Source organism: Acinetobacter sp. YH12142, assembly GCF_013418435.1.
Lineage (GTDB): Bacteria > Pseudomonadota > Gammaproteobacteria > Pseudomonadales > Moraxellaceae > Acinetobacter > Acinetobacter amyesii.
Map to the genome: position 1 here is coordinate 57672 of NZ_VPCB01000002.1, position 57671 is coordinate 115342.

Consider the following 57671-nt stretch of genomic DNA (forward strand, 5'->3'; position numbering starts at 1 on the left):
TTGTTGACTCATCAGCATTGACAGAACAAGTGGTATTGGATGTCGTTAACTCTGCCTATGACAGTGCAGGTCAACGCTGTTCTGCCCTGCGTATTCTCTGTGTGCAAGAAGATAATGTGGACGTAGTCCGTACCATGTTACAAGGTGCGATGAAGCAACTTCGTGTCGGAAATCCCGCACTATTAGCAACTGACATTGGCCCAGTGATCGACCTTGAAGCACAGCAAAATATTGAAAAACATATTGAGAAGATGCGTAGCAAAGGCTATCCAGTACATCAAATCATGTTTAATGCTGATAGCATTGCCTTAAGTACGGGAACCTTCGTTGCACCAACTTTGATTGAACTGCCAAATTTAAATGATTTAGAACGCGAAGTTTTTGGGCCAGTATTGCATTTAATTACCTACAAATATGGTGAGATTGAAAACCTATTAACGCAAATTAATGCCAAAGGTTATGGTTTAACCATGGGCTTGCATACACGTATTGATGACACGATTCAAAAAGTTATCGGTCATGCAGAAGTCGGCAACCTGTACATTAACCGTAATATTGTAGGTGCTGTGGTTGGTGTACAACCTTTTGGCGGCGAAGGCTTATCAGGTACAGGTCCAAAAGCTGGCGGTCCTTTATATCTTTACCGTTTAATGCATCAAATTTCTGAGAAAAAATTGGCTACACCTTATGCTGCTCGGGCAGAAACACAAGCTGCACACTTCCCTGCATATGAAGCTTTTAACGCTTGGGCGAAGCAGCATTTTTCAGGCATTGCGATTCAAACACCGCAGGCCATAGCCGCAGGACAAAGTTTTGAACTGCAAGGACCAACCGGTGAAAACAACCAATATGCCATTTTGGCACGTAAGGGTGTGCTTTCATTAGCTAATAATGATGCAGATCAACTGAATCAAATTGCTGCGATTTTATCGGTGGGTAGTCAGCCCGTCGTACTTGCAGACAATACTTTTGTGTTGAAACACTTAAATAGCATGCCAAAAATCCTCGTGGACCAATTTAAAGTGATCACGGATCTTTATCATGGCAATTTTGATGCGGTTTTACATCATGGTGAAAAAGCTGAGTTATTAAAAATTCAACAAGTCATTGCATCTCGTGAAGGTGCAATTATTGGCATTACGCATTTAGCTTCAGGCCAATATGACATCCCTGTAGAACGTTTCGTGATTGAGCGTGCAACTAGTGTCAATACAGCTGCAGCCGGTGGTAATGCCAGCTTAATGACAATGAATTAAACACTGAATTGAACTCCAACTAATCAGTTCCTCACTTAGCTCAATCTTTATGAATGTTCCATAAAGATTGAGCATTTTTTTAACTTTCCCCTAGATGAATGAACTAATTTAAAGATTCAGATTCATCTTCTCTACAGATAAATACAGCCAAAAGTGGAATTAATTTAGTCTTATAAGGTGAATTTTGCTAACATGACTTTTTTTAATATGTTTGCGATTTTTTACTGCATATGACTTCAACTTATCAGCAACAACTTGATGCCAAAGTTGCCCGCATTACGGCTCAATTTTCAGAATACAACCCTCCCTCTTTAGAAGTTTTTCCTTCTGCTGAACAAAACTTTCGTATGCGAGCGGAATTCCGAATTTGGCATACTGAAAATGATATGTTCTATGCAATGTTTGAACGCAATGCAGACAATGAAAAACAAGTTGTCGAAATTAAAGATTTCCCGATTGCAGATAAAAGCATTAATGATTTAATGCCCGTATTATTAAATGAACTCAAGGCACAAGAGATCTTATCTAGCCGATTATTTGAAGTTCATTTCTTAGCAACGCTGAAAGGTGAAATGCTGGTTTCATTGGTTTACCGCTGCCCGCTCAATGCTGAATGGGAAGTTGCTGCCAAAGCGCTGTCTGAAAAGCTCAATATCAAGATTTATGGTCGTAGTCGTGGTCAGCGCGTGATTTTGACTGATGACTATGTGATTGAAGAACTCCAAGTGTTTGACCGTAAATATCAGTACAAACAAATCGAAAGTAGCTTCACGCAGCCCAATGCCGGCGTATGTCAAAAAATGCTGGAATGGGCGTGTCAGGCTGCCGATCATTCAGACAAAGACTTACTTGAGCTCTACTGTGGTAATGGTAATTTCACGCTGCCTCTTTCAACACGCTTTAATCGCGTTTTGGCAACAGAATTAGCCAAGTCTTCAGTCTATGCAGCACAGTGGAATATTGAGCAAAATGGCATTGATAATATCCAAGTGGCTCGTCTATCAGCTGAAGAGTTTACCCAAGCCTACAATGCTGAACGTACATTCCGCCGCCTTGAAGAAGCTGAAATTGAAATTTCAAGCTATAACTTCGATACGGTATTTGTCGATCCACCGCGTGCAGGCATCGATGATGAAACACTAAAACTGTTGCAACGTTTTGAACGCATTATCTATATTTCATGCAACCCAGATACTTTGCATGACAATCTTAAACTGCTTTCACAAACGCATAAAATCAGCAAATTTGCCTTATTTGATCAGTTCCCTTATACACACCATGTAGAGTCTGGCGTGTTTCTTGAGAAGATTTAAACAAATTATTTCAAGTCATGTTGCTGTCATAAAAGGAGCTTTCTAAAAGCTCCTTTTTTATATTCTAAAAAAGCTTTATTTTCTCGTCACATGCATATTTATGAACAGCTTTAAGAACAAATAAGTTAAAGATTTTAAAAGTCCAATCGAAAAAATGATGATTCAAGTGGCTAAAATTTCACTTTAGTAGTCTTGCTTTATTTATTGGATTGGTTATATTTCGTCCTATGTTAGGTCGCAAATGAAGGCTCTATGAGTTTTTGGCAAAAGTTGTTCTCAAATGAACAGCAAAACGGGCATAAGAATCAAATTGCCTGTGTTGAAAATGATTGCTCTTGTAAAACCAATGAACAGCTTATTGCTGCTCTTACAAAGGCAACGGATGAAGATGTTATCCTCGGTATCAAAAAAGTACTCGCTTCGCGCGGTTATAGCCGTAAGGAATTAAATGAAATCCAGCATCTACCTCTACAGTAGAGTCTGAACATTCAGTGTTCAAACAAGGCATTCTATTTACAGAGTGCCTTTTTCATTTTTAAAATAATCATAATGATGCCGCTTATTTACAGATCAGGTTTTGTGAGTCGGCCACATCGTAATTTACAACTTTTATGCTATGCTCCAAGGCAAATTAGCGATATATAATTTTTAAGCACTCGACAATAAAACCCAATATTGCATCAAATATGATGCCGAAGACCTCTAAACAGCATTGATATAAAAATTAAAGGAATGAACATGAATAAATTAACAAGTTGCCTTATTGCCTGCTGCATACTCAGTCTAAGTGCTTGTAGCCAAATCCCCAAAGAATGCGAAGAATCTTGGGATAAACTCGAAGCCCTATCGAAACAAATGGGCTTAAACGAAGAGCAAATCAAAGAACAGAAAAAACAGTTTGAAGAAAGTATTAAGCAACAATCTAAAGAACAAGCCATTCAAATGTGCCAAACCCAAAGTACCTTTTTAGGTTTAGTTGGCAAATAAACAGTAGTTGCTATCAATCTAAAGACTGTATACATGAAGCCCGACCATTCGGGCTTTTATTGTTTGCATTGAAATGCTGTTGTATACGCTACAATTGGCCCTAAAGGTTTTAAACTTGAATCATGTCTATTCAACGCTTGGATATCTGCACTAGACACAGATCCATCTAAATACAAGGCATTGTTAATCGATAATTGCTGCTTAAAATATTGTGCAAATGCATAAAACGACACGCCTTCACGACTGATCACAAAATACAACTTGCCGTTTTTGATCCCCACACCATTGCGGATTTTCAATGAATCTGACTGTGGGATAAAGTTTGGATTGATTTTTCCATCTACCACCAGCATTGGACCTGACTGCGTCGCATAACGTGCCTTAAAATCTGTGGAAGCATATTTTTGTGTGGTTGATATCACCGCTTGCTTGCCATTCCATGCTAGAACACCATTCGGCTGAATTAAAAAATTACCAAAGCCTCGTGTTGCACGATTCAAGGCTTTTTTCTGCACTCCATTTTCAACGTATAGACCAACAGGTGCTAAGTCTGCATGATACATCCCGGCATTCATTGCGAAGTTCATCGTATTACACTTACGCGCTAATACCTGCTTTAGTCGCTGTAGGTCTTGATATGGCTGCTGCTGTGTATCATATAAATAGAGCTTCAGTTGACTCAGATCGGAAATTTCAACCACATCCACGGCAATAGGCTGACTGACACGTTTCGCTTGAATATTGGCATAGGAAATACTCGGTGAGAAAATCAGACCGAGCAGCATCATAAAGCGCATTTTTTTAAACATTGAGGTTAATTGAAGACCAAGCATGACCCTATCCATAGCGCACGTTAAAAATCGAACAAATTTTAGCTAAATCATCGCTAAAATAGTCGATTAATTCACAGATTAAAAGTAGACTAATCTTTAAAAATAATTCGGATTTAAAGTAGGACTGGTAAATACATGCATGTGCAGAAAGATGGTTTTCCTCTTGGAACACATCTGATTGTTAAACACTTCGGTTATAGCCATCATGGCATATATGCCGGCCGCGGTAGAGTCATTCACTACTCAGGTTTTGCACACCTTTTCAAAAAACATCCGATTGAAATGACTTCTATCGAAAATTTCAGTCACGGCAAAAAAATCATCGTTCAGTCGTACAGCAATCCAAAATTTAAAGGGCGTAAAGTGGTGCGTCGCATGCGCTCACGTATGCATGAAAACAACTATCATCTGATTATTAATAACTGCGAACACTTATGCACATGGGCCATTACTGGTGTTGAAAGTAGTCCTCAGGTGTTTCGTATGATGAACCGACTCACCACGATTGGTTATGTCAGTTCTCTGATGAGTTTTATGAGTAGCATGATGCTGACCGTGACCACTACTTGCTTTGCACTGGTGTTCTATATCAAAAAGAAACTGCGCGAAAAAGCCAAAATGCAGATGCCGGTTTATACCTATTTAAAGCGTGAAGAACATAAAAATCGTTAATCCACTACAGCATCGTTGAACTGTGGCTTTATCAAATTTCAGTAGATCAGCACATTGCTTAGAGATCCTGTGCCAATACACAAGCTTTTTATTTTAGCGTATCAGATGTAATGCTTAATCTTGGTCACTCTTCACATTGCTAAAAGTTCGCATTGCTAAAAGGTGGAAATTTATCTTCAACCAAATTGCTTTGCAGGCCATGTTCTAAATAAATTTTGGCTGCATCCAAAACCGTTGTAAAACCACCTGTACTATCAATAATAAAATCAATCAATGCCTGACCTTGCAGAGGAATCTTTGAATTTTTGATGCGAACATAGGTTTCCATCGGGCTAATTTGCTCAAAAATAAAATCGACCTGAGTTTTTGGTTCACCCCACTGTATTTGAATTAATTTGTTTTCCTTAATATTCAGCACGTCTACATCGGCGACTGCATTATATTTTTGCCAAGTCCATTGCACTGTTTTACCTTCTTCTAGATAGCCATTCGATGCACTAAACCAAAAATGCTGTGTAATTAAAGGATCAACAAAGGCATTAAATACGATATTGATGGACTTACGAATTAACATCTGGGTTTCAATCACGACACTCATCAGCATACCTACAGTATTTTAATTTTATTCAGTGATAGCACAGAGCACTGATCATTGCCTACCACTGAATTGTTATTGCCCTATTCTGCTGTATGTTCTGAAATAAATGCTGATGTTACTAGCGTGGGATTCTTCTCTGTAAATTGCCCATTCTAATAGGGATAGTATGGATAAGGTGGATACACTGCACTGACTGCGTCTAATCGGGCTAACTGCTCTAAGCTTAATGACCATTCTTTCGCCGCAAGGTTATCCAACAGTTGCTGTTCATTACGTGCGCCTATCAAAATACTAGACACAGTCGGTCTGGTTTTCAGCCAATTCAATGCAATCTGTGGGATAGAGTGCCCTGTTTCCATGGCAATTTCTTGCATTACATCTAACACTGCAAATAACTTTTCGTGTTGAACTGGCGGTGCGAATTGAGCGGTCTCATGTAGTCGACTTTGCTTTGGAATCGCATGCTCACGATCAAATTTTCCAGTTAATCTCCCCCAGCCCAGCGGACTCCAAACCACTGCACCAATCTGTTGATCATGCTGTGCAGGCATCAACTCCCATTCATAGTCACGTCCAATCAAAGAATAATAGACTTGATGCACACTTAGCTTTTCATAGCCATGCTGCTGAGCAATCGACTGTGCTTTCATGAGCTGCCAGCCTGAAAAATTCGACGCACCGATATAGCGAACTTTTCCACTACCTACCAAGTCATCTAAACTGCGCATCAGCTGCTCAAGTGGCGTCGTGCTATCAAACTGATGCAGAGTTGCAGCACATCAATATAATCCGTACCTAAACGCTTTAAACTCGCCTCCACGGCTTGAATTATATAGCTTCTAGAATATCCACCTTGATTGATTCCATCATTCAATCGGATACCCACTTTGCTGGAAATAATCACCTCTTGGCGTTTTGAATGAAGTAATGCACCTAGCATCTGCTCTGAGGCACCATTTGAATAAGCATCTGCAGTATCGAAATAATTCACGCCTTGATCAATACAGAGATCAATCATGCGCTGAGCATCATTTAAGCTCGCTTGCCCCCATGCAGAGAAAATAGGGCCTTGCCCGCCAAATGTACCTGCACCAAAGCCGAACTCTGAAACTTGTAAGCCAGATTGCCCTAGATTGTGATAATTCATGGTGATTTCCTGTGTTTGATTTATACACAGAATAAGTACAGATGTTTATCAGAAAAACCCTGAATATCAAGAAAGACTTTCTTGATTATATTGATAATGCTGACTGAAGATTTCGACTTATTCACACGAATGGCGACACTGGGTTCAATCAGTCAAGCCGCCAAAGAAGCCAATCTCTCTGTTTCTGTCGCTAGTAGCCGTCTACACAGACTTGAACAAAGTTTAGGGCTACGCCTATTTCATCGCACCACACGGCAACTACATTTAACACAGGAAGGTGCTGTTTTATTGCAACAAGGATTTCCCTTACTCGAACAATTTAATTCGCTACTGAGCCAATTTCAGCCTGAACCACAACAACTCAGTGGCGTATTAAAAATCATATGTTCAGAAGTTTTTGGAAATCGTATTTTAGGGCCAGTATTTGCAGCCTTTGCCAAGTTGCATCCAACATTGACTTTGGATATTGAACAGACCGATCAAAATTTAGATTTGGTCTCCGCAGGTATCGACGTTGCGATACGTATTGGACAGTTAGAAGACTCATCACTGATTGCTAAACCGCTCAGCTTAAACCGTCGTATTTTGTGTGCCTCGCCTAGCTATATCGAACAATATGGCGAACCTCACTCCCTAGAAGAGCTCTCTATACACCAATGCATTTTACAGAAATACCCTAAGGGTGTTTCGCAGCTTTGGACATTCGTCCAAGATCAACACAACATAAATATACCTGTTTCAGGACAAGTTCATATCAACTCAGGTGAAGGCGTACGCCAAGCAGCACTTGCAGGTTTAGGCATCTCAAACAACTCCATCTGGCATGTGGATGAAGATTTACAATCTGGCAGACTCGTCCAAGTTCTATCAGCAATCCCTGTTCAAAGTACTGCAATCTATGTGGTAATTCCGCATCGACATTTTGTTCCGCCTAAAGTACAGGCTTTTATGCGACACTTGGACGATTATTTTCAGCATCAATATGCTTGGTACGTATCGCCGAATTTATCTGAAAATTAGGCCAAGAATTTATCTTAAATTACTGTTAAAAGTCTTAATCAGCGGCGGAAGTTCAACTTCTAAGCTGCTATACATTTCACGCTCAATGTTTCGTACAATCGAGTCCAGCGGTAAATCATTTTCCTGCAAGCCAAAAGGCTCTTCCAGTTCTGCACTTAACGCATCCAAACCTAAAAATAAATATGCAATCAAAGCCACAATGACAGGTGTCCATATCCCTAAACTGGCCTCTAGGCTAAATGGCAAAATCAGACAAAATGAATACACTGCGCGATGTAAAAGCACCGAATAGGAAAATGGTAATGGCGTGGTCATAATACGGTCACAGCCTGCATGGATATCACCCATCGCTACAGTATGACGTGTGAGCGTGCTGTAAATAATGTCTGTAATCTGACCTTGTTTATAGGTTTTGACTAAATCTTTTTGAATAATTTCAAGTAAATACTGTGGTGCATTGATATTGTCTCGGCATTGCTGCCATTGCTGCTCCGTTAAATCTACACCGTCTTTAAAATGTACAATATCTTGTGATTCATAGCGTAAGCGATCACGTAACAAATTGCAAAACAGCATGATGCGGTACATCAACACGGTTCTTTGCTCATCTTCAAGTACATGACTATCCCGAATCATGTGGCGTGTATTGGCAATCAATGTGCCCCAAAGCTTGCGACCTTCCCACCAACGGTCATAACAGGCAGTATTTCGAAAGCTCAAAAAAATCGACAGAATTACCCCAAAGATAGTAAACCCGATGGCTGGAACTTCGGGCGTATTCAGGTAATGTGCAGCACTTAGATACACCAAAATCGCCGACAAACTCACGACGACAGCCAACGCAGGCATGACTTTTGGGAGTATCGTGCCATGCCATGCAAATAAAAGTTTAAAGCTATTATTTTTATTTCGAATGATCACTTATTTCCCCTCTGTACTGCCTTAATGAACCATCTCAAGCATGAAAAAAGCCCAACCGAAGTTGAGCTTAATCTTAACCTACTTGATCTTAACCTATTGGGGATTCAAAGATGAATCCCTTTAAAAACTAAGATTTTATTTACCCGGTTTAAAACTGTCTTTCAAATCTAAGATGCGGTTAAACACTGGTTTTTCAGCTGTATGATCAAACTGATCTGCAACAAAGTAACCTTCACGTTCAAATTGGAAACGATCTTCAGGTTTTGCTTCTGCCAATGCAGGCTCAATGACCGCTTGAACCACTTTAAGTGATTCTGGATTTAAGTTTGCAAGGAAGTCATCACCCACTTCAGGGTCTGATTCAGTGAATAAACGGTCGTAGATACGAACTTCCGCTGCAATACCCTTGCTTGCAGAAACCCAATGTACAACACCTTTCACTTTACGGCCTTCAGGGTTTTTACCTAAAGTTTCAGGGTCAATTGAACATTTCAATTCAACCACTTCACCGTTCTCGTCTTTAATCACTTCATCACACTTAATCACATACGCATGACGTAAACGCACTTCACCGCCCGGAATCAGACGTTTAAAGCCTTTAGGCGCAACTTCTTCAAAGTCTTTACGATCAATGTAAATGTCTTGAGTTAACGGAATGATACGGTCACCCATGTCTACGTTTGGATGACGTGCATGCACCAAATCCATCGCTTCAGGCAAGTTAGTTAAAGTCACTTTGAGTGGATTCAACACAGCCATGCCACGCGAAGCAGTATTTTCTAAAGACTGACGGATGCAGTATTCAAGCATTGCAACATCTACGATACTGCCATCAACTTTCGTTACACCTACACGTTTGCAGAAGTCACGTAGACCTTCTGGAGTAAAGCCACGACGGCGCATACCCACAACGGTCGGCATACGTGGGTCATCCCAACCATTCACAAATCCACCTTCAACCAATTTACGTAATTTACGTTTAGAGGTAATGGTGTAATCTACATTTAGGCGGCTTGATTCATACTGATGTGGTACAGATGGTGATTTAACTTTCTCTACAACCCAGTCGTAAAATGGACGGTGATCAACAAACTCTAGTGTACACAGTGAATGCGTAACTCCTTCAATGGCATCTGATAATGGATGCGCATAATCGTACATTGGGTACATTTTCCATTTATCACCAGTTTGGTGATGTTCAGAATGCAAAATACGATACAAAATAGGATCACGCATATGGATGTTAGGTGAAGTCATGTCAATTTTGGCACGTAGTACGGCTTGACCTTCTCCTAACTCACCATTACGCATTTGTTCAAAACGCGCTAAGTTTTCTTCTACGCTAGCATCACGTTGCGGCGAGTTTTTACCCGGCTCAACAAAATTACCGCGGTTTAGTTTGATTTCTTCAGGGCTTTGCAAATCCACATAGGCATCACCTTGTTCAATCAATTGAACTGCCCAAGTGTAAAGCTGATCAAAATAGCTCGATGCATAACGCGGCTCGCCGTTCCACTCAAAACCTAGCCATTTCACGTCATTGGCAATACCATCTACATACTCTTGTTCTTCGGCATCTGGGTTTGTATCGTCGAAACGGAGGTTACATAGACCCGCGAATTCTTGAGCAATACCAAAGTTCAGACAAATGGCTTTTACATGACCAATATGTAGGTAGCCGTTTGGCTCTGGTGGGAAACGTGTTACAACTTGTTCTGTACGACCTGCAGATAAATCATCGGTAATGACTTGACGTACAAAATCTAAGCCTGGCTGTTGTTCCTGCTGCGCAGCTTCGACAGGGGCATTGTTCTTGGTTGTCGGATTGTTAGGCAGGGATGAAACAACATCGTTTGGCTTCATGGTAATAAAATCACTTCTATAAAGATAAAATTAGGATAATTAAAACGCTTTTCTTCATTTTTAACAAAGAAAGTAACGTTTTTACTTGCCTTGTAGTTTACAGTTTGCTTATGCTTCTCACAACCAAAAAACCCATGGCTTTCATGTCCATGTACAGGAGATTACACAATGAGTTTTCCTCAAGTCGAATTAAACACCAATAAAGGTCGTATTGTTCTTGAGCTTAACACTGAAAAAGCACCTAAAACTGCTGAAAACTTCTTACAGTATGTTCGCGATGGTTTCTATGACGGCGTGATTTTCCACCGTGTTATTGATGGTTTCATGATCCAAGGCGGCGGCATGGATGAAAACTTCAAAGAAAAAACAACTCGTGATTCTATTGAAAACGAAGCTGACAACGGTTTAAGCAATGATGTTGGTACGATCGCTATGGCACGTACTCAAGCACCTCACTCTGCTTCAGCTCAATTCTTCATTAACGTGAAAAACAACTCTTTCCTTAACCACACTGGTAAAACAGCGCAAGGTTGGGGCTATGCAGTATTCGGTAAAGTAACTGAAGGTCTGGACGTTGTTGACGCAATCAAAAGCGTTCGCACTGGTAACCGTGGCTACCACGCAGACGTTCCTCTAGAGAACGTTGTAATTGAATCAGCTAAAATCATTTCTGAATAAGAATCCCTCCTAACCTCCCTTTATAAAAGGGAGGAAAAGTCCCTCTTTTTTAAAGAGGGATTTAGGGAGATTCAAAGGAAAAGATTCGTGACCTATCTGTTTATCGCTGATTTACATTTGTCACCTGAACACCCTCGACTCGTTCGGGGGTTTTTAGCTTTGTTAGAACAATACAAAACTCAAAATACCCAGCTGTATATTTTAGGTGATTGGTTTAATGCTTGGATTGGTGATGACTTCACTGCCCCATGGTTAGACGAAATCATTACAGCACTAAAAGATTTCACTGCTTTGGGAAATCAAATTTATTTCCAAGTAGGTAATCGTGATTTTGCATTGGGTCAAAAGTTTTTAGATAAATTTCACGGTCAATTATTAAAAGACGTGGATTATCTCCACATTGGCAACTATAAAATTCGTCTCGAACATGGCGATTTACTTTGCACCGATGATGTGTCTTACCAAAAGTTTCGTAAAGTGATTCGTAATCCTTTGCTTTTAGGTTTCTTAAAGAGCTTACCGCTTAGCTTTCGACAAAAAATCGCCAATGGCTTCCGCAAAAAAAGTACAGAAACCAAGCAAGTTAAATCCTATGACATTATGGATGTAAATGCCGAAGCTGTAGAAAAGGCTTTAGAGCTAGCCGATCTACTGATTCATGGACATACCCACCGCCCCCAAATACATGATGTGCATGGCAAACCGCGTATCGTTTTAGGGGATTGGCGTGCAGAGCAAGCTCAAATATTAGAGTTTAATGAAAACCCATCTGTGAGTGATTTAAAATTAAAAATTTGGTCTTACTAGTCCATAGCTTTCTAATCGTTAGCCTTTAGAAAAATTTACCATCATATCTGATTAATGTACGTATCCAAACCATGCAAACGTAGATTTTTAATTAAGCAAAAAAAACAGCAGATGATCTGCTGTTTTTTTCATTTATGCTAAGCGATATAGCTGGTTTGGGCCAGTATAGAAGCTTTTGCCATCTAGATTCAGGTTAAATGTTTCGCCTGTTTCTAATTCAATCATTTGCCCAACATCAACCCAAATTAAACCAGCATTGGTATTTTGTTGACGTTTTAAAGGCACCAATTTCACATTAATTTCGTCGCCATTTACGGCTTTGGCAGTTTGCCAAGTATTTAAAATATTCAAAAGATTTACTCAACATGTGAGCTTTTTGTGACAGAACAAAGAGATTAATCAATCGGGTTTGGAATAATAATTCTGTAGTTACAAAGATAAGATTCAAGTCAGAAGCTTGAATACAGATAAATCACAATCAGCTAAATAAAAAAAGATAAGCAGGAACATTACCCGCTTCGAGTTAAGCAGAAGTATACAATATTGCGCTTTGATTAGCAAAAGTAGGACTTATATATACTCTAAGCCACTACTTTTGCTAAAATTATTGAATTAATTTTTTTAACCAACGAGTAAATTAATTACCCACACAGTAAATAATATAACCAAGGCTGTACCGCTTAGTAACCACCTTCTGTTTTCATTACTTGGGTATCGGTTTTATACTTCGATAAAAGCTCTCGTAACGAATTCATGAGCACACTGGTATCGACACCCACGGCAACAAATTCTGTGCCTAACTCGATATATTTCTGAGTCACATCATGTTGTGTCGACAAAATACCTGCGGCTTTACCCGCCTTACGTATACGCTGAATTGCATCAATCACGGTTTTTTGTACTTCAGGATGGTTCGAATTCCCCTGATAACCCATCGTCGCCGACAAATCCACCGCACCAATAAATACCCCATCGATGCCATCAATTTTCAGTATTTCATCTAAGTTTTTAATCCCCTCAACCGACTCAATCTGAATCAGTAAACAGATATTTTCATGTGCAGTTGCATAGTAGTCAGGAATACTGTTCCAACGTGTTGCACGTGCTAATGCTGCACCTACTCCACGAATACCTTCAGGTGGATAACGTACTGCCTTAACCATAAGTTGAGCTTGTTCAACAGTTTCAACCATAGGAATCAGCAAGGTTTGCGCACCGATATCCAACAATTGTTTAATCAGTTGCACACTACCAATTGGAGGTCGAACTACGGCTTGCGAAGGATATGCTGCAATACTTTGCAATTGCGACAATGTCGTCCGTAAGTCACTTGGTGCATGCTCGCCATCAATTAGCAACCAGTCATAACCTGCGTTTGCAGCTATTTCAGTCCCATAAGCATCGGCTAATCCGACCCATAAACCAATCTGCTGTTCGGTTTTTAATTTTTTCTTGAAATGATTGGTGTAATCCATCGCTGCTGTCTCATGCTTAAACTATGATTAACTACAATTGATTAAACGCCTTTTGGCAAAAACTACCAATAGCATTTATCTATCTTATGATTTTATATAACTCTAATTCGCACTTCATACAGCTTAAATCTGTTAATTTTTAGCCAATGAGTACAGCATATACGACTAAGATCTATCTTTGGAAAATTTTCTCCTTAGACCATTTGGCCATTTATCCGCTAAACTACAGCAAACTATATCTGGAGATATTCGATGGATCTGTTAAACGTATCAAAACAACGCTATACCACGAAAGCATATAATCCTGCTAAAAAAATTCCACAGGAACAATTTGAGCGTTTATTACAAATACTCCGTTTAACACCATCTTCCATTAATATTCAGCCTTGGCATTTTTTTATTGCAGATCATGATGCAGCCAAACAACGCATTGCCAAAGCCTTAGTAGGAAAATATGCCTACAATGCCCCAAAAGTTTTAGATTCATCACATACGATTTTATTCTGTACTAAAGCAGACATCACTGCAGAGCATTTAGATAATCTTTTAAATCAGGATGATCGTAGTGGTCGCTTTAAAGATGACAAAGCCAAACAAGGTCAAAAAGACAGCCGTACAGGTTATGTCGATTATTATCGTAATGAAAAAGGTGATATTCAACGTTGGGCTGAAAACCAAACATTTATTGCTTTAGGTCAAATGCTTTTGGCAGCAGGCATTGAAGGTGTGGATGCAACACCGATTGGTGGATTTGACGAAGCGATCATCACTGAAGAATTGGGCTTAGTTGAACAAAACTTGATTCCTTCTGTACTGATGACTTTAGGCTATCGTAGCGAAAATGATTTCAATGCGAAATTACCTAAATCACGTCTGAATGCTGAAGAAATTTTTACACACCTCTAAGCTTTCCATAAAACCGACGAAAGGGGCAATTTTGCCTCTTTTTTGTCATTTCGGGACTTATTATTTAAACAATTATCGAGTATATTCTGCTCAAAATATACTCAGGTTTCTCCCTATGCCTACAGCTATAAAATTACCTATGAAATTTCATTGCGAAGCGTGCAATACGGTTTATTTACAAAAATATGCGGGCGATATGCTCCATAGCTATCCAAACTGCCCAAACTGTAAACAACCGGGTCAGTTACAAGGCACCATTGAAACTCAAGATTTTCTGAAGCACCCTGTTGCTGTGGGTAAATGTTATTTTGAAAATACCTTACAACGTTTTCAACAACTCACACGTTAAGTAAACATCTAAAACTAAAAGCCCTCAATACGAGGGCTTTTTTAATAACGACATATTTAGTAACAATGTGAGAAAATAGAAATTTTATAAATTGGTCTGAACTTTGCTGAATAATTTGAATCAAAACAACAATTCAAGCAGAGGTGGGACATGTCATATTTACTACAAATGCCGATGAAGTTTGAATGCGGTCATTGCCATCAAATGTATCTGCATACTTATCAATATACTGATCATCACTGCCCTGAGTGTCCAACCTGTCGAGATCAAGGACTGCTCATGGGCGTGGCTGAGTGGGATGATTTACTACAACACCCGATCGTTTTTGCTAAAAATTATCTTAGACAGACATGGCATATGCTAAGCAAACCACACTCATGATCCCTGCAATCAAACCAAATACGGTTGCGACTCTCAATTTTTCTTTAAAGATGATGAGGCCCGCAACCACACCTAAAACCACGACCAAAATATTCATGCCAGCAAATACGATTGCAGGTGTGTCTTTAAGCAACATGTGGGCTTTCACATACAGTGCAATATTGGCAAAGTTTAAGAGACCTAAGCCCAATCCAGCGAGGATATTTTTGGTCTGCCCCAAACTGCCGTGCTGTACGATGTTATAAATACTCGAAAGTAAAAATGCACAAATAAACACCAGATTTAAAGTCACCGCAAACTGCATGCCTAAACCTGAAGCAAATTTTAATAGCACATCAATCAGTGCATAGCCTGCCCAAACGCTTAATAAAAATAAAATCCCCTGCTTTCCATCAATGCTTCCCTTACGCTGTGAAAATAAAATCAGCAATACCGCAAGTACACCAAGTGCAATACCAATGAGCTTAATGGCATTAAAATATTCACTGAAAATAAAATAGGCTGCGCTAAGAGAAAGCACAACAGATAAGCGCTGAGCCAATTCGGTTTTTAAAATACCTGCTGTTTGCAGTGAGCGTGCTAAGCAATAAAAAATCGTCGGCAGTAATACACCCAAAGCCGCAATTAAAACCCACGGCGTTTTATTAATCGAAATATGGGCTAGATCCGGCTTAAACCATAGAAAACATAAAATACTCGCAGATGCATAATTCCATGTGATCATTTGTGCAGGGTTAAAACCCCGATCACGACAGAGTTTTAGAATTACTGAAACGAGAACACTGCAAATCGCGGCAGCAAAGATCAATTCCATGACACGCTCTTATTCTTGAGTTGTATTTAAAGCAATTTTTCTAAGTTCAAATCAAAGAAAAGCCCACTTAATTGTGGGCTTTTCTTCAAAAATAATCTATCTCAAGACAAATTATTTATAGTGACTCACCATTTTCTCTAAAGAAATTGGACGAATCTTGTCAGCATTACCCGCTGTACCAAATGCTTCATAACGATCGATACAAATTTGTTTCATCGCATCAACAGTTGCAGAGAAGAATTTACGTGGGTCAAATTCGGCTGGTTTTTCAGCCATCATACGGCGCATAGCACCTGTAGAAGCAAGACGTAAGTCGGTATCGATGTTAATTTTACGAACACCGTGTTTGATTGCGTCTACAAGTTGTTCTACTGGAACACCGTAAGTTTCGCCGATGTTACCACCGAATTCGTTAATCACAGCCAACCATTCTTGTGGCACAGAGCTTGAACCATGCATTACAAGATGCGTATTTGGTAACGCAGCGTGAATTTCTTTAATACGGTCAATCGCTAAGATGTCGCCTGTAGGTGGACGAGTAAATTTGTACGCACCGTGTGAAGTACCCACTGCAATTGCAAGTGCGTCAACATTGGTATCTGCTACAAATGAACGCGCTTCTTCAACTGAAGTTAAAAGCTGAGAATGATCAAGTACGCCTTCAGCGCCTACACCATCTTCTTCACCAGCCATACCAGTTTCAAGGCTACCTAAACAACCGATTTCGCCTTCTACTGAAACGCCACATGCATGTGCCATTTGAACAGTACGACGAGTCACATCTACATTGTATTCGTATGAAGTTGGTGTTTTACCATCTTCACCTAAAGAACCGTCCATCATCACTGATGAGAAGCCAAGTTGAATAGAACGTTGACATACGTCAGGGCTAGTACCATGGTCTTGGTGCATAACCACAGGAATATGTGGCCATTCTTCGATTGCTGCCAAAATCAAATGACGCAAGAACGGAGCGCCTGCATACTTACGTGCACCCGCAGATGCTTGTACGATTACAGGTGAATTTGTTGCATCTGCTGCAAGCATAATTGCACGCATTTGTTCTAAGTTGTTTACGTTGAATGCTGGTACGCCGTAAGCATGTTCGCCGGCGTGATCCAAGAGCTGGCGCAATGAAATAAGAGCCATAATATCCTCCCAGGTAATGCCGCATATTCTACATGCTCAATCATTTCAATTCAGCAACAAATAACACTATTTAAAAAAAAATCCCTGCATTTGCAGGGACTTTTTAAATAAAGACAACAATCTTAGTGAGTTGCTGCTGCTGAAGCGGCTGTTTCAGCGTCAGCTGTTGCTTCGTCTGCAGGTGCATTTGCAATCTCAGCAGGTACATCTTGGTTCTTTTCATCCAATACTGGCTTATCAAGTTCATCAATGGCTTTTTGTTGTTCTGGCGTTGTTTGAGCATTATCTACGGCAACTGCAGATGCTTCTGATTCCGTTGGTGCAGACTCTTTTTTAGCACAAGCTGTCAAAGTTAATGGAGCAATTAAAAGTACAGCAAGTGCAAGTTTTAAGTTCATCGTTGTTTCCTACTACTGCGAATTAGGTGTTGCGATGAATTTTATTGCAGAAATATTGCACTTTGATGACGGCAAAATGAATGGACCATAAAAAAAGGCTGACCGAAGCCAACCTTTTTTAATACTATATTATCTTATTGATAATGCTTCATTAAGCACGTTCGATAAGCGCTGCTACAGCAGGAAGTGTCTTACCTTCGACGAATTCAAGGAAGGCACCACCACCAGTCGAGATGTAACCAATTTTGTCTGCAACTTCATATTTATCAATTGCAGCAAGCGTGTCACCACCACCCGCGATCGAGAAGCCTTCAGATTCTGCAATCGCTAAAGACAATGCTTTTGTGCCTTCGCCGAATTGATCAACTTCAAACACACCTACTGGGCCATTCCATAGAATAGTTTTTGAAGTTTTCAAAATCTCAGCAAATGCTTTGGCAGTTTCAGGACCTACATCCAAAATCATGTCGTTATCTGTTACATCTTCAACTTTTTTCACAACAGCTTTAGCAGCAGCTAATGAACCGAGGAAGTCTGCAAAATCAATTTCAGCAGCATCAGCAACAACAACATCTGTTGGAAGTGGTACAGATACTTTTGCAGCAATGGCTTTTGCTGTGTCGATCAAGTCATTTTCACAAAGTGATTTACCAACATTGAAGCCCGCAGCAGCTAAGAATGTATTGGCAATACCACCACCCACGATCAATTGATCACAGATATCAGATAGTGAAGTTAATACATCTAATTTTGTAGAAACTTTTGAGCCTGCAACAATCGCAACCATTGGTTTTGCAGGAGTTTTAAGTGCACGACCAAGCGCATCAAGCTCAGCAGCAAGTAAAGGACCTGCAGCAGCCACTTTTGCGCAACGTGCTACACCTTCAGTCGATGCTTCTGCACGGTGAGCCGTACCAAATGCATCCATAACGTAGACATCACAAAGTGCTGCATATTTAGCAGATAATTCAGGATTGTTTTTCTTTTCACCCACGTTGAAACGGCAGTTTTCAAGTAAAACCACTTGACCTGGCGCAACGTCAACACCGTCCAAATAATCAGTGATCAGTTGAACATCTTGACCCAAAGCGTCTGTTAAATAAGCGGCTACAGGTGCTAGAGACTGTTCTGCTTTAGGCTCACCTTCAACAGGACGACCTAAGTGTGAATACACCATTACAGCAGCACCTTTTTCTACAGCTGCTTTAATTGTTGGCAACGCCGCACGTAAACGTGCATCGCTTGTAATCACGCCATTTTTAACTGGTACGTTAAGATCTTCACGGATCAGAACACGTTTACCCGCCAAATCTAGGTCAGTCATACGCTGAAAGTTCATGCATTACTCTCTTTTATTGATATCAAAACGCGACGATTTTAAATGATTATGCAGAAAAACGTTAGCTTCTTTTGCAGAAAAGCTATGTAGAGCCAAAGTTTTGTTATGATAGCGAAAAGCCTTATAAAGATTCAGCGCTTATGTCGATTCATCCAGACCCAAATATTAATCGTTTAAATGTTTTAGGCGAACCCTTGGCAAGCTGTTGTTTTGATCCGATTACCGGATATTTTAGAAATGGCTTTTGCCATACAGCAACAACAGACCTTGGTCAGCATACGATGTGTGCACAAATGACATCTGAATTTTTAAACTTTTCCCAAAAAGTTGGCAATGACCTAATCACACCCTTACCCGAAGTTGGTTTTCCAGGACTACAACCTGGTGACTTCTGGTGTATCTGTGTGACTCGCTGGGTGGAAGCGTATCAAGAAGGATTTGCCCCACCTATTAAAATACAAGCGTGTCACCAAGCGGCGCTGTCTTATGTGCCGCTTGATGTACTTATGGAATATGCAGTGTAATGAGTACTCCCAAAATCATTTTGGCTTCGAGCAGCCAAACCCGTAAAGACCTGATGGACCGTTTACGGATTGATTACCACTCAATCGTACCAGATATAGACGAAACACCTCGCGGTGAGAACCACGCCGATGAGTTAGCAAAACGACTGGCATTTGAAAAAGCTTATGCAATTGCAAACCAGCACCCAGACGCAATTGTGATTGGTTCTGACCAAGTCGCATGGCGCGAAGGCGCACCAGATATTTTTATTGGTAAACCGCTTTGCGATGAAAAAGCCGTTAAGCAGCTTCAAGCCAACTCTGACAAAATCGTTTATTTCAGTACTGCACTTAGTGTCCAACAAAAATCGATAGGTTTTGAACAAACCCTTGTCGAGCACTATAAAGTGAAATTTCGCAAACTAAGCTTACCTGAAATTGAACGTTATGTTCAGGTTGAACAACCGTTACACTGCGCTGGCAGTTTTAAATGTGAAAGTTTAGGGATTAGCTTATTTGAAGAAATGATCGGGCAAGACCAAACTACACTCATGGGTATGCCGATGATTAAACTCTGCAATATTTTGCGTGAGCTTAAGATCTTAGTCCCATAATTTTAAAATCTTTATCTGTTACAGCATAATAAACACATCATTAGCTCTTTATGGGCTAATGATTAAAAAGTCACTTACTTATTTATTACAACCAAGAACTGAAAACATGAAAACGTTTAATTTAATTTCATCTAGCCTCATTAGCATTAGCCTTCTATTTTGTTCGACAAACGGTCATACCAATACAGTGAATCAAACTGTGACCAACTCTCAGCAATACAACAAAAACTTAGTCAATGAGTGGGTTCAATATAAATTTATCTATGCTGAATTAGAACAACAAGGCGCTGCGATGCAGGAGCAAATCATTCAACAACTGGGCACTAAAACCAAAACCGGTGGTAGTAGCACGCCAGAACAACAAATCAATAAACTGGTTGCTCTAGGCAAACAAAAATTTGAAAGCATTCAACCACAAACAGTTGAAGTGAAAAAACTTCTAAAACTACAAACCGAAAATGTTGAAATGATGGCAAAAGTCATGCCGAATCATTTCAAATTAATGTCTGACAAAGAAAATACTAAAATTGACACCAATGCACATTTTGAGCAATTCATGAAATTTTCAGCGACAACGGCTGCTGCCAATAGCTATGATTTGGAAGTTGAAAAATTAGTCATGCAATATCTCAAAGACAATCCTTTAAAATAGTCTCAAGCTAATCGAAATAATTTAATGAAATAGAGCCTTGCTAAAAACAGGAATCTCAAGGGACAATATATCCATTAAAATTGTATGTATTTAGTTATGGCTCATTCTCTTGACATCCTCGGCGGCATAAGCGCTGAACAATTCCTTGCCGAATATTGGCAGAAAAAACCATTATTGGTTCGTAATGCACTCCCTGAAATTGCCCAAATACTTGAACCGAAAGACGTTCTTGAATTGGCTTTAGAAGACAATGTCACTGCACGTCTCATCAAACAAAAAGATCGTGATCCTAACCAATGGACAGTGAAATCTTCTCCACTACTTAAAGCCGATTTTCAAAAAATGCCGAAACTGTGGACTTTATTGGTTCAAGCTGTCGATCATTATTCTTTTGACCTAGCCGAGCTTTGGAAGCAGTTTTCATTTATTCCGCAATGGCGTCGTGATGACATCATGGTGTCATATGCACAAAAAGGTGGCTCTGTCGGGCAACATTTTGATTTTTACGATGTATTCCTCGTACAAGGCTATGGTCACCGCCGTTGGCAATTGGGTCAGATGTGTGATGCCGATACTTCATTTGTCGAAGGTCAACCGCTTCGCTTACTGCCAGAAATGGACGTTCATTTTGATGAAGTGCTTGCTCCCGGCGACTTACTTTATGTGCCACCAGGCCTATCACACTATGGCGTAGCTGAAGATGAATGTCTAACGTATTCATTTGGCTTCCGCATGCCAAATGTCACAGAAATGATGGATCGAGTGACAGACAAATTCACAGACAATCCTCTACTTAAAAATCCATTAACTGACATTTTACGTGACCAAATCAGTGCGATTGGCCAAGTGACTGAAAATGAACTTGAGTATTTAAAAGAAAAGTTATTTGAACAATTGCAAAATTCAACCGTACTTGAAGATGCAATCATGAGCTTAATGTCAGAACCTAAATATCCTGACAATATTCCTGAAGCCGAAGAAATAGGCACTGGTGATCTTGAAGAGGCCTTAGATCAAGGCTATCAACTCATGTTAGAACCTGCTTCACGCTTACTTTACACAGAGCAAGATAGTGATATTTTGTTTTGGGCAAATGGCGAAGGAATCTGTATCTCAGACGAATTTGCAGTGCATTTAAAAACCATTGCCGATGGTCAAAGTCTAGCGCTAGACGAATCTTTATATGATGCTGATATTTTAGAAGATATTGCCATGCTATTAAATGAATCTGTACTCATGCTCGTCCCAACAGAAGCTGAATAAAATCAATAAAAAAGGGAGCGTCACGCTCCCTTTTTATGCTACTGAATAGCATTATTTTCGCTTTCTACGATTTAAAAAATCTTCGACTTGATCGGCTTTTTTCTCCACGATGACGCGATAAACCCATACAATCAATAACACCAATCCAATAAACCAAAGATAACGCATTACGCCGTATTGACTACCTTTGCCTTGCCAAATTTGTAATTCAATACTTTGAAACTCCACATTCCTTGACTCTAACAAACTCAGTTGACTGGTCATACTATTTGGATCATTGGCAGCATTGACTGAGAAAGGCGCACCGTCCATAACAAAGTTAAAATCTTGTCCTGCATCTAATGTTTCTAATCGTTCAATCTGATCAACACCTGCGTCCATTTGCATGAGATTGCTTGAGGTTTGTTGAATAGCGGCATTGTAGTTATCAATTTGAAATTTAACGGATACCTCACCACTGGTCATTGCCCTACCTTTGACCAACAAGACTGCACGATATGGGTTTTGGCTCGATGTAGCAGTGTAATCCACTGCAAAATTTTTAGTGTTTAATGCATTTGTATCGCTTTGACTTTCTGTAAGTAATTGCTGAATTTCTTCGGTACTTAACACTGCTTGTTGGAACAAAATCTGCCCATACTCACCCGGTTTAGGCGCTTGATCCTGCGAACCACAAGCGGCGATAAAAGTGACACAGCAGAACAATGCTATGCGCTTTAGATGACTTAATATCGAATTGATCATCATTTTTATTATTTCAACATTTTATTTTATGCAGCTGATTTTAAATTAATTTCTGTTTGAATAATGGTACAGCCTTGCTGAGAATGAATTTTGAAATTTCCGCCTATACGCTCCACACGCATTTTCATACTTCGCATGCCGATACTCATGCCATGATTTGAAACACTCTCAACATCAAAACCTACGCCATCATCTTCAATGGTTAATAACAATGCGCCATTCTCGAACTGTGACAGCGTTACATTGACATGATTAGCTTGGCTATGTTTCACAATATTGGTCAGGCTTTCTTCAATTACTCGTATTAAAGTCAGGCACTGAATTGCTGTTGGTTTGATCGCCCACTGCGAAGGAATACACCATTTGGCATTCATTTCCACTTCATCCATCAACTGACTAAAGCGATGTCGAACAGGTGCGATCCAGAGCAAAGGTGAATCTGGCACTTTACTGTCTAAAGATGATCCACTATCAATAATTTGCCTTAAATCATCGCGCAATAATTTCAACATCGACAAGAACTGTCTGTTTGGAATATTACTTTCACACTGATCAACCAAGATCATCGAGCGCACAATGGATGCGCCCAGACCATCATGCAGATCATGCGATAATTTAATGCGTTCCTGCAGGCGTACATTACTCAGTTCAAGCTGATGTTTATCATTCAAGCTACTGCATAATTCATCACTGACTTTCTGAACTTCAAATGCCAGATCATCATTATATTTTTCAATTTTCTGAATATTACGATTGAGCCTCGCCCCCAAGATCACCACTATAAATAGGGTAATAATCGGTGAAGTAAAGGGTGATAAAGGTGTAAAATTTTCTTTTGGAAAGAGCACCAAGACTGTGATATCAGCTATGACTATCACAATTATCGCAGTCAAACAGATTGCTAATAAAATATAGTCTCTTCTTCGTTCTTTGAAACTAATTTTACACAGATAGAGGTAAGTGATAAAAAAGAATGCACAATATAAAAAGAAAATAAGGCTCGAAATATCTGCATTTTGTTCGAATGGCCAGATACACACCACACCAATCAGTGCAGCAGTAAACATTGTAAATGACAGTTCTATTCGTGGAAACTTACGCCCAAGAAAGCGTAAGATATAAATGCTAAAGCACTGAAAGTACAGCATTACAAATATCAGATTAGCTTTGGCAGAAAAAACCGAATCTGGGTATGGAAAGGTTTCAGTAGTCAGGGCATTACTGAGAAATAAAATCCACAGCACTGTTGAAAGCGCAAACCAGCCAAAACTCGTATCACGAGGACGCATCAACCAAATGATAAAGCAAATTAGACCCAAGACCCCAGAAAGAAAAATATTTAACTGTAATATGGTCCGACGTGTAAATGTTGTTTTTTCGGCTTGCTCTACCGTTGCCATTACATTGTTAAATACTACTGGGCCCAAGCCAGCATTTAAACTCGAGTAGCCATAAACATAGATCAAGGTTTCATTATGATCATGCTTGATTCCACTTATCGGTAAAATCCAATAGCGTGCAACATTCCAACTTTTAGAGACCGGTTCTTGAAGATTTTTATTGGTCCACAGCAAGTCGCCATTCAGAAAGACTGAACCCGTATTAATAATGTAATCAACATATAGTGCGATGGGTTCTGCCAAACGCGCATTATTTTTACAGTACCAAGACCAGTCTAATTTATACCAAGCACCACCTTGATAACCCTCCCAGTCTTTATCTTCTTTCCAACGGTCAGGTAATTGCGTGGTTTTCCATCCAGTTCTGGGTAATTCTTGATTGGATGGTGTCTTCACCCGTGAAATGCTATTCACAGTTACATTACATTGATCATTTACAGGGAAAACTTGCTCTGCATGACTCAAGCTCCCCCATACTAAACAGAGGATAAATAAGAAAAAATATCCTCCTTTACGCATTATAGAATACCCATAGATCTTGCTGTACTCACGGCTTTGGTTCGTTTCGTTACGGCTAATTTGCGATAAATATGTTTAATATGGCTTTCTACCGTATAGCGAGAAACAAAAAGCTGTTCAGCAATCTCACGGTTACTCAAACCTTGAGCAACCAAACATAAAATTTCTTTTTCACGACTGGTCAAGAGGTTCAGGTCTGCTTCATCGGCGACTGTTTGTTCTGGACTTGGCGCTTCGGCTTCGGATATTTGTTTAAGGATTTCTCGTGCAATAAATGGGTCAATCGGCGCCCCACCACGTAAAATACTCCGAATAGATAAAAGTACTTCAGCATCATCACGTTCTTTTAATACATAGCCCGTTGCACCTGCTTTAATTGCGGCAAATAAGCTTTCTTGTGTACTCCATGCAGAGACAACCAAGATCATGGTATTACTTTCGAGGGAACGTATTTTTTCAATAATTTCGATACCACTACCATCAGGCAAACCTAAGTCAACTAAGGCTAAGGATATCGGTTGGGTCTCTACGGCTTGAATAGATTCTTTAACATTTTTGGTGAAGATAAGCTCTTCACGCTTATAACCCAGCTCTGTCAAAATTTGACGTAAACGTAATTGAATAATTTCCTCATCTTCAACGACGAGCACCGGTACGGGTAGTATGACTTCTTGTGGTGACATGATTTACTTCCCCCGAAAAAATGAAATGTCTTTTACATTAATGAGTTTAATCCTTTTAGGATATCCCTATAATTAAGTAAATTTCTTATTTTTTAACAATTTATTCTAATTCAATTGATGCAGCTATGATGCATTTTTCTTCTAATTTTAGACCCATTTATCATTACAACATGTGTATAGCCATCAGTCTGACTATACACTGCACTAAGCTTAAACTTGAGTGAGATTAGCTCAAATATTGCTTTTTCAGATATTGCACAATTTTTTCAGATTCAAAAAGTTCTACACCAGTATTAGGATCTTTCAAATATGGCACTTGTATATTGTTCCCCATGATTTTTAACACTTGTTCACGCTTGCCACCTTTCAGGGGTACATATTTACCAGGTCTTAAGCGCATTACCGCTAATCCCTGATCTTGCCAACGTTCCTTAGCCACATTATGAAAGATATATGCCAATTCCATTTCAGACAATGCGCTACGTACGATACGTGTATATGGACTCGCTTCAAAACCCCATAGTTCTAAGAGTTGAGTTGGTGCATCACGATGAATAACTTTACGCTGCACCCACACCCCTTGAGCCCCATTAATTAAAGTTCCAACATAGGCAACATACGGAATTTTAGGATAATTGGCATACTTCTTAGGAGTCTGACCTGTTTTGCCATAATGTTTAAATAAATGATGAATAATTTGCTGAGATTCGTACAAACGATCCCCAGTATTGTCATCCACCAAGAAAGGAAATTGTTGTTTTCCACCTAATTTCTGTACCTCTAAACGGTACTTTTTAGCCCCTTTGGGACATGGGTAGACCTCATAATCCAAATTGAGTGTGGTTAGTACTTCTCGTACACGACGACAATAGGGAGACCCTTCAAATTCGTACAGCTTAAGGGCTTTTTCAGGTTGTTTCGGATAAGGCGTCCCATTTGTACCTCGTCCGCCTTCTGCTACGCCTGAGAGCAACGCTTGCGCCACTTTTAATTGATGCAACAACATACTTTTTCCTTTCTTTTTTTATTTCGTATTTTTATACAACAGCCGAGAGTCCTCAGCTGATGTTTGTATTTTCTTTTTCACATTTATATCGTCGTGTATGAGCAAGAATTACGCTTTCATTCCACGACTAAAAATTCAAGTACGCTTATAGAACAACCAATTGCTCTTTTGAAACAACGATGCCGTTATTATCAGCATAGATAAAATCACCAGATTGAATGTTTACACCACCAAAACTCAATGGAATATCTGTTTCACCCACGCCTTTGCGGTTACTTTTTTGTGGAATTGCGGCCAAAGCATGCACACCTAAATCAAGTTCGGCAATCGCATCAACATCACGCACGCAGCCGTAAATAATGACGCCATTCCAATGATTCTTGACTGCAGATTCAGCAATCATATCGCCCATCAAGGCACAGCGCATCGAAGCGCCACCATCCACAACCAATACTTTACCCGTACCATCGGTTGCCAATAATTCTTTAACACGAGAGTTATCTTCAAAACATTTAACCGTCACCACCTGACCGCCAAAACTTTTTCGTGCACCATAACTTTGAAAGAATTTACCATCCAAAGACGGGATCACCACTTGTAATTCTTTGTCTGGATGATCATCAAGTAAATCACAGGTGACGAATGGAACTGTAGACACGGTATTTCCCTCATTTAATTGTTAGTATGCGTAAATTATCATAAATCTCGAACTTTTCAGTCTGAGTTTGTGCCGCCTCGACCATAGTATTAGCCACTTGCTGTGCTGTCACTGGCTTAAATTTGAAACGATCAGGTACAAAATGCGAAAAGCGCATATAAAGTTTCTGTGTCGCATCTTCTAAACGTCGAGATTCATGACGCTCACCAAGTAACAGCGAAGGTTTTAAAATCGAAAGTTGATTTAACTTTAAGGTTTTTAAATAATATTCCAATTCACCTTTGACTCGATTATAAAAAAACGCGGAATTGGCTTTTGCGCCCATTGCACTGACAATGATCAGATGTGTGTCTGTATATTCTAATAATTCAGCGAAATGTGCATTGATGCTAAAATCAATTTGATAAAAATGATCTTTAGACCCTGCTTTTTTAATCGTCGAGCCTAAACAACTAAAGGCATGACTATAATCTCGCACATCATCCTGAGTCAGGGAAAGAAAGTCACTGATCACCATTTGTTGAACTTTTGCCAGTCCATTCAGTTCATGATCACGCTGACGTACCACAGCAGTAATATTCTTACATCTTGCATTTTGACTGAGCTGACGAACCAATTCCCGCCCGACCAATCCTGTTGCTCCGATGACAATCGCATTCTCTATACTTTTAGTCATTTTTCATACAATCTCAATTACTTTAGACTAATCTAACGTTTTCTTTAAAATTTTTCTGCATCTAAAATGTTGTCAAAGCATGTCAAGACTTGACTTAAGCGCTTAGTTTAATCACAATATGGCACTTGTTTACGGGCTGGTGATAGTTCTTCTGATGTTGGTTTTCAGATGTAATTTCAGCCCGCCCAGACCAATCTATTTCAAGGAGTGCACGAGTGGCAAACTCTGCTCAAGCAAAAAAACGTGCTCGTCAAAACGTTAAAGCACGTCAACACAACGCAAGCTTACGTTCTATGGTTCGTACTTATCTTAAACGCACAGTAGCTGCTATTGCTGCTGGTGATTACGCTGTCGCTACAGAAGCTTACAAAAAAGCTGTTCCTGTAATCGACCGTATGGCTGATAAAGGCATCATCCATAAAAACAAAGCTGCTCGTCATAAGAGCCGTTTAAATGCACAAGTTAAAGCTTTAGCTAACTAATTTGTTGCGATGAAAAAAGCCCTTTTTAGGGCTTTTTTTGTGCCTATTGATTTTTAAAAGCAAAAAAATAAGGTCCTTATTGGACCTTATTTTCTATTTACAGATTATTTATTAATCAGTTTCATATTCGTCGCTGATAAATATGTCCATAATAAGTTTTTGCTTGCTGTCAAATTTGTCCAACGTTGATTGCCACCGTTGGTACAGCTATATCGAATTAAATCCGCACGGTTATTTTGCAAACGTCCCGTATTTAAATCCATGCATTGACCACTTTGACGAATCGTTGTAGTCGCAGGGTCCATGGTCCAAATTTGGTTGGTTTGGTTTAACACGCAACGTTCTAGCGTCACTTTAGCTGAACCACCGTTGCCTGTTATGCATTGATCTGGATTTGACTTACTGTGTATCCGACCAATGGCATCATATACCCACTGTTCAGTATCATCCGCCGTACAACCGCTTGGGCCACTGATGTATAAATTTAATGTTCCATCAGTTAAGGTTTCAGATTTCAAACAGTTGTTACCATTTTTGATCAATGTCGCCTGCTCGAACAAACCTTCTTGAGTGACTGAAAGCTTTTTCATAAATGCTTCGAGCGCGCTTTGCGCCTCAGGTACTTGATTGGTTAGGTCTTGTGCATATACATTCATCCAACGATTTAGTCGGTATGCTGTGTTTTGTTGCGACTCATAACGGGTTAATTGCTGACGCGCCACACTATTCATCAATGACTTGTCATTTTTATATGACTCATACAGCATTTTTTCAGTTGGATTTAGTGCAACAACAGCATTTGCAGCTTGCGCTTCCAAAGCACTTTCTAATTGAGGAAGTTCGATAGCACGCAATGCACTATAACCATGCTGACGCCCAATTTTGACAGCCGGCTTGATCGCTGTGCTGTAAACTGGAATATCAATATTTGCTAATAATTTGGCTTCTTCACCTGCTTTTTTACAATACAAATCAACTTTCTGTGGTTGATCTGCCAAAGCTAAATTGACATGCAGTTTATTGGCATTACTACCTAGTCGTACAGGTGCTAAAGCAATATTGTTGACTTTATTCGTGTATTGCACATTCAACCAACATGCAGCTTGGTCTAAGGCCGTATTGGCCGCCGTTAAATCATAAACATTACCCCAGTTTGAACGTGCCGCAGGATATAACAAACCGACTTGATTGACTGGATCATAGCCCCCTAAAATGGTAATGACAGGCTGACCAAAAACCCGTGGTCGTGGATAATTTTGATCTGCGTTATACCAAACCGGAGCCGTCGAATTTGGCATCTTCGGTTGAGCGACTTCCATTTCACGAGTGGTTTTGTTCCACTTTTTGTAGCCGGTAGGCGAAGTTTCATCCCAGACATAACGGTCAAAGTGTGGTTGAATTTTCAGGAATGTGCTGTAACCCGTATAGTGTGTGTAGCGTGATACATTACTATCAGGATACCCGCCGGACATGGCATCTTTTCCGTACGGGAACAGATTTTTAAAATTTGGGATACCATTCGCTCCATCCCACTTCCATGTCGCCGTCCATGATAGATTTCCGCGCATCATATTGCGATTGGCAATATAACCCCATCCACTGTCCGCATGATGTGCAGCCCAAAATAGATTGTCACCTACCTGACCAGGGTAATGTCCTAAACCATAGTGATGGCCAATTTCATGGCTAAATTCATTCCCTACAGAATCATAAAGCGTGAGCATGCCATTACCACCACTCAGTCCATGAGTATGCACACCATTGGCATAGTTCCCCTTCGTATGATGGACAACTACTGTTTGGGTTAATTGTGGCTGACTTTGGTTGGCCATAGATGCACTGGTAATACCCCAGTTAGCAAGGTTTATACCAACACTAAAGGTTGATTTACCGACATCCTCACGCATGTCTCCTGCATAAACACCACCATCTCCGGCACTTTTACTGTCATAAATAACACCTGAAGATACCATTGCACGTGTTAACTGAATATCATCATATTGTGCAACCGTCATTTCTGCTGCAGGAATGGTTTGGAAATAATCTGTGCCCGCTTTTTCAGGCTCTAGTAGCATATAGTGGCCGGTAGAATTTGGCTTATCTGCCAACATACCAACACGGATATTATTTAAAACCAATTCCCCTGGTGCAGCAAAATCGATTTTATCCTCAGCCAATTCACCGCTGACTTTATTTGCATCGATAAATTTTAATCTTAGACCGGGTTTAACTTCATCCCAATTGAGTTTCGTGGTCCACGCGCGTTTACTGTACCAAACATCTGGACGACCTCTTTGCCCACTCTGGTCTGAAACAGGCATTTGCGTCGGATCATCCAATGTCGCGGTACGAATTAAGCGATTGTTTTGATAGATTTCTACTTTGAGTTGCTTGATGTTTTGCATATCAAGTGTTGGCGTCACGATAAGCAGCGCTTCTTTTTCACTGGTTAACCGTGGCATTTTCTTGGCTTCGTTCGCATTCGGATCGACGACATGACTTTGACCAAATTGAACTTGCGCTGAAAAGTTGCCGACTAAATCATTTCGTATTTCACGAACAGCATCATTTGCATCGTAGTCATAAAAGCCAATACTGGTATCATCGACTATGTCTTGGGTCGGTTCTGGATAACTTGAAGTTGATGCAGAACCACCTGAACTATCACCACCGCCTCCACCACCACAAGCAACCAACATTAATGACACAATACAAATTGATAACTTGTTATATGAAAAACCTATCACACTTTTCACTACTATTCCCCAATTAGCCACAAAAAAATCCAATTAAGAGATCTACATAAAATATATAAATCAATTAGTTATAATAAATTCAATACTATTTCTTTTGTATAAATCATTCAATTGCCGCGTTTTGTCACTTATTAACAATTCAAATAAAATCTAAATATTTAGTATTGGCTGAATCAGGATTGGTGTGACAGGTACTTCACTTTTCAACTAAAATTAAGATGTAGGCCTTTAAATACAATCGTATATTCCCGACAAAAATTGTCAGGATATTTTTAGAAACTTTGAAAATAAAAATTTTTAGAAATGGTTTAATCCCATATATTTTTTATGGTATTTTAATTTTCATCCTAGGCTGCCATTGCTGTACAAATGAAAAGAGGGATGAAAATGTCGATTAACCAATTTTTGCCATCATTAGAAAAGTTTGCAGAAGCAGAACATCAATATATTGAATATTTTACATCGAAAGGTGAAAAAGACATTTTAGGTAAAGTCATTTCAAATATGAAATCGACCGCAGAGATTCAAGCCTCTCAAGGCGTAGACTCATGGTTAGCATATGGCGTGTATTTACCTGCTGTAGAACGCATCTTTGCGCTGCATCAAGGTGAAACAGAAGCTGCATTTTTTGAACGCACACAATATCCCGTTGAACTCGTGCAAGCGTATAGCATTAAAGATCATGACATTGCGACATTGATTGCCGCTGACAAATACAGTCGAATCCACCAACAACATCTCCCTGTCAATACTAGCTGCTGGCCTTATAGTGACGACGGTTCAAGTATTGATTTAAATCAATACCCTGCGCGAATTAAAGCCAATATTTAATCTTTTATTTAGTGAAATATTGAAGCAGATAAAAAAGGCATCCCGTACATGGATGCCTTTTTTAAATATTTTGTATGCGCAAAAATACTTAGAGTTGCTGCTCAGCCTGCTGAAATTCACGAATATTTAATTCATTTAGTTCACCACGCCAAATCCATTTCAGTTTAGATTCAAGGAATACATCTCCTTCAAACCAAACAAATAAACCTTCCATCATTTTAGGCCAATCTTCGCGTGTCACGATATTTTTACCTGAAATAATGGCAAGAATTGCAGCCAAAATCGTATCATGACTCACCGCTAGACTCAGACCATAGTCATTGGTTGGATGAGTGTTGTAAATCAACTCCAAAACATCTACCACCCCATGAATGGGCTGTTTCATACCCGGCAAAGCATTATTCACAAAACTATTGATAAAGCCTAAAGCACCTTGCTTTTGAAAGTATGGTCCTGCTTTTTTAATATCGAGCACAAAACTTCCCGGCTCGACCAATAATCCTTGTTCAATGATCTCGATATGGTGGGTATTCGGTTCAATCGTGACGTTATCTGCACCTTGAATCATCAATGCTGCCGTATCCACACAGCGCTGAATTGGACTCGAAATACAGTGCTGAATAACACGGTCGGTATTTTCAACCAAATAGCTGCCCCACGCTTCGGCTAAATCACGTCCTTGATGGGTCAGTTGCAAGTCATAACCAGCCAAACCCTGTCCTTGTACAACTTCACGAATGGAATGACGTGTAAACAATGTTACAGGCGTCTTTTCATCCGGCAATAAGTCTATTGCTTTCAGCATACTCGGTGGGAGCAAATCTAGGGCCATAATTGACAGTTCTTAAATGCAGGAGATTTAACGGAGTGTGCAGACACTATAGCATGAACCCGATTTAGCTCAAGTTTTGTCAGGCATGTTTGCCAAAGCATTTAAGGCCAATTCTTTCATTTCGGCATTTTTAAATGCAATAAACCCACCATTTAATAAAGTCGTGCGTTGGTTATAAAAAAAAGGGCGACCTTTAAAATCAACCAAACCACCACCAATACGCTCGATTAAACATTGTCCAGCGCTCGTATCCCATTCACAAGTCGGATGAAAACGCGGATAAATATCCACTCGATCTTCTAACATCATACAAAACTTATATGCACTACCAGCATGGTAGGCCTGATAAGGAGTGAGTTTTTCTAAAGCGTCTAGATAGTCCGTATAAATCGGCTTATTTTTGGCACTTTGACTCAAGCCAACGTGTACGACACTCTCTGCAGAGGTTTGAACATATTCATACCATGCAGTGGACTGGCTATCATATTTCAGCGGCAGTCCCGCAAAGGGGCAAATATATACGCTATATTCCCCCGGGATCGCCAATATGGCAAAGGTGGTATTGGCCTCATCTACCAAACTCAGATTAATGGTAAATTCAGGTCTTTTATGTAAAAACTCTTTGGTACCATCCAAGGGATCAAGCAGCCAAAATTTTTGCCATTGCATACGCTCAGACTTATCACCTTCTTCTGACAATATAGGCAAGTTAGAAACTTTGGATAATGCTTGGGTAATATAGCTATTTGCACGATAGTCCGCCTGCGTTACCGGTGAATCATCACTTTTACGTTCCACATCAAAATTCGCTCCTGAGCAATAACGCTGATATTCTTCTCGCAAAATTTCGCAAGCTTGTGTCACAATGGGAACCAACTGCAAAATCAGTGGGTCTTGCGGTGCTGTTGTTGTTTTAAACATAGAATACCTTTATATGCCAAATTACTCAGAAAAGCCGACGATCATTTTCGATATGGACGGTACTTTACTCGATCTTGCCTATGATGATTTCATTTGGAATGAGCTGCTGCCAATTCGCTATGCTGAACAGCATCAGTGCTCACTCGAACAAAGCAAGCAAACGCTATTTAGTTTTTATCAACAGCATAATCATACCCTAAAATGGTACTCCTCTCGCTTTTGGACGTCACAAGTTGGCGTTGATGTTCTGGAAATGCAAATAGAACAAAAAGCCAAAGTGGCTAAACGTGAAGGTTGCATTGAGCTGCTTACCTATCTAAAAGAAAATGGCTATCCTATTTGGCTTGCGACCAATGCCGACTATGCTGGCTTACAATTCAAACTTGAAGAAACCGGTCTTCGTGATTTTTTCGATGTTATCGTCAGTTCAGAAACGCTCGGTCATGCCAAAGAGTTTATTGAGTTTTGGCAAATATTAGCAAGCAAACATTCCTTCGATGCAAAAAACTGTTATTTCATTGATGACACAGAAAAAGTACTTAATGGCGCAAAACTTTTTGGGATCGAACAGCTCTATTCGATTCAGCAGCCTTCATCTGCCAAAGCGCCTCGCGAGACTTGCAATTACCCAATGCTGTCCGCATTAACAGATTTAATCCCTATTTTAGAAGCTCAAATGATTGAGCAAGCCGAGGAACAGAAAAAATATGCGTAAATCAAATCTAGCCGAAGATGCGGTTGGTATGCGTATAGACAAATGGTTGTGGGCTGCACGTTTTTTTAAAACCCGCTCTATTGCCAAAAATGCGATTGAAGGCGGTAAAGTTCATCATAATGGTGAACGCGTTAAAGTCTCTCGTGAAGTTCGTGTAGGCATGGAATTAACCATTGCACAAGGCCTTGAGAAAAAAACCGTGGTGGTGAAAGCACTGTCGGATGTTCGTGGGCCTACCCCAACCGCTCAGCTACTTTATGATGAAACTGAAGTCAGTATTGCAAAACGGGAATTGCTCGCATCACAAAGAAAGTTGCATAATCTAGCTCGGCCAGATCATCGACCAAGTAAAAAAGATCGTCGAGATATTGGTAAATTTAAAAGAGAAAATGATCAACAGTTTGACCAGCAATGGTCTTATAATGATGATTAAGTTAAAGCGTCACAACATGTCGCACCTGTTGTGATTTTCATAGAACAAAAGGATGATTTCTGTCACTATACCCTCGTGGAACAGATTTAAACTGAATACATCCACTTGAGTATATTGTTTCGTGACATCGTATTGAGGTTGTAAGATGGATGATAATAAAAGCAAGGCGTTAAATGCGGCCTTAAGCCAAATTGAAAAGCAGTTTGGTAAAAACACCGTAATGCGTCTTGGTGATAATACTGTACAGGCGGTTGAGGCTGTCTCTACGGGTTCTTTAACACTAGATATCGCACTAGGTATTGGTGGTTTACCTAAAGGTCGTATCGTAGAAATCTACGGTCCTGAATCTTCTGGTAAAACGACTATGACATTACAAGCCATTGCCCAATGTCAAAAAACTGGCGGTACTTGTGCATTCATCGATGCTGAACATGCATTAGACCCTCAATACGCACGTAAACTTGGCGTAGATATTGATAACTTACTTGTTTCACAGCCAGACAATGGTGAACAAGCACTTGAAATTGCAGACATGCTGGTACGTTCAGGTGCCATTGACCTGATCGTTGTCGACTCGGTCGCTGCACTGACCCCTCGCGCCGAAATTGAAGGCGAAATGGGTGACTCACACATGGGCTTACAAGCTCGTCTGATGAGCCAAGCACTGCGTAAAATTACCGGTAATGCGAAACGTTCTAACTGTATGGTGATCTTCATTAACCAAATCCGTATGAAGATTGGTGTAATGTTTGGTAGCCCAGAAACCACAACTGGTGGTAATGCACTTAAATTCTATGCATCTGTACGTTTAGATATCCGCCGTATTGGTCAAGTGAAAGAAGGCGACGAAATCATTGGTTCAGAAACCAAAGTGAAAGTTGTGAAAAACAAAATGGCTCCTCCATTCCGTGAAGCAATTTTCCAAATTCTTTATGGTAAAGGCGTGAACCATTTAGGTGAGCTTGTTGACCTCGCAGTACAACAAGAAATTGTTCAAAAAGCAGGTGCTTGGTATTCATACCAAGGTGACAAGATTGGGCAAGGTAAAAACAATACCATTCGCCACTTAGAAGAACACCCTGAACTTGTGCAAACTATCGAAAAACTGATTCGTGAACAACTTCTGACTACGGGTACAGCACCTGTAGAAGACAAAGACGAAGAAGAACCAGACTTTTTAGATGCTTAATTACAGCATACTTTAATAGCAGACGAAACGCCCTACGGGGCGTTTTGTTTTGCACTCAAAATTTGTATTAAAATGACCCCATGACTAAAGACCATTTTCCACTCTTGCTTGATTATGAAGCACTGAAACAACAGTTTGCAGAAGCTGAAGAAACTACCTGCGTAAATCATGCTGTACAAACTGACATTTCACATAACAATACTTCGGTGATCGATCACACTGCATTGCATTTTGACACCAATAGTAAAGATGTTCATGCTGAAAAAAAACCAGGACTGCGCGGCTCTCGTCTACGCTCCTACGCTTTTGCAGTACTCACACGTAAAGAATACTCAAAAGCGGATTTAATCGAAAAATTAGCACTGTATGCGGATAGCCGAGAAGAAGTCATACACTTGGTGGAGGAACTCGCGCGTGAGAACTATCAAAGCGATCAGCGTGTAGCAGAGATGGTGCTATCGAGTCAAAAACGTAAAGGTAAAGGCCCTAATCGTATAAAGCTCGCGTTAAAAAATAAAAAAGTAGACAGTGAATTAATTCAGGATGAATTAAAAGAAACAGATTGGGTCACTGAAGCCTACCAGCTCAAAATAAAAAAATTTGGCAAAGCTGTTGAACGTGATCCAAAACAAAAAGCCAAACAAATACGTTTTTTACAATATCGAGGATTCGATCTCGATACGATTTTTAAAGTGATTGCACGTAAAGAATTTGAAGACGAATAACAAAGATATAGATCTAAATGAAGAATTAATAAAATTAAAATAAAGAAGAATATAGGATTGAAAAAATGAGAGGACGTTTAATTTATTATTGAAACTGGTGGCAACCCTACCAGCAAGACTTCGGCACATCATATTTCTACTACCGTTGCTACCTTCCGGTCCTGGCGGGGTTTGTAGAGTACAATTGCGAAGTAACCAGCAGGGCTACCATTGCAAGAACAGAGTATAGAGATTTTTAATAAACATGCAAGACTAAAACCGAGAATTCCTGAGTAGAAAACACTGTTTGATTATTTATAAATCAATATGATGGTCGATGATGTAGAAAACGTGAAACTTCATCACTATATTTTTACTTTAATACACAACAAGATTGTAAAAGCTTATTGCAATTCAGAACTTTGGCGTTTTTAATGTGCTTATCGTTTTATCTAAAGCTGTCTGTAATAAAACTATTCTATACGGACATGCTTGTAACTACATGGAATTTTTATGATGTTTAAACAGCATGTATTGTGTGCCCTTACATTGACTTGCTCAGGTGCATTATTTGCCAATATTCCAATTGAATCTCGTGGTTTGAGTGGCGCTAATAATGGCACTGTGTATACAGCAAATAATACGGCCATTCAAACAGGTGCTGGCTCTCCCCCTATTCCAACCAATTTGAATTGGCAGCTTATGCAGAAGAACCAACAGCTCGAAAATGAATTGCGTAGCTTACGCGGTAAAATGGAAGAGCAAGACAATATTATCGAACAATTAAAAAGTGAACTTACAAACCGCTATGCAGATTTAGATCAACGTTTAGAACTACTCCAACAAAAAGTAGATCCAAGTGAAGACACAGAGGCTGCGGAGGATAACCAACAAGGTACTGCACCCAGTAACAGCTAATACAGCGCCTACACCTATTAAACAACCTACGACCCAAGCAACATTAAGCTCATCTGCAAACCAACCTGTAAATGCAGGTGGTGACTCACTTGAGCTCGAGAAAGCGGCATATACCGTTGCTTTAGATGCATACAAACAAGGTGGTGCGAAAAAAGCCATTGCACCGATGAAAAACTTTATTAAGAATAATCCTAACAGTGTCTATATTAGCAACGCATATTTTTGGCTAGCTGAGTTCAACCTTGCTGTTGAACCGACCAACTACGCGGAAGCGAAAAAGAACTATAGTATCGTAGTAGATCAATACCCTGAGTCGACCCGTGCGCCTAGAGCGTTATATCAACTGTATAGCATTGCAAAAGATGTCGATCGAAATAGCAGTTTAGCAACGCAGCTCAAAACCAAGCTCACCCAAAAGTATCCAAAATCTGAAGAAGCAGGCTTTGTTAAAAAATAGTTCTATTTTTTAATGCAAAAAAAAGACACCTTATAAGGTGTCTTTTTTTATTCGCAGCATTTAGCGTACGATACCGCGCTTAGACTGCTCAAGTGAGTCAATCAACAATTGCGCTTCTGCCACTTCAGGCAAAATTTCAGTACGAATACGCTCAATCGCTTCATTCGTCGTTAATCCATCTTTATAGATCAATTTAAAGGATTCACGTAAACCTTGAATCACATTTTTAGACCAACCTTTACGACGCATTCCTTCAATGTTCATGGCAAAAGCATGGGCTGGATTACCAGATACCATGACATAAGCAGGTACATCTTTCAAAATAAGAGATGCACCACCAATCATACTGTAAGAATCGATTTTACAGAATTGATGAATACCAGAGTTACCACCTACGATGACATAATCACCAATGTGGACATGACCTGCAACGCCGACGTTATTAGCAAAGATATTATGATCACCTACCACACAGTCATGTGCAATATGTGTATTCACCATCAATAAATTATGACTACCAACTTTAGTTAGACCCTGATCTTGAACAGTACCACGGTGTAAACTACAGTGTTCACGAATCGAGTTATGATCCCCGATTTCTAACCAAGTTTCTTCACCAGCATATTTCAAGTCTTGGCAGACTTCACCAACACTGGCAAATTGAAAAATTTCGTTATGTTGACCAATACGGGTATAACCACCCACCACAACATGTGAATGCAGTTTAGTACCCGCTCCAATTGTGACTTGAGGACCAATAATACAATATGGTCCAATTTGCACATCCGGAGCAATTACTGCTGATGAGTCAATAATGGCGGTAGGATGAATTAATTCGTTATTGCTCATGCTGTCTCTGTTTTCTGATGCGAAACCATAATTTCCGCGGTTGCTGCGACTACGCCATCTACAGTGGCAACACAATTATATTTGTAAATGCCACGCTTTTGCATCACTAATTCTGATTTTAATACAAGTTGATCGCCTGCAACGACTTGTTTTTTAAATCGGACCTTTTCTGCACCAGCAAATAAGAACAACGAACCCGCTGAAGGTTTCTCATTATTCATGATGAAACCTAAGATACCCGACACTTGCGCCAATGCTTCAACAATCAGCACACCCGGCATAATTGGGTATTCAGGGAAATGGCCCTGTAAAAATTCTTCGTTAATCGTTACATTTTTATAGCCTACAATCCCGTTGTCAGTCACTTCAACAACACGATCAACCAATAAAAACGGATAACGATGTGGCAAATATTCACGAATAGTCTGAATAGTCATTGGTAATTCAGGTTTTGTGAAAGCTGGGGTATTCGACTCTGTCATCATAATTATTTACGCAATTTAAATGTTGATTCAAGGGACTCAATTTGAGACTGCATATGATCAAGTCGTTTGACCAATTGGGTCAATGGCACATCTGCTAATTGTTTAAAGCGGATTGCTGCCTTTTTCCAAGAACCACTTTCAAGCATTGGCGTACCTGAAGAATAACTTCCAGCAACGGAAATACTTTTTGTGACCATTGACATACCGGTAATTGTCACATTATCTGCAATATTAATGTGACCTACGATACCAACAGCCCCTGCTAGCACACAATTTTTGCCAATAGTTGTACTACCTGCAATGCCACATTTCGCAGCCATTGCCGTATTTGCGCCTACTTTGACGTTATGCGCGATTTGCACAAGGTTATCAATAATGACACCATCTTCCAAAATTGTGTCATCTAAAGCACCACGGTCGATACTACAATTTGAGCCAATACGCACATCATTCCCAATGCGTACAGAACCTAATTGAGCAATACGATGCCATTTCCCTTGATAAGGCGCAAAACCAAACCCTTCACCACCGATCACCGTATTCGCATGGATACGTACACGATCACCTAACTTGGCTTCACCAGTAATCGTCACATGCGAATCGATAAAACAATCTTTACCAATTTCAACACCGTGATCAATCTTCACTTGTGATTCAATGCGAGTACCTTCGCCCACCACACTATTCGCACCAATCACCACATAATGCCCAATATAAGCAGTATCAGAAATGATTGCAGAAGGATGAATTTGGGCAGTACTTTCAATTCCTGTTTCTACAGATTTTTTTTCAAAAACATGCGTCAGAATAGCGAAAGCCAAATACGGATTGGGTACAACAATAAAGTTTTGCTGTGAAGGGATTTGTGACTGCATGTCTGCAGTCACAATCAGCGCACCAGCCTGAGACTGTTGAGCTTCATTCAGATATTTATCTGCGCTTAAAAATGCAAGCTGATGCGGTTGAGCACTCTCCAAACTTGCCATTCCACTGAATTGCAAGTCTAGCTGGCCAATACATTGACCTTGAACAAGTTGAGCAAGCTTTTCTAAACTGAATTTTTGAGAATTCATTGATTATTTAATTGCATTAACCTTTTGAATCATTTTATCAGTTAAATCAAACTTAGGGTCATACGCAAGTGCTGAATTTTTATTCAAAACAACATCTAACTTATTTTCTGTGCGCAATTGTTCTGCAACTTGCTTGATTCGAGTATCCATCGTGCGATTTAAGGACTGAATATTCCCTTGAACCGAAGCTTGAACTTTTTGCTGTAAATCAGTCAGCTCTTTAAGTTTAGCTTGATACTGTTGACCCATTTGCTGCTTTTGCGCAGCAGTCAACTTATCACCACCCTGCTGAGCTTTCTGTTGCATTGCTTCCAGCTCTTTAGCAAGTGATTCAATTTTAGTGGTTTGTGGTTTCAACTGCTGTTGAATTTGAGCATTTTGTTGTTTTAGATAAGTGCTTTGATCAACCACCTTTTCTAAATCTACCACACCGTAACCTGCTGCATGTACCACTGCAGAACATGACATACCCAATACTGCCAAACCAGCAAATAATTTATTCATCTTATCAACCTGTAATTTTGTTATACCTAGAAGGGTCGTACTTAGAATGTACGACCAATCTCGAATTGAATTTCTTTTGTTTCATCGCCAGCTTTATCATTAAGCGGGAATGCATAACTCAGTGAAATTGGACCAATCATCGTGATCCAAGTAAAGCCAGCACCAACGCTATAACGCATATTATTCATATCAAAGCCGTAGTTATCTTTACAGTATTCACGAGCGTTATATGTTTGACCATCTTTAACCAATACACTATCCGCGGCTGGAACGTCACATTGGGTATCAAATACTTGTGCTCCTTCAGCAAACAATACTGGACGTACTTGACGCGCCCAATCGCCTTTGAAAGGCACTGGTAAGGCTAATTCAGCACCAAATTGGACAAGTGCATTACCGCCCACTTCCTCAAAATCCAAATCTTCTTTACCAATACCTTGATAGTAAACACCATCGTATTTTGGACCTAAAGTGCTGTTGTCATAACCACGTACCGACCCAAAACCACCTGCATAGAAGTTTTTATAGAACGGTAAATCATTACCATAACCCAACTTACCATAGCCACGAACCACAAAGTCTTTACCGAGTGGGAAATAAGCTTGTGCATCGTAAGTGACTTTTTGATATTCAACATCACTACCCGGTAAGGCAATTTCAGTATTTACACGATGTGACATACCTGAAGTTGGGAATACAGGACGGTTTAGCGTGTTATACGACCAACCTAAGTTTAAGTTATAGGTTAAGAAATCACCTTTAAATTCATCATTATAAGTTATTTCAGGCACTGAACATGGCTCATAACCTGTAATTTTGCCATCAGCATCTTTAATTGGTACTAAGTCAACTGGACAATAGCTAGTTGAATGTGTTGCCTTACCGCCATTTGCAAGTAAGTAATCACGCACATATGTAGAAACATATGGACCTGTAGTCACATCAGTTTGGTCTACGTTTAAGCCCATACTGATACTTTGGTTTTCATCGATCGGATAACCGAAGTTAATACCACCACCAAAACTATCAGTGACGTAGTTGTTAACGTTATAGTCGTTATCTAACTTGGTTTTACGGTAGTACAAGTTATAACCACGGCGTACACCATCAATAGTGAAGTATGGGTCAGTTACACTGAGGTTGTAATAATCTTGAGTCTCTGAACGAGACAAATCGATAGAAACTGCATTACCTGTACCCAAGAAGTTGGTTTGACTCAAACCTGCTTGGAAAGTTACACCGCCACTTTGTGAGAAACCAACAGCTAAAGTACTTGTCCCCGAATGCTGCTCTTCAACATTTACATTTAAATCAATTTGATCTGGGGTACCCGGAATACGTGCAGGCTTAACATCAACGGTTTTAAAGAAACCAGTACGTTCTAAACGCACTTTAGATAAATCAATTTTTTCGTTACTTGCTAATGCACCTTCCATTTGACGCATTTCACGACGTAGAACTTCATCAGCTGTTTTCGAGTTACCTGTGAAATTAATACGGCGAACAGTGACTTGCTGACCCGGATTCACATAGTAATTTAAATCAACCAATTTGGTGTCTTTATTGATTTCAGGAACAATGTTCACTTCTGCAAAGTAGTAACCTGCGTTACCGTATTTACGAAGTAAAAGTTGTTTCACACCATTCACTTTTTCTTGTGAATATAAATCGCCATCTTTATAGAGTTTTAAAGCGTTTAAATCAGTTTGCGTATAAAGCGTATCACCTAAGAAATGAGTTTTACCAAACTTAAATTGTTCACCTTCATCCACCGAAACTTCGATAAAGACGTGTTTTTTATCTTCACTCAAATTCAGACTTGAATTGGTAATGTTAAAGTTGATGTAACCTTTGTTGAGATACATCGCACGTAAAGCTTCTAAACTCGCAGCCATCTTTTCACGTGCATAACGGTCATTACGAGAAATGATCGAGTTCCAACCACTTTCTTTTAATGCAAAAATTTGTTTAATTTCGCTTTCTTTAAAGACCGTATTACCAATGATATTGATATCAAATACTTTGGCAGATTGGCCTTCTTCAAACTCGATTAAGACATTAACACGGTTGTTTGGTTGAGCGGTTGTAATAACTTTGACATCAGCATCATAACGACCTTGCTGCATGTACTGTTGTTCTAATTCAGTTTCAACCGTTTGCAAAGATGATTTCTTTAAAACTTCACCTTCGGACAGACCCATTTTCTTTAAGCCTTCTTCCAAGGCTTCTTTAGGAATAAGTTTATTGCCTTTTAGCTCAACTTTAGAAATAACTGGACGTTCAACCACTGTATATACAAGGGTATTACCGACTTGTGTAGACTTCACATCATCAAACAAACCCGATGCAAACATGCTACGAATTGAGTTTGAAATGATTTGATCATTGACACGATCACCAGCGGAGAATGGGATCATTCCGGCTACATTGTCAGGAGTTAAACGCACTAAGCCATCAACACGAATATCTTGTACTACAAAATCATCTGCTGCATATACTTGTTGTGCTACGGCCATAGCACTAACCAGTGCCAATGGCATAAATAAATGTTTGTGCTGCATGCCAGTCTTTTCCGCTGTTAATTTATTTCGTATAACGTTCTTATAAACGCATAATGTCATTGAATAGAGCCAGTAGCATCATGCTACCCAGCAATACCATACCAATTTTTAATCCAACCAATTGTATTTGTTCAGAAACAGGTTTACCACGAATTAATTCAATAAAATAGTAAATTAAATGACCGCCATCGAGCATAGGAATCGGTAGTAAATTTAAAATACCTAAACTCACACTCATCAGTGCCATAAATGAAATGAAGGTTTGCCACCCCATTTCAGCACTTTGTCCAGCCACTTTCGCAATGGTAATCGGACCAGATAAATTATCCAAACCCACCAAACCACGCACCATTTTTACAATAGAATTCAGGATCATACTAGAGATCTGACCTGTTTTTTCTACCGCTTTTCCCATCGCCTCTACAGGCGTGTATTGAATGGTTTGTTTGTATTCGGCTGGAATATTGACTTTACCCGGATCGCTTTGTACACCTAAAAGCCCTGTGACTTTACCCATTTGGTCACGCTTACCTTGCGGCATCACGTTTAAATGCACAATTTTATTTTGTCGTAAAACATCAATTTTAAGTAACTTTTCTGGAGAAGCTTGTACAACTTGTACAACATCAAACCAGTCTTTCATTTTTACGCCATCAATCGAAACAATTCGATCACCCACTTGCATCCCTTGGCGAATCGCTGCGCCATCTTCACTGAGTTTTGAAACCACTGCAGGAATTTCAGGACGATATGGCGTAAAACCAAGAACATCGAGTGGTGACTGAGTTTGATCGCGTAAAAAACTCTGAATTGGTAAACTGAAGTTTTGAATTTGCCCTGCACGTTCAGCTTGAATTTGAATATTGCCAGTTTCACCCACACGATCAACCAAGGCATAATTCAAGCGCTCCCAAGTGGATACTTGAGTACCATCTACGGCAGTAATTTTATCACCAGACTGCATTTGCGCAGCCGCTGCTGGTGTATTTGGTAAAATTTTACCTACGCGCGTATTCAGCTGTTCCTGTGCAGGTAAAAATAAAATCCAAAACAACACCACAGCAAAAGCCAAGTTGATGAGTGGCCCTGCCGCAACAATTGCAATACGCTTCCAAGGGTGTTGTCGGTTAAATGCTTTTGGTAAGTCTTCTGCTGCGACATCACCTTCTCGTTCATCCAACATTTTGACATAACCACCTAGTGGTAATGCAGACAGTTGATATTGAATACCCGACTTCTTTGACGTCCACTTAAGTAGTGTTGGGCCAAAACCAATCGAATACACCAAAACCTTTACGCCCAGTTTACGTGCAACGAAATAATGCCCAAATTCATGAATCGCTATCAGCGGTCCAAGTAGCAATATTGCTGCAATAATCATAAACAAGGCATTCATGTCTTAACTTCCTGAATTCAATACTGCTTTTTCAGCAACCATACGTGCCGATTTATCTGCATGCAAAATAACATCAATATTATTTGCAGCTGAGTTTTCAACTTGCCCCAACACATGTTCCACAATTTGAGGGATTTGAGTAAAGCCAATTTTCTCATGCAAAAATGCTGCCACGGCGATTTCATTGGCTGCATTTAAAATCGTAGGAGCTAAGCCCCCAGCCTTCATGGCTTGACGTGCTAATTTTAGTGCTGGGAATCGCTGTATATCAGGCTGTTCAAAGTTTAACTGTGAATGAACAAATAAATCTAATGGAGGCACATGTGTTTGAATACGCTTTGGCCACGCTAATGCATGAGCGATAGGCGTACACATATCAGGATTTCCCATTTGTGCCAAAGTCGAACCATCTACATATTGAACCATTGAATGAATGATACTCTGTGGATGGACAACAACTGTTACAAATTGTTCTTCAACTGCAAAAAGATGACAGGCTTCGATTAATTCCAAGCCTTTATTCATTAGCGTTGCAGAATCAACTGAAATTTTTTGCCCCATCGACCAATTTGGATGCTTACAGGCTTGGGCCGGCGTTACACTTTGTAATTGTTCTAAACTATGATGTAAAAATGGACCACCAGAAGCGGTAAGTAAAATTTGTTTGACACCTAGCTTTGGCTGACCATGACGCTCACCTTGTAGATAAGTTTCAGGTAAGCATTGGAAGATTGCATTGTGTTCAGAATCGACTGGCAGCAACAAAGCATTATTTTCACGTGCGGTCTGAATCATGATGTCACCCGACATCACCAGCGCTTCTTTATTTGCAAGCAACACGCGTTTACCTGCTTTCGCAGCAGCCAATGTAGGTAGCAACCCTGCCGCACCAACAATAGCTGCCATGACCACATCAACCTGTGGATGTTCTGCTACTGCGATTAATCCTTCTTCATCATGCAGGATTTCAATATCAGTTAATTTTTCAGCTACGAGTAATTGGCGCAGTTCATCCACTTTATTGAATGGAACAACTGCGATTTTCGGTCGATATTGTTTGCATATTTCGACAAGTTCTACAATTCGGCTATGTGCAGTGACTGCAAAAACTGAATACTCTTCGGGATGCTGTTGCAGAATCTTTAAAGTACTTTGACCAATGGATCCTGTTACACCCAATATACAAACAGATTGTGACATCTATAAATCTACGCCAATTAATTTTAAAACATACATACCTGCTGCAAAGATAGGTGCTGCAGCAAGCAACGAGTCAATACGATCCAGCACACCACCATGTCCGGGAAGAATACGACCAGAATCTTTGATCCCTGCACGACGCTTGATCATCGATTCAAATAAATCACCAAGTACTGAACTAAATACTGTTATTACTGAAAGTATTAAAAATAAAATATGTTCAGCGATGCTTAAATCAAGATAAATAATTTCAACAACAATAACTATTAGCATTGCAGTGAATAGACCGCCATATAAACCTTCGATCGATTTATTTGGGCTCACATCTGGTGCAAGTTTTTTCTTACCAAATTTACGTCCCACGAAGTATGCACCACTGTCTGCACCCCATACCAACAGGAACAGATACATGAGCCACCACGGTGAGTTCATCCACACAGAAAAAATAGCAGTTACCGCAGCAGGAACTAAGACTAAACCAATACCACTCAGACTCGGGTTATACCAGTTATCGTAATCAGGATAAGACTTCACCCAATAGACACTTAAGATCCAAGTAAAGATCGAAGCCGCCCAAAGCAGTAATGCAACATCTGTAAAATGCAATGCTAGTGCTGAAAGAATAGCAGTGACTAGACCATAGCCCCAAGCGAAAGGTTTAATCACATTTTGTGTATTCCGCGGCATGAGTTTGAACCACTCATAACCCGCGACAGCTGATGCAATAATCATCAGCACAAGCATTGGGTATTTAGACTCGGTTGCAAACATGCAACTCAGTACAACTGAAACCAGTACCAATGCGGTTATTATCCGCTCTAACATTTATTTATTCTCAAACTGCTCTTGTTGAATCTGCTCTGAAGTCTTACCAAAACGACGTTCACGACCACCAAATACCGCTAGTGCGTCGTCAAATTCTTCAATGGTAAATTCAGGCCATAATGTCTGGGTAAAATAAAGTTCTGCATACGCAGCTTGCCAAAGCAAGAAGTTCGAGAGACGGAAATCACCACCTGTACGAATTAACAAATCTACCGGAGGTAGATCACTTAAACTGACATATTGACCAAAGACTTCAGCATCCACTGCTTCAAGATTTATTTTGTTAGTTAAAACATCTGCTGCGATTTTTTTTGCAGCCTGTGTCATATCCCACATACCACCGTAACTAATTGCAATAGTTAAAGTCATGCTGTCGAAATTAGCAGTCCTTTGTTCGGCTTGCAACATTAAGTCACGTAAGTTAGGAGATAAACGAGAACGATCACCAATAAAACGTAGGGAAATGTTAAATTTTTCCATACGTGGCAACTGCTCATGAATGGTCTCTTCGAGAAGAGCCATCAACAAATCAACCTCAAACTGAGGACGATTCCAATTTTCACTCGAAAAAGCAAAAACGGTCAGTGCTTGGATATTTCTTTTACGACAATGTTCAACGATGGGATCTAGGATGTCCTTTCCAGAACGATGCCCTTCACCTTTTTGCATTTGATTCTTTTTGGCAAAACGATTGTTGCCATCCATAATGATGGCAACATGTTTTGGAAGACGGGAAGTTTCTTCAGATGAGGTCATTAAAACTTAGACCTTCATCAATTCAGCTTCTTTTGCAGCCAGACGTTTTTCAACTTCAGCAACGAATTTGTCTGTGATTTTTTGAATGTCATCACCCGCACGACGCTCATCATCTTCAGAAATTTCTTTTTCTTTCAACAATGCTTTGATATCACCTAAAACATCACGACGGATGTTACGGATCGCAACTTTTGCATTTTCAGCTTCGTTACGTGCAACTTTCTGCATGTCTTTACGTGTTTCTTCTGTTAATGCAGCCATTGGAACACGGATCGCATCAGCAGTAATCGGGTTTAAGCCCAAGTCAGATTCACGGATTGCTTTATCAATTGCAGCAACCATTGAACGTTCAAAAGGCTGAACAAGTAAAGTACGAGAATCTTCTACACCCACGTTAGCTACTTGGTTTAATGGCACATCAGAGCCATAGTAAGGAACCATAACACCGTTTAAAATTGATGGGTGCGCGCGGCCTGTACGAACTTTGGCAAAACCATGCTCTAGAGAATCTAGAGATTTGTTCATACGGTCTTCTGCGTCTTTTTTAAGATCGTTAATCATGTGATCTTCCTTACTTAATTCGAAAAGATGTAAATTCTAAAATAGCTTGTAGTATAAAGAGCTTTAGGGCCCACGTACATTAGTTCGTAACGTGAGTACCCTCTTTTTCACCCATTACCACTGAAAGTAATGAACCTGATTTGTTCATATCAAATACTTGAAGTGGAACGTTGTGGTCACGGCACAAGCAAATCGCTGTCAAATCCATCACACCCAGTTTTTCATCTAAAACTTGGTCAAATGTTAATGCATCGTATTTCACTGCATCTTCATACTTGCTTGGATCTTTGTTGTATACGCCATCAACCTTCGTCGCTTTAAGGATAAGATTGGCTTCAATCTCGATACCGCGTAAGCAAGCTGCTGTATCTGTTGTAAAGAATGGGTTACCCGTACCTGCAACAAATACACAAACTTCGCCACGAGTTAAATGACGAATAGCATCACGGCTAGAATATGATTCAACTACAGCACCAATAGGTAAAGCTGACATTAGACGAGTTTTGATATTACGACGCACCAAAGCATCACGAAGTGCCAAACCGTTCATTACAGTGGCCAACATACCCATTTGATCACCTGTTACACGGCCAACCAAACCATCTTTTTGTAATTGGCTACCACGGTAAAGGTTACCACCGCCGACAACGATCCCCACTTGAACACCTAAACCAACAAGGTGCGCAATTGCGAGTGACATTTGATCGAGCACTTGTGCATCGATACCCATCTCTTTATTGCCCGCTAAAGCTTCACCTGAAAGCTTAAGCAGGATGCGACCAAAACGTGGTTTTTTAGAATCAAGCATCATCAACTCCGAATTATTTAATTTCAATTATTTTTAATGAATCGTTTAAGCAGACTTAACCGAGATTAGTTTTGCAAATAAGTCATATTCATCTGCATCTGTGATTTCTACTTCAAGTAAATCACCTGCTTTAATCACTGACTTATCGATATCTTCAACAAAAACATTACCGTCAATTTCAGGTGCATCTGCATAAGAACGCGCAACAGCAACTGGGAACTCTTCCTCAAGATCATCCACAAGTACTGTCATTTTTTGACCGATACGACTTTGCAATTTCGCAGCAGAGATTTCTTGCTGAACTTGCATGAAACGTTCATAACGCTCTTGTTTGATTTCTTCAGGCACATGATCTGGCAAATCATTTGCAGTCGCACCTTCAACTGGTGAGTAAGTAAAACAACCCACACGATCAAGCTGCGCTTCTTTTAACCAATCAAGCAACATTTGGAAGTCTTCTTCAGTTTCACCCGGGAAGCCCACAACAAATGTAGAACGAATCACAAGATCAGGACATTTCTCACGCCAAACTTTTAAACGCTCCAGTGTATTTTCACTGTGCGCAGGACGCTTCATGAGTTTTAGAATCTTAGGACTTGCGTGTTGGAATGGAATATCCAAATACGGCAAAATTTTGCCTTGTGCCATTAAGTCAATCACAGCGTCTACATGTGGATATGGATATACATAGTGCAGACGCACCCAGATACCCAATTGACCCAATGCTTCACACATGTCATAGAATTTGGTTTTAACGGGCTGACCGTTCCAGAAGTCCAATTTGTATTTGGTGTCTACGCCATAAGCCGATGTATCTTGAGAAATCACAAGGACTTCTTTTACACCTGCTTTTTTCAGCGCTTGAGCTTCAGTCAATACTGAACCTACTGGACGAGAAACCAAATCACCACGCATGCTCGGAATAATGCAGAATGTGCAACGATGGTTACAACCTTCTGAAATCTTCAAATAAGCATAATGTTTTGGTGTTAATCGAATACCTTGTTCAGGTACTAGATCAATAAACGGATTGTGTTTCGGTGGCTCAGGCACGTATTCGTGCACAGCTTCCATCACTTCTTGATATGCCGCAGCACCTGTCACTTTTAAGACATTTGGGTGCATTTGGCGAATTTTGTCTTCGTCTTTACCTAAACAACCAGTCACAATTACGCGACCGTTTGAACTCATCGCTTCACCAATGGCATCTAGCGACTCTTGTACTGCAGATTCAATAAAACCACAGGTATTTACAACTACTAAATCGGCACCATCATAATCTGATGCTACATCATAACCTTCAGTCTTTAACTGAGTTAAAATTCGTTCGGAATCTACCAATGCCTTAGGACAACCTAAAGAAACAAAACCGACTTTGGGGGATTTCATGAATCTGCGCTCCACTATAATCCGCGTATTGTATGTCTTTTCAAAACATAAAAACAGGTGAAAAGGTCACTCTTTATATCACGCACCAAAATAATGCTATAAATTCATCCATATAATTTCATTTGCACCATTTTAATGCATTTTAGATTTACAGCCTGTTTTTAATCAGCTATACACTTTATTTAAAGTCTTAAATAAGCGCATTTATTCAAATAAGCATCAAAACTTAGCGTATTTCTGAAATAGTTGGCTTATATCTTGCATAACTTGCATCAATTCGAACCTTATTAGATTGAACGATTTGCTTTATGAAGATGCCATTGCGCCATTTTAAGACAGGAACCTCTCGCTAATGGATCAGACTATGACGATTGATTACCGGCTTTTAGTGGATAATTTAACCACTGCCATTTTATTGGTCGATAGCAACCTGAATATTTTTTATTTAAATTCATCTTGTGAAGCGCTTTTTGACATCAGCTTACTTCGTGCATCAGGTCAGCCTGTATTAAATTTACTTCATATGCCCGATGATGAATTCAATACGCATGATGCATTAATGAATACATTAACTTCTGGTCAACACTATACGCGCCGAGAAGCAACGATTAATGTCAACTTTAAAGACATTCATGTCGATTACACCGTGTCACAGCTCAACTCAGGTAAACCCTACCACCCTTTGCTATTGATTGAGCTCAATCAAATCGACCGGATGTTAAAAATCTCTAAAGAAGAAAACCTGATTCAACAGCATCAAGTCGCACGACAACTGATTCGTGGTGTTGCCCATGAAATTAAAAATCCACTCGGTGGTATCCGTGGGGCGACACAACTTTTAGCGCGTAGCTTAAATGATCCGAAGTACAGCGAATTCACCGACATTATTATTAGTGAAGTAGACCGATTACGTAATCTTGCTGACACTATGCTTGGTTCAAGACAATTACCAAGTTACGAACCAGTCAATGTCCATGAACCCCTTGAACGTGTTCGTTCACTGATCGTCAACCAAACCAAAAAGAAAATTAAGATCACTCGTGATTACGACCTTTCTTTACCGGATGTTCTGGCAGATCGTGATCAATTAATTCAGGTCATGCTGAATATCAGTGTTAATGCTGTTCAGGCGATGACTGAAAATAAAGAGTTCTTTGTTGAGCATCAACCAGAACTCACCTTGCGCACACGTATTCAACGGCTAGTCACCATCAACGGTGTATTAAAACGTTCTGCGGTACGCATTGACATCGAGGACAATGGACCAGGTGTCCCACAAGAAATATTAGAATCCGTATTTTACCCTTTAGTGACAGGACGAGCGAAAGGCACAGGTCTCGGCCTGAGCATTGCACAAAATATTATGCATCAACATAACGGAATGATTGAATGTCAATCAGTTCCTGGAAAAACAGTATTTAGCCTATATTTACCTTGGGAGTCAGATCATGTCGCGTAATAAGATTTGGGTCATCGATGATGATCGCGCCATGCGTTGGGTGCTGGAAAAAACATTCAAAGAAGAAGGTTTTGATGTTACCAGTTTTGAAGAAGCACAATCCGCTTTAGATCAGTTAAGTGTCGATGCGCCAGATGTTATTTTGACAGACATCCGTATGCCGGGTATTGATGGACTGACCTTTTTAGGTAAAGTCAAAGGCAACTACCCTGACTTACCTGTGATCATTATGACTGCACATTCAGATTTAGAATCTGCTGTGTCGAGCTATCAAACGGGTGCTTTTGAATATCTACCAAAACCTTTTGATATTGATGAAGCCTTAGCACTTGTAAACCGTGCAATTTTGCATATTACCAAATTGCAACAACAAGAATCTGCTAAAACCGTTCAACCGATTCAATCTACAGAGATTATTGGTGAATCACCTGCTATGCAGGAAGTCTTCCGTGCCATTGGTCGTCTTTCTCAATCACACATTACTGTATTAATTAATGGTGAATCAGGCACGGGTAAAGAATTGGTTGCGCATGCGTTGCACAAACACTCACCACGTGGTAACAAACCTTTTATTGCGCTCAACATGGCGGCAATTCCAAAAGATTTGATCGAAACTGAATTATTTGGTCATGAAAAAGGCGCGTTCACCGGTGCCAACACACAGCGTCAAGGCCGTTTCGAACAAGCCAATGGCGGAACACTTTTCCTAGATGAAATCGGCGACATGCCATTTGAAACCCAAACACGTTTACTGCGTGTTTTAGCGGATGGTGAATTCTACCGTGTCGGTGGTCACATCCCAGTCAAGGTGGATGTCCGTATCGTTGCAGCAACGCACCAAGACTTAGAAAAGTTAGTACATGAAGGTCGCTTCCGTGAAGACTTGTACCATCGTCTAAACGTCATTCGTATTCATATTCCAAAACTTGCACATCGAAGTGAAGATATTCCGATGCTTGCACAGCACTTCCTAGCAAGTGCAGGTAAAGAACTTGGGGTAAGCCCTAAAATTCTGCGTCCTGAAACGCAAGAATACATGCAAAAACTGCCGTGGCAAGGTAATGTGCGTCAGCTTGAAAATACCTGTCGTTGGTTAACGGTTATGATCACGGGCCGTGAAGTTTATCCAGAAGATTTACCGTCTGAATTAAAACAGATTCCAATCCAAGGCATAGATGGCAACCCTGCTGCTCAAGGGATTGATCGTATTGGTGTGCATCATTGGGATGAATTACTTGGTCAATGGGCCGTACAAAAACTTAAAAATGGTGAGATGAAAATTCTCGACATTGCCACACCAATGTTTGAACGCACCCTCATCAATGCAGCACTACAGCAAACACGTGGGCGTAAGCGCCATGCAGCAGAACTTTTAGGTTGGGGTCGTAATACCTTAACCCGTAAACTTAAAGAACTCGGTATGGACAGTGCCGAAGATGATGTCGAAGAAGAATTAGAAAGTTAATTTTCTGATTTACATTAAAAAAGCCAGTCACTTGACTGGCTTTTTTATTTTGAGATTTTTTAGCAATATTTTATGCCGTAAAGCCGACATAGCGTGAATAACCTTCCACACCTAAATCAGACTTATAAATCAGAAACTCAGGGAAGCTCGAGGCGGTAATTTCAGTAAACATATGATACTGATCATCATTGGCATGCAAGTCATCGACTGTATGCTGCATGGTTTGCTCAAATTCATCTGTAATAAACTCAAAACCAATATCCATTGCAATAAACAGCACATGCTCACAAGGCTGCACATACTGCTCTTCTGACCAATCAATCACTTGCTGCTGACAATGTGGACACTGAATGTTATCCGAAGGAGAAATATCAAGTTCGATCAATTGATAAGACATAGAAGTAAATTTATTCATGAATATTAGATTCATTCTAACAAAACTTAGTTTCAGCTAAAGGTATTTATTCAATAAAAAAGGAGCCGTAGCTCCTTTAAATATGACTGATTTCGATTATTTCTTAAGGGATGACTTATAGGCCGACAATGCAGCCACTGCGATAGCCGACAAAGCAATACCCGGCGCACTTGCAATTAAAATACCTGTCGTTCCTAGACCTAGCGCCAAAATCTTACCTGTGAGTAATGGACCCGTCATTGCACCCAAACGACCCCATGAAATCGCACTCCCCACACCTGTTACTTTCCCAGCTGGTGTATAGAAAATTGGAGAGATCCCGTACAAAATCGATTGACCACCTGTAGAGAAAATTCCGCCCATGATGCCTGCTGCGATAAGTACAGGAATGGAATTTGTTGTAAACAGCACAAACAATGCCACAAACAAACCTGAATAGATAATCACTGCCATTTGCCATAATTTTAGCCGATCAAGCAAGTAGCCTAAACCCAGCGTACCAATCACTGCGCCCACTTGGAACATCAACATGATCATGAAAGCTTGTTGCTTTTCCAACCCTTGTTCCATAAGCAAGTTAGGCAACCAACTGATCAGAATATAGTTCACCATTAAGGTAAAGAAGAAGCTTAACCATAGCGGCAATGTATATTTATAACGCTGTTCAGCAAAAAGGATTTGCCCCATCGCTGGAACCGCTTCTTTGCTTTCTGCCTGAACTTTTTCAGTACGCTTATCTTTTAAGATAAGCGCCATGAATGGAATCAGGATTAAAGGCGTTAAACCACCAATTAAAAACAATGTATGCCAAGAGATATCTTTAAAAATAATACCCAAGCCAGCAACAAAGATTGCACCTACAGGTAAGCCGCAGTACATCAAACTATTTAAGCGCCCACGGTTAGCATCCGTCGCTTCATCACCCACCACCGAGATCATCGTTGGCATCGCAGCGCCCAAACCTAAACCTGTAAAGAATCGTGCGATATATAAAATTTCAATGCTTGGTGCAACTGCCGTAATCGACATAAATACACCGAAGATAAAAATCGACAGCATCAGGACTTTCTTCTGTCCCAAATAGTCAGCGACACGCCCCCCAAAGAACGCGCCAAATAACATACCAAACACACCTAAGCTAAATACATAGCCCATTTGCACTTGATCTAAGGAAAATGTCGCTGCGATTCCTTTTGCTGCGATACCGGGCGCTTGCAGGTCAAAACCTTCAAAAAATGCTACCCAGAAACACAAAAATACCGTTAGAAATTTTTGCATTTTTCCCGATTGTTGATTTGCCATAATCGAACTCCATTCATGTAGCGTAAACCCACTTGTACGCCATGCCCTGAAGTTTCGGCTTTATTGGGTAGAATAAATACCACTACAAAGGTCGGAATTCACACGACCAAAAGCCCACCATTAAGACCTAAAACTTTGTATATCAATAGTTTTTAGATCTTATTTTTTGTATTTATAATTCATTATCAATCACTTAAGTTTATGAAAGATTTTAATAATCAAACCATAGCTAAAACTAATGATGATCAAAATATTCATTTAATCCGATCAAATACCTACAGCCAATAATTTATTGGCAATAAAAAACCCGCTCAGTTGCGGGTTTTTTATTTAACTCAAAATCTTATGCAGATTTTTTCGCTTGGTTATTCTTACGAATCGTAATCATCACCAATTGAACAGCTGCAGGTGTTACACCTGGAATACGACTTGCTTGTGCCAATGTTTCAGGCAATACATTCTTCAGCTTCATGGTAATTTCACGTGAAAGACCAGAAACGACATCGTAATCAAAATCAGCTGGAATACGTGTATCTTCCAAACGCTTCATTTGCGCAACGTCTTCTTGCTGACGGTTAATATAACCCGCATATTTCACTGCAATTTCAATTTGCTCTCCAACAAATGCTGAAACTTCAGAACCCGTCAATTCAGCAATTTGCGCAAAGTTGATATTTGGACGTTTGAGCAAATCAATTGCATTGGTTTCTTTTGACAGGTCATCGCCAGTCATTTCAACGAATTTTTTGCCTAGTGGATTGTTTGGCGCTGCCCAAAGGTGTTGTAAACGACCTTTCTCCGTTTCTACAGCTTCCATTTTTTGGCAGAACGAATCCCAACGCGCATCATCGACCAGACCCATTTCACGGCCAATTGCTGTTAAACGCTGATCCGCATTGTCTTCACGCAACATCAAACGGTATTCCGCACGTGAAGTGAACATACGGTACGGTTCTTTAGTACCGAGAGTAATCAAGTCATCAACCAATACCCCCATGTACGCTTCATCACGTTTCGGTGTCCATTGCTCTTGATCCCATGCACGACGTGCTGCGTTCAAGCCTGCAAGCAAACCTTGCGCACCCGCTTCTTCATAACCTGTTGTACCGTTAATTTGACCTGCAAAATACAAGTTATTAATCGATTTGGTTTCTAAAGAGAATTTCAATGATTGTGGGTTGAAATAATCATACTCAATTGCATAACCCGGACGCAATATGTGCGCATTTTCCATACCACGAATCGAACGAACCAATTCAAACTGAACGTCGAATGGTAAAGAAGTCGAAATACCGTTTGGATAAAGCTCATGTGTGTCCAGACCTTCAGGTTCCAAGAACACTTGATGCGAATCTTTATCGGCAAATTTATGAATTTTATCTTCAATCGATGGGCAGTAACGTGGACCCACACCTTCAATCACACCGGTATACATTGGTGAACGGTCTAAGCCGCCACGAATGATATCGTGAGTTTTTTCATTGGTATGTGTGATATAGCAATTGATTTGCTCAGGATGCATCGACGCATCACCCATGAACGACATAGTTGGAGATGGGAAATCACCTGGCTGTGGCGTCATCACAGAGAAATCAACTGATCGTGCATCGATACGTGGTGGTGTACCAGTTTTTAAACGACCTACAGGTAAGTTCAATTCACGAAGGCGCGCAGCCAATGAAATTGAAGGAGGATCGCCCGCACGACCGCCTGAAGCATTATTTAGACCTACGTGGATCACACCACCTAGGAATGTACCTGTAGTTAATACAACAGTTTTCGCATCAAAGCGAATACCCATCTGAGTAACCACACCTTTTACAGTATCGCCCTCAACGATTAAGTCGTCAGCTGCTTGTTGGAAAATATCCAAGTTCGCTTGATTTTCTAAGGTTTCACGAATCGCAGCTTTATAACGAATACGGTCAGCCTGTGCGCGAGTCGCACGAACAGCCGCACCTTTACGTGAGTTTAAAATACGGAATTGAATACCACCTTTGTCAGCAGCCAATGCCATTGCACCGCCAAGCGCATCAATTTCGCGTACTAAATGTGATTTACCAATACCACCAATGGCTGGGTTACAGCTCATCTGCCCTAAAGTCTCAATATTATGAGTTAAGAGTAAAGTCTGTCGACCCATACGTGCCGCAGCAAGAGCTGCCTCAGTACCCGCGTGACCGCCGCCGATAACAATGACATCGTAAACTTTAGGATAATGCATAGTGGTAAAGGAGATTAAAAAAGGATGACGGAAGATTATAGCAAAAATTCACCGATAAGTTGACTGATTAACTCGATTTTATTGTTATTGACTACTGTTTTATGCCTATATATTTCTTTAAGAACATACATACTTTGCATATTCCACATAAAAATATACATTTCTCAAGCAAATGTTACTCGAAGATTGTTGTTTTATTCTGATGATTTTTTATTCTGTTATAGATCCCATGAGAATCATAAGGACTATAAGCATGAATAAGAATATTTTGCTATCCACGGTTTTATGCGGTTTATGTTTATCACCACTTGCTGCCTCAGCCAATGATAAAGTTGAGAAAGTGTATGATGCACAGCGATATCAACAAGTCTGTAAAGGTAAAAGCCAAGGCGCTCAAGTATCATTTGCCTATCGCGGTATTATCTGGAATGGTACCTGCGAACCACAATTTTTTAGCTCTTCCAAAAATGCAAATCTTCATGGCGAAGAAGCCGAATTATTAAGCACATGTAGTGCAGATGCAAAAGCAACTACTGC

The 57671-nt window shown here is 40.0% G+C and carries 57 protein-coding genes, 1 other RNA gene and 2 pseudogenes (2 of these 60 cut by a window edge); 24 read left to right on the top strand and 36 right to left on the bottom strand.

Features of this window, described 5'->3' with window-relative positions:
- From putA to FTU77_RS02020, 4 genes are all read left to right on the top strand, one after another.
- A protein-coding gene (gene putA, locus FTU77_RS02005) for a trifunctional transcriptional regulator/proline dehydrogenase/L-glutamate gamma-semialdehyde dehydrogenase (RefSeq protein WP_180054395.1) crosses the window boundary here: on the top strand, positions 1-1256 show its 3' end. Its footprint begins 2476 nt before the window's first position; only the last 1256 of its 3732 coding nucleotides appear in the window; its start codon lies beyond the left edge, outside the window; it ends in the stop codon at positions 1254-1256.
- Between the two features lie 230 nt (positions 1257-1486).
- Positions 1487-2569, top strand: coding sequence for a tRNA (uridine(54)-C5)-methyltransferase TrmA (gene trmA, locus FTU77_RS02010; protein ID WP_180054397.1), 1083 nt, complete (start codon positions 1487-1489; stop codon positions 2567-2569).
- A gap of 252 nt (positions 2570-2821) precedes the next feature.
- The gene (locus FTU77_RS02015) at positions 2822-3046 is read left to right on the top strand and encodes a hypothetical protein (RefSeq protein WP_180054399.1); all 225 of its coding nucleotides are present in this window, start codon (positions 2822-2824) and stop codon (positions 3044-3046) included.
- Between the two features lie 261 nt (positions 3047-3307).
- On the top strand, positions 3308-3556 hold the full coding sequence (locus FTU77_RS02020) for a hypothetical protein (RefSeq protein WP_168378614.1): 249 nt from the start codon (positions 3308-3310) through the stop codon (positions 3554-3556).
- A gap of 56 nt (positions 3557-3612) precedes the next feature.
- Here the strand turns inward: FTU77_RS02020 and FTU77_RS02025 are convergent, their stop codons facing one another.
- Entirely contained in the window at positions 3613-4389 is a 777-nt protein-coding gene (locus FTU77_RS02025) for a phosphodiester glycosidase family protein (protein ID WP_257222167.1), read from the bottom strand.
- A 135-nt stretch (positions 4390-4524) separates the two neighbouring features.
- Between FTU77_RS02025 and FTU77_RS02030 the strand changes: the two genes are divergently transcribed.
- Complete coding sequence (locus tag FTU77_RS02030; protein ID WP_111883727.1) at positions 4525-5061, top strand: lecithin retinol acyltransferase family protein; 537 nt, start codon at positions 4525-4527, stop codon at positions 5059-5061.
- 139 nt (positions 5062-5200) lie between these two features.
- Here the strand turns inward: FTU77_RS02030 and FTU77_RS02035 are convergent, their stop codons facing one another.
- Entirely contained in the window at positions 5201-5659 is a 459-nt protein-coding gene (locus FTU77_RS02035; protein WP_373683906.1) for an SRPBCC domain-containing protein, read from the bottom strand.
- Between the two features lie 152 nt (positions 5660-5811).
- Positions 5812-6806, bottom strand: a pseudogene (locus FTU77_RS02040) (aldo/keto reductase).
- A 96-nt stretch (positions 6807-6902) separates the two neighbouring features.
- On the opposite strand from FTU77_RS02040, the gene FTU77_RS02045 reads away from it, so the two are divergent.
- Positions 6903-7826 (top strand): LysR family transcriptional regulator, encoded by a 924-nt coding sequence (locus FTU77_RS02045; RefSeq protein ID WP_180054403.1) that lies wholly within the window; start codon positions 6903-6905, stop codon positions 7824-7826.
- Positions 7827-7835: 9 nt separating this feature from the next.
- Here FTU77_RS02045 and FTU77_RS02050 read toward each other — a convergent pair whose 3' ends face one another.
- Both FTU77_RS02050 and FTU77_RS02055 read right to left on the bottom strand, forming a co-directional pair.
- Positions 7836-8747 (bottom strand): bestrophin family protein, encoded by a 912-nt coding sequence (locus FTU77_RS02050; protein ID WP_180054405.1) that lies wholly within the window; start codon positions 8745-8747, stop codon positions 7836-7838.
- A 135-nt stretch (positions 8748-8882) separates the two neighbouring features.
- Positions 8883-10610, bottom strand: a complete 1728-nt coding sequence (locus tag FTU77_RS02055; RefSeq protein ID WP_078193499.1) for a glutamine--tRNA ligase/YqeY domain fusion protein — start codon at positions 10608-10610, stop codon at positions 8883-8885.
- A 168-nt stretch (positions 10611-10778) separates the two neighbouring features.
- Here FTU77_RS02055 and FTU77_RS02060 point away from each other — a divergent pair, with 168 nt between their 5' ends.
- Both FTU77_RS02060 and FTU77_RS02065 read left to right on the top strand, forming a co-directional pair.
- Entirely contained in the window at positions 10779-11288 is a 510-nt protein-coding gene (locus tag FTU77_RS02060; RefSeq protein WP_180054407.1) for a peptidylprolyl isomerase, read from the top strand.
- An 87-nt stretch (positions 11289-11375) separates the two neighbouring features.
- Entirely contained in the window at positions 11376-12095 is a 720-nt protein-coding gene (locus FTU77_RS02065) for a UDP-2,3-diacylglucosamine diphosphatase (protein ID WP_180054409.1), read from the top strand.
- A 132-nt stretch (positions 12096-12227) separates the two neighbouring features.
- Here the strand turns inward: FTU77_RS02065 and FTU77_RS02070 are convergent, their stop codons facing one another.
- Together FTU77_RS02070 and hpaI are read right to left on the bottom strand one after the other, a co-directional pair.
- The gene (locus tag FTU77_RS02070) at positions 12228-12446 is read right to left on the bottom strand and encodes a transposase (RefSeq protein WP_111883736.1); all 219 of its coding nucleotides are present in this window, start codon (positions 12444-12446) and stop codon (positions 12228-12230) included.
- A 329-nt stretch (positions 12447-12775) separates the two neighbouring features.
- Positions 12776-13570, bottom strand: coding sequence for a 4-hydroxy-2-oxoheptanedioate aldolase (hpaI, locus tag FTU77_RS02075; protein WP_168379673.1), 795 nt, complete (start codon positions 13568-13570; stop codon positions 12776-12778).
- Between the two features lie 252 nt (positions 13571-13822).
- On the opposite strand from hpaI, the gene nfsB reads away from it, so the two are divergent.
- Together nfsB and FTU77_RS02085 are read left to right on the top strand one after the other, a co-directional pair.
- Entirely contained in the window at positions 13823-14476 is a 654-nt protein-coding gene (gene nfsB, locus FTU77_RS02080) for an oxygen-insensitive NAD(P)H nitroreductase (protein ID WP_111883737.1), read from the top strand.
- 115 nt (positions 14477-14591) lie between these two features.
- A complete protein-coding gene (locus FTU77_RS02085; protein WP_078188692.1) occupies positions 14592-14825 on the top strand; it encodes a hypothetical protein in 234 nt (77 codons plus the stop codon).
- Positions 14826-15165: 340 nt separating this feature from the next.
- On the opposite strand, the gene FTU77_RS02090 is transcribed toward FTU77_RS02085, so the two are convergent.
- The 4 genes from FTU77_RS02090 to FTU77_RS02105 all read right to left on the bottom strand — a co-directional run bounded on the left by FTU77_RS02090 (position 15166) and on the right by FTU77_RS02105 (position 18906).
- A complete protein-coding gene (locus FTU77_RS02090) occupies positions 15166-16020 on the bottom strand; it encodes an EamA family transporter (RefSeq protein ID WP_078193508.1) in 855 nt (284 codons plus the stop codon).
- A gap of 111 nt (positions 16021-16131) precedes the next feature.
- On the bottom strand, positions 16132-17169 hold the full coding sequence (fba, locus tag FTU77_RS02095) for a class II fructose-bisphosphate aldolase (protein WP_078188695.1): 1038 nt from the start codon (positions 17167-17169) through the stop codon (positions 16132-16134).
- Positions 17170-17291: 122 nt separating this feature from the next.
- Positions 17292-17567, bottom strand: coding sequence for a hypothetical protein (locus tag FTU77_RS02100; protein ID WP_078188696.1), 276 nt, complete (start codon positions 17565-17567; stop codon positions 17292-17294).
- 151 nt (positions 17568-17718) lie between these two features.
- Complete coding sequence (locus tag FTU77_RS02105; RefSeq protein WP_180054411.1) at positions 17719-18906, bottom strand: phosphoglycerate kinase; 1188 nt, start codon at positions 18904-18906, stop codon at positions 17719-17721.
- A gap of 140 nt (positions 18907-19046) precedes the next feature.
- Between FTU77_RS02105 and FTU77_RS02110 the strand changes: the two genes are divergently transcribed.
- The 4 genes from FTU77_RS02110 to FTU77_RS02125 all read left to right on the top strand — a co-directional run bounded on the left by FTU77_RS02110 (position 19047) and on the right by FTU77_RS02125 (position 21938).
- Positions 19047-19430 (top strand): DUF2237 family protein, encoded by a 384-nt coding sequence (locus FTU77_RS02110; RefSeq protein ID WP_078188698.1) that lies wholly within the window; start codon positions 19047-19049, stop codon positions 19428-19430.
- Positions 19430-20023 carry a nucleoside triphosphate pyrophosphatase gene (locus tag FTU77_RS02115; protein WP_180054414.1) on the top strand — a complete coding sequence of 198 codons (594 nt, stop codon included), beginning with the start codon at positions 19430-19432 and terminating at the stop codon, positions 20021-20023. Before FTU77_RS02110 ends, FTU77_RS02115 begins: the two co-directional genes overlap by 1 nt.
- A 106-nt stretch (positions 20024-20129) precedes the next feature.
- Positions 20130-20675 (top strand): hypothetical protein, encoded by a 546-nt coding sequence (locus tag FTU77_RS02120; RefSeq protein ID WP_180022725.1) that lies wholly within the window; start codon positions 20130-20132, stop codon positions 20673-20675.
- Positions 20676-20771: 96 nt separating this feature from the next.
- Positions 20772-21938 (top strand): cupin domain-containing protein, encoded by a 1167-nt coding sequence (locus FTU77_RS02125; protein ID WP_180054416.1) that lies wholly within the window; start codon positions 20772-20774, stop codon positions 21936-21938.
- 51 nt (positions 21939-21989) lie between these two features.
- Here FTU77_RS02125 and FTU77_RS02130 read toward each other — a convergent pair whose 3' ends face one another.
- The 6 genes from FTU77_RS02130 to FTU77_RS02155 all read right to left on the bottom strand — a co-directional run bounded on the left by FTU77_RS02130 (position 21990) and on the right by FTU77_RS02155 (position 27624).
- Positions 21990-22685, bottom strand: coding sequence for a hypothetical protein (locus tag FTU77_RS02130; RefSeq protein WP_180054418.1), 696 nt, complete (start codon positions 22683-22685; stop codon positions 21990-21992).
- A gap of 23 nt (positions 22686-22708) precedes the next feature.
- Positions 22709-24547, bottom strand: a complete 1839-nt coding sequence (locus FTU77_RS02135; RefSeq protein ID WP_306669894.1) for an ATP-binding protein — start codon at positions 24545-24547, stop codon at positions 22709-22711.
- 53 nt (positions 24548-24600) lie between these two features.
- Entirely contained in the window at positions 24601-25284 is a 684-nt protein-coding gene (locus FTU77_RS02140) for a response regulator transcription factor (RefSeq protein WP_078188703.1), read from the bottom strand.
- 226 nt (positions 25285-25510) lie between these two features.
- Positions 25511-26290, bottom strand: a complete 780-nt coding sequence (locus FTU77_RS02145) for a glutathione S-transferase N-terminal domain-containing protein (protein ID WP_180054422.1) — start codon at positions 26288-26290, stop codon at positions 25511-25513.
- A 145-nt stretch (positions 26291-26435) separates the two neighbouring features.
- The gene (gene rraA, locus FTU77_RS02150) at positions 26436-26948 is read right to left on the bottom strand and encodes a ribonuclease E activity regulator RraA (protein ID WP_180023800.1); all 513 of its coding nucleotides are present in this window, start codon (positions 26946-26948) and stop codon (positions 26436-26438) included.
- A 10-nt stretch (positions 26949-26958) separates the two neighbouring features.
- Positions 26959-27624 carry an NAD(P)H-binding protein gene (locus FTU77_RS02155; protein WP_180041099.1) on the bottom strand — a complete coding sequence of 222 codons (666 nt, stop codon included), beginning with the start codon at positions 27622-27624 and terminating at the stop codon, positions 26959-26961.
- A gap of 215 nt (positions 27625-27839) precedes the next feature.
- On the opposite strand from FTU77_RS02155, the gene rpsT reads away from it, so the two are divergent.
- A complete protein-coding gene (gene rpsT, locus FTU77_RS02160; RefSeq protein WP_078188707.1) occupies positions 27840-28106 on the top strand; it encodes a 30S ribosomal protein S20 in 267 nt (88 codons plus the stop codon).
- A 104-nt stretch (positions 28107-28210) separates the two neighbouring features.
- On the opposite strand, the gene FTU77_RS02165 is transcribed toward rpsT, so the two are convergent.
- Positions 28211-30805: a M66 family metalloprotease gene (locus FTU77_RS02165; RefSeq protein ID WP_180054629.1), complete on the bottom strand. Its 2595-nt coding sequence runs from the start codon at positions 30803-30805 to the stop codon at positions 28211-28213.
- A 444-nt stretch (positions 30806-31249) separates the two neighbouring features.
- Here FTU77_RS02165 and FTU77_RS02170 point away from each other — a divergent pair, with 444 nt between their 5' ends.
- Positions 31250-31693: a hypothetical protein gene (locus tag FTU77_RS02170; RefSeq protein ID WP_180054424.1), complete on the top strand. Its 444-nt coding sequence runs from the start codon at positions 31250-31252 to the stop codon at positions 31691-31693.
- Positions 31694-31781: 88 nt separating this feature from the next.
- On the opposite strand, the gene FTU77_RS02175 is transcribed toward FTU77_RS02170, so the two are convergent.
- Both FTU77_RS02175 and FTU77_RS02180 read right to left on the bottom strand, forming a co-directional pair.
- The gene (locus tag FTU77_RS02175) at positions 31782-32525 is read right to left on the bottom strand and encodes a histidine phosphatase family protein (RefSeq protein ID WP_078188709.1); all 744 of its coding nucleotides are present in this window, start codon (positions 32523-32525) and stop codon (positions 31782-31784) included.
- Positions 32526-32594: 69 nt separating this feature from the next.
- Positions 32595-33446 carry a 3'(2'),5'-bisphosphate nucleotidase CysQ gene (locus FTU77_RS02180; RefSeq protein ID WP_180054426.1) on the bottom strand — a complete coding sequence of 284 codons (852 nt, stop codon included), beginning with the start codon at positions 33444-33446 and terminating at the stop codon, positions 32595-32597.
- A 13-nt stretch (positions 33447-33459) separates the two neighbouring features.
- On the opposite strand from FTU77_RS02180, the gene FTU77_RS02185 reads away from it, so the two are divergent.
- From FTU77_RS02185 to FTU77_RS02200, 4 genes are all read left to right on the top strand, one after another.
- The gene (locus FTU77_RS02185) at positions 33460-34161 is read left to right on the top strand and encodes an HAD-IA family hydrolase (RefSeq protein ID WP_180004628.1); all 702 of its coding nucleotides are present in this window, start codon (positions 33460-33462) and stop codon (positions 34159-34161) included.
- On the top strand, positions 34154-34594 hold the full coding sequence (locus FTU77_RS02190) for an RNA-binding S4 domain-containing protein (RefSeq protein ID WP_180054428.1): 441 nt from the start codon (positions 34154-34156) through the stop codon (positions 34592-34594). The genes FTU77_RS02185 and FTU77_RS02190 overlap by 8 nt, the downstream gene beginning before the upstream one ends.
- Before the next feature lie 145 nt (positions 34595-34739).
- Positions 34740-35783 (top strand): recombinase RecA, encoded by a 1044-nt coding sequence (gene recA / locus FTU77_RS02195; RefSeq protein WP_180054430.1) that lies wholly within the window; start codon positions 34740-34742, stop codon positions 35781-35783.
- Positions 35784-35863: 80 nt separating this feature from the next.
- Complete coding sequence (locus FTU77_RS02200) at positions 35864-36508, top strand: regulatory protein RecX (protein WP_180054432.1); 645 nt, start codon at positions 35864-35866, stop codon at positions 36506-36508.
- Between the two features lie 104 nt (positions 36509-36612).
- Here the strand turns inward: FTU77_RS02200 and ffs are convergent.
- An RNA gene (gene ffs / locus FTU77_RS02205) (signal recognition particle sRNA small type) lies at positions 36613-36709 on the bottom strand.
- A gap of 291 nt (positions 36710-37000) precedes the next feature.
- Between ffs and FTU77_RS02210 the strand changes: the two are divergent.
- Positions 37001-37862, top strand: a pseudogene (locus FTU77_RS02210) (YbgF trimerization domain-containing protein).
- A gap of 60 nt (positions 37863-37922) precedes the next feature.
- On the opposite strand, the gene lpxA reads toward FTU77_RS02210, so the two are convergent.
- The 12 genes from lpxA to rimO form a co-directional block, all read right to left on the bottom strand.
- The gene (gene lpxA, locus FTU77_RS02215) at positions 37923-38711 is read right to left on the bottom strand and encodes an acyl-ACP--UDP-N-acetylglucosamine O-acyltransferase (protein ID WP_168377606.1); all 789 of its coding nucleotides are present in this window, start codon (positions 38709-38711) and stop codon (positions 37923-37925) included.
- Complete coding sequence (gene fabZ, locus FTU77_RS02220; RefSeq protein ID WP_171263789.1) at positions 38708-39193, bottom strand: 3-hydroxyacyl-ACP dehydratase FabZ; 486 nt, start codon at positions 39191-39193, stop codon at positions 38708-38710. Before fabZ ends, lpxA begins: the two co-directional genes overlap by 4 nt.
- A gap of 5 nt (positions 39194-39198) precedes the next feature.
- Positions 39199-40269, bottom strand: coding sequence for a UDP-3-O-(3-hydroxymyristoyl)glucosamine N-acyltransferase (lpxD, locus tag FTU77_RS02225; protein WP_180048912.1), 1071 nt, complete (start codon positions 40267-40269; stop codon positions 39199-39201).
- Positions 40270-40272: 3 nt separating this feature from the next.
- Positions 40273-40773, bottom strand: a complete 501-nt coding sequence (locus tag FTU77_RS02230; RefSeq protein WP_180054434.1) for an OmpH family outer membrane protein — start codon at positions 40771-40773, stop codon at positions 40273-40275.
- A gap of 41 nt (positions 40774-40814) precedes the next feature.
- Entirely contained in the window at positions 40815-43334 is a 2520-nt protein-coding gene (gene bamA, locus FTU77_RS02235; protein WP_180054436.1) for an outer membrane protein assembly factor BamA, read from the bottom strand.
- A gap of 40 nt (positions 43335-43374) precedes the next feature.
- Positions 43375-44730 (bottom strand): RIP metalloprotease RseP, encoded by a 1356-nt coding sequence (gene rseP, locus FTU77_RS02240; protein WP_180021708.1) that lies wholly within the window; start codon positions 44728-44730, stop codon positions 43375-43377.
- A 3-nt stretch (positions 44731-44733) separates the two neighbouring features.
- The gene (gene ispC, locus FTU77_RS02245) at positions 44734-45930 is read right to left on the bottom strand and encodes a 1-deoxy-D-xylulose-5-phosphate reductoisomerase (RefSeq protein ID WP_180007768.1); all 1197 of its coding nucleotides are present in this window, start codon (positions 45928-45930) and stop codon (positions 44734-44736) included.
- Positions 45931-46755, bottom strand: coding sequence for a CDP-archaeol synthase (locus FTU77_RS02250; RefSeq protein ID WP_078193533.1), 825 nt, complete (start codon positions 46753-46755; stop codon positions 45931-45933).
- Positions 46756-47511, bottom strand: coding sequence for a polyprenyl diphosphate synthase (uppS, locus tag FTU77_RS02255; RefSeq protein ID WP_180041113.1), 756 nt, complete (start codon positions 47509-47511; stop codon positions 46756-46758).
- A 6-nt stretch (positions 47512-47517) separates the two neighbouring features.
- A complete protein-coding gene (gene frr / locus FTU77_RS02260) occupies positions 47518-48072 on the bottom strand; it encodes a ribosome recycling factor (RefSeq protein ID WP_078188724.1) in 555 nt (184 codons plus the stop codon).
- A gap of 79 nt (positions 48073-48151) precedes the next feature.
- Positions 48152-48880, bottom strand: a complete 729-nt coding sequence (pyrH, locus tag FTU77_RS02265) for a UMP kinase (RefSeq protein WP_078193535.1) — start codon at positions 48878-48880, stop codon at positions 48152-48154.
- A 45-nt stretch (positions 48881-48925) separates the two neighbouring features.
- A complete protein-coding gene (gene rimO / locus FTU77_RS02270; protein ID WP_111883759.1) occupies positions 48926-50269 on the bottom strand; it encodes a 30S ribosomal protein S12 methylthiotransferase RimO in 1344 nt (447 codons plus the stop codon).
- A 352-nt stretch (positions 50270-50621) separates the two neighbouring features.
- Here rimO and glnL point away from each other — a divergent pair, with 352 nt between their 5' ends.
- Both glnL and glnG read left to right on the top strand, forming a co-directional pair.
- Positions 50622-51728, top strand: coding sequence for a nitrogen regulation protein NR(II) (glnL, locus tag FTU77_RS02275; protein WP_078188727.1), 1107 nt, complete (start codon positions 50622-50624; stop codon positions 51726-51728).
- Positions 51718-53193, top strand: a complete 1476-nt coding sequence (gene glnG, locus FTU77_RS02280; RefSeq protein ID WP_180054438.1) for a nitrogen regulation protein NR(I) — start codon at positions 51718-51720, stop codon at positions 53191-53193. Before glnL ends, glnG begins: the two co-directional genes overlap by 11 nt.
- Before the next feature lie 70 nt (positions 53194-53263).
- Here glnG and FTU77_RS02285 read toward each other — a convergent pair whose 3' ends face one another.
- The 3 genes from FTU77_RS02285 to mnmG form a co-directional block, all read right to left on the bottom strand.
- A complete protein-coding gene (locus tag FTU77_RS02285; RefSeq protein WP_078193710.1) occupies positions 53264-53590 on the bottom strand; it encodes a hypothetical protein in 327 nt (108 codons plus the stop codon).
- 114 nt (positions 53591-53704) lie between these two features.
- Positions 53705-54910, bottom strand: a complete 1206-nt coding sequence (gene mhpT / locus FTU77_RS02290) for a 3-(3-hydroxy-phenyl)propionate transporter MhpT (RefSeq protein WP_180007765.1) — start codon at positions 54908-54910, stop codon at positions 53705-53707.
- A 343-nt stretch (positions 54911-55253) separates the two neighbouring features.
- Entirely contained in the window at positions 55254-57134 is a 1881-nt protein-coding gene (mnmG, locus tag FTU77_RS02295) for a tRNA uridine-5-carboxymethylaminomethyl(34) synthesis enzyme MnmG (RefSeq protein WP_180003879.1), read from the bottom strand.
- A 253-nt stretch (positions 57135-57387) separates the two neighbouring features.
- On the opposite strand from mnmG, the gene FTU77_RS02300 reads away from it, so the two are divergent.
- Positions 57388-57671: the 5' portion of a hypothetical protein gene (locus FTU77_RS02300; RefSeq protein WP_078188731.1), read on the top strand. The gene runs 67 nt beyond the window's last position; only the first 284 of its 351 coding nucleotides appear in the window; it begins with the start codon at positions 57388-57390; its stop codon lies off the right edge, out of view.

Coding starts and splice junctions, on each gene's coding strand:
- trmA (WP_180054397.1), top strand. CDS start 1,487: ATGACTTCAACTTATCAGCAACAACTTGATGCCAAAGTTGCCCGCATT.
- FTU77_RS02015 (WP_180054399.1), top strand. CDS start 2,822: ATGAGTTTTTGGCAAAAGTTGTTCTCAAATGAACAGCAAAACGGGCAT.
- FTU77_RS02020 (WP_168378614.1), top strand. CDS start 3,308: ATGAATAAATTAACAAGTTGCCTTATTGCCTGCTGCATACTCAGTCTA.
- FTU77_RS02025 (WP_257222167.1), bottom strand. CDS start 4,389: ATGCTTGGTCTTCAATTAACCTCAATGTTTAAAAAAATGCGCTTTATG.
- FTU77_RS02030 (WP_111883727.1), top strand. CDS start 4,525: ATGCATGTGCAGAAAGATGGTTTTCCTCTTGGAACACATCTGATTGTT.
- FTU77_RS02035 (WP_373683906.1), bottom strand. CDS start 5,659: ATGAGTGTCGTGATTGAAACCCAGATGTTAATTCGTAAGTCCATCAAT.
- FTU77_RS02045 (WP_180054403.1), top strand. CDS start 6,903: ATGCTGACTGAAGATTTCGACTTATTCACACGAATGGCGACACTGGGT.
- FTU77_RS02055 (WP_078193499.1), bottom strand. CDS start 10,610: ATGAAGCCAAACGATGTTGTTTCATCCCTGCCTAACAATCCGACAACC.
- FTU77_RS02060 (WP_180054407.1), top strand. CDS start 10,779: ATGAGTTTTCCTCAAGTCGAATTAAACACCAATAAAGGTCGTATTGTT.
- hpaI (WP_168379673.1), bottom strand. CDS start 13,570: ATGGATTACACCAATCATTTCAAGAAAAAATTAAAAACCGAACAGCAG.
- nfsB (WP_111883737.1), top strand. CDS start 13,823: ATGGATCTGTTAAACGTATCAAAACAACGCTATACCACGAAAGCATAT.
- FTU77_RS02085 (WP_078188692.1), top strand. CDS start 14,592: ATGCCTACAGCTATAAAATTACCTATGAAATTTCATTGCGAAGCGTGC.
- FTU77_RS02090 (WP_078193508.1), bottom strand. CDS start 16,020: ATGGAATTGATCTTTGCTGCCGCGATTTGCAGTGTTCTCGTTTCAGTA.
- fba (WP_078188695.1), bottom strand. CDS start 17,169: ATGGCTCTTATTTCATTGCGCCAGCTCTTGGATCACGCCGGCGAACAT.
- FTU77_RS02100 (WP_078188696.1), bottom strand. CDS start 17,567: ATGAACTTAAAACTTGCACTTGCTGTACTTTTAATTGCTCCATTAACT.
- FTU77_RS02105 (WP_180054411.1), bottom strand. CDS start 18,906: ATGAACTTTCAGCGTATGACTGACCTAGATTTGGCGGGTAAACGTGTT.
- FTU77_RS02110 (WP_078188698.1), top strand. CDS start 19,047: ATGTCGATTCATCCAGACCCAAATATTAATCGTTTAAATGTTTTAGGC.
- FTU77_RS02115 (WP_180054414.1), top strand. CDS start 19,430: ATGAGTACTCCCAAAATCATTTTGGCTTCGAGCAGCCAAACCCGTAAA.
- FTU77_RS02120 (WP_180022725.1), top strand. CDS start 20,130: ATGAAAACGTTTAATTTAATTTCATCTAGCCTCATTAGCATTAGCCTT.
- FTU77_RS02125 (WP_180054416.1), top strand. CDS start 20,772: ATGGCTCATTCTCTTGACATCCTCGGCGGCATAAGCGCTGAACAATTC.
- FTU77_RS02130 (WP_180054418.1), bottom strand. CDS start 22,685: ATGATGATCAATTCGATATTAAGTCATCTAAAGCGCATAGCATTGTTC.
- FTU77_RS02140 (WP_078188703.1), bottom strand. CDS start 25,284: ATGTCACCACAAGAAGTCATACTACCCGTACCGGTGCTCGTCGTTGAA.
- FTU77_RS02145 (WP_180054422.1), bottom strand. CDS start 26,290: ATGTTGTTGCATCAATTAAAAGTGGCGCAAGCGTTGCTCTCAGGCGTA.
- FTU77_RS02155 (WP_180041099.1), bottom strand. CDS start 27,624: ATGACTAAAAGTATAGAGAATGCGATTGTCATCGGAGCAACAGGATTG.
- FTU77_RS02165 (WP_180054629.1), bottom strand. CDS start 30,805: ATGTTGGTTGCTTGTGGTGGTGGAGGCGGTGGTGATAGTTCAGGTGGT.
- FTU77_RS02170 (WP_180054424.1), top strand. CDS start 31,250: ATGTCGATTAACCAATTTTTGCCATCATTAGAAAAGTTTGCAGAAGCA.
- FTU77_RS02175 (WP_078188709.1), bottom strand. CDS start 32,525: ATGGCCCTAGATTTGCTCCCACCGAGTATGCTGAAAGCAATAGACTTA.
- FTU77_RS02180 (WP_180054426.1), bottom strand. CDS start 33,446: ATGTTTAAAACAACAACAGCACCGCAAGACCCACTGATTTTGCAGTTG.
- FTU77_RS02185 (WP_180004628.1), top strand. CDS start 33,460: ATGCCAAATTACTCAGAAAAGCCGACGATCATTTTCGATATGGACGGT.
- FTU77_RS02190 (WP_180054428.1), top strand. CDS start 34,154: ATGCGTAAATCAAATCTAGCCGAAGATGCGGTTGGTATGCGTATAGAC.
- recA (WP_180054430.1), top strand. CDS start 34,740: ATGGATGATAATAAAAGCAAGGCGTTAAATGCGGCCTTAAGCCAAATT.
- FTU77_RS02200 (WP_180054432.1), top strand. CDS start 35,864: ATGACTAAAGACCATTTTCCACTCTTGCTTGATTATGAAGCACTGAAA.
- lpxA (WP_168377606.1), bottom strand. CDS start 38,711: ATGAGCAATAACGAATTAATTCATCCTACCGCCATTATTGACTCATCA.
- fabZ (WP_171263789.1), bottom strand. CDS start 39,193: ATGACAGAGTCGAATACCCCAGCTTTCACAAAACCTGAATTACCAATG.
- lpxD (WP_180048912.1), bottom strand. CDS start 40,269: ATGAATTCTCAAAAATTCAGTTTAGAAAAGCTTGCTCAACTTGTTCAA.
- FTU77_RS02230 (WP_180054434.1), bottom strand. CDS start 40,773: ATGAATAAATTATTTGCTGGTTTGGCAGTATTGGGTATGTCATGTTCT.
- bamA (WP_180054436.1), bottom strand. CDS start 43,334: ATGCAGCACAAACATTTATTTATGCCATTGGCACTGGTTAGTGCTATG.
- rseP (WP_180021708.1), bottom strand. CDS start 44,730: ATGAATGCCTTGTTTATGATTATTGCAGCAATATTGCTACTTGGACCG.
- ispC (WP_180007768.1), bottom strand. CDS start 45,930: ATGTCACAATCTGTTTGTATATTGGGTGTAACAGGATCCATTGGTCAA.
- FTU77_RS02250 (WP_078193533.1), bottom strand. CDS start 46,755: ATGTTAGAGCGGATAATAACCGCATTGGTACTGGTTTCAGTTGTACTG.
- uppS (WP_180041113.1), bottom strand. CDS start 47,511: ATGACCTCATCTGAAGAAACTTCCCGTCTTCCAAAACATGTTGCCATC.
- frr (WP_078188724.1), bottom strand. CDS start 48,072: ATGATTAACGATCTTAAAAAAGACGCAGAAGACCGTATGAACAAATCT.
- pyrH (WP_078193535.1), bottom strand. CDS start 48,880: ATGCTTGATTCTAAAAAACCACGTTTTGGTCGCATCCTGCTTAAGCTT.
- rimO (WP_111883759.1), bottom strand. CDS start 50,269: ATGAAATCCCCCAAAGTCGGTTTTGTTTCTTTAGGTTGTCCTAAGGCA.
- glnL (WP_078188727.1), top strand. CDS start 50,622: ATGGATCAGACTATGACGATTGATTACCGGCTTTTAGTGGATAATTTA.
- glnG (WP_180054438.1), top strand. CDS start 51,718: ATGTCGCGTAATAAGATTTGGGTCATCGATGATGATCGCGCCATGCGT.
- FTU77_RS02285 (WP_078193710.1), bottom strand. CDS start 53,590: ATGTCTTATCAATTGATCGAACTTGATATTTCTCCTTCGGATAACATT.
- mhpT (WP_180007765.1), bottom strand. CDS start 54,910: ATGGCAAATCAACAATCGGGAAAAATGCAAAAATTTCTAACGGTATTT.
- mnmG (WP_180003879.1), bottom strand. CDS start 57,134: ATGCATTATCCTAAAGTTTACGATGTCATTGTTATCGGCGGCGGTCAC.